This window comes from Emticicia sp. (genome assembly GCF_043780375.1).
GTDB lineage: Bacteria > Bacteroidota > Bacteroidia > Cytophagales > Spirosomataceae > Emticicia.
Genome location: NZ_JAYWCU010000226.1, coordinates 1 through 57671 on the forward strand (window position 1 = coordinate 1; position 57671 = coordinate 57671).

Below are 57671 nucleotides of genomic sequence, written 5' to 3' on the forward strand. Positions count from 1 at the left end.
AAAACTAACAATAATTGGCGGCGGAATGACAGGGCTTGCTGCGGCATATATTGCAGCCAAGCAAGGCGTAAAAGTTACTGTCGTAGAAGGAAGCGATAAATTTGGTGGACTACTCAATACTTTCGAGATTGGTGGAAATCAACTGGAACATTATTACCATCACTTTTTTACCCAAGATGCCGAACTCCGTTGGTTGCTCGAAGATTTAAAAATTTCGGACAAGGCTTTCTACAAAAAAACCACGATGGGGGTTTTCAGAAATGGCAAAATCTATGATTTCAATACTCCCATTGATTTATTAAAGTTTAAACCTGTGGGCATAATTGGAAAAATTCGCTTTGGCTTGACGAGTATTTTTCTTGGAAAATTTGCCAATTGGACAAAAAATGAAGGAATTCCAACTTTAGATTGGTTTTATCGTTGGGCAGGAAAAGATATAACAGATGCTCTTTGGAAACCAATGCTCAACATCAAATTTGGACCTTATGCCAACAAAGTTCCGTTGGCATGGATGATTGGTCGGATGGCTCAACGCCTCAATTCTCGTAAAGGGGGCGACGAGCGTCTCGGCTACATCAGTGGTAGTTGGAAAACTCTGATGGATGTATTAATGAAGCATTTGCAAGAAATGGGAGTGGAGCTAATAAAAAATGAGCCACTCGAAGAATTTAAGATAACTAATGGCACAGTAGAAGGAATTATCACTAAAAACATGACAATTGATGGTGGTAAATTTCTTTTAACAATTCCATCACTTTATTTCGATAAAATCAAAAATTGCCCATTGGATGCCAACGGTGTTGAATATTTCGGTGCAGTTTGTACGATTTTGGAATTGAAAAAATCATTTAGTCATATCTATTGGATGAATGTTGCTGACGAAGGCTATCCATTTGGTGGCGTGATTGAGCATACCAACTTTATTCCCAAAGAAGAGTATAATGGCTCGCATATTGTTTATCTCTCACGTTATTTTGCCATGAGTGAGGCTTTGGCAACAATGACCGAAGATGAAATAAAAGCAGTGATGATTCCACCGTTGAAGAAAATAAACCCTGAGTTTTCGGAAGATTGGATTAAAAATGTTTATGTTTTCAAAACAAATACAGCCGCTACGGTTTGTGATTTGAATTTTTCGGAGAAAGTAACCCCTTGTAAAACATCTACTGAAAATCTCTATTTGGCAAATATGGTTCATATTTACCCCGATGAACGTAGCACCAATAACTCAATCAGAGTTGCTGCAGAGGCATGCAAAACAATGGGCATTAATGCCGATTTTGTGCCTTACGGAGCATCACTTTCAGCAAAAATTGGATTTTGAAACTATTTTGAAAAATAGTTGAATAGTTTTTCAACCGTAAAACTTTTTATATACTAACGGCGTTTATACATCATACACATAAATTCAGCAAAAGTCTTGTTCTTACAAAGAGCAAGACTTTTTTGCTTTCTTGCCCCTCTCAAATTTCTTTTTCATTCCTTTTTCTGCTTCAAAAAGCATATCTTTGCAATTAATAAGATAATATTACTCACAAAATGAGAATTGTTACAGTCAAGCACATCTATTGACTATCAACTATTGACCATCGACTACTTAGCAAAAAAATGATTTCGATTGTTATCCCGATTTATAACGAAGAAGAAAACCTCCATAATCTTTATACTCGTCTTACAAATGCAGCTCCTTCATGGAAAGAAGATTATGAAATCGTTTTGATAGATGATGGTTCTCGCGATAGTTCATTGACGATGATGCGAGTAATGGCTGAAAAAGATACTCACGTAAGAGTCGTTAAACTTTCGAGAAACTTTGGGCATCAACCAGCCATTTCTGCGGGAATTCAAGAAGCAAAAGGCGATGCAATTATTATCATGGATGGCGATTTGCAAGACCCGCCCGAAGAACTGTATCGTTTTTTGGAAAAATGGCGTGAAGGTTATGAAGTAGTTTATGCCGTCAGAACCAAGCGAAAAGAGGGTTTCTTCAAGAAATTAGCCTATTCGAGTTTTTATAGACTTATGGCCGCTATTTCGGACATAGACATTCCACTCGATTCGGGCGATTTTTGTGTGATGGATAGAAAGGTTATCAATGTATTGGTGCATGATATGCCCGAGCAAATTCGGTTCATTCGTGGAATGCGTGCTTATGCAGGATTTAAGCAAATTGGTGTAACTTATGAGCGTGCCGAACGTGCCGCAGGCGAAGTAAAGTTTACTTTCAAAAAATTAGTGCAATTGGCTCTTGATGGCTTGTTTGGGTTTTCGAGCTTTCCATTGAGACTTTCTACATATTTAGGTATAACGATTGCCATTCCTTCGTTGATTGTCGGTATTTTCTTTTTAGTTCATCGCTTATTTGGCTTCAAAGTTTTTGGGCATACGCCCGAAGAAACCCCAGGTTTGGCTTCATTGGCAGTCGGAATGTTTTTTTTAGGAGGTGTAATGCTGACAATGCTCGGCATTATTGGCGAATACATCAGCCGTATTTATATCGAAGTAAAAAAGAGACCATTCTTCGTGATTGATGAAATTATTGAGAAAAAACCTTCAACTCCGCTCAAATAGCAAAAAATAAGAAATCAAAGCGAGGTTTTTCTGTACTTTAACTTGAAGAATAAAATCACCAGCGACAATATCAAAGTGATAGCATTAGCGGCAATCACAGGAAAAGCCTGAACTTTGATTCCGTAAACTAACCACATAATTACGCCCGCCGTAAAAATCAAGAACATCGACAATGAGACATCTTTGACTGACTTGGTTTTATAAATTTGTAAAACCTGCGGCACAAATGCTAAAGTTGTCAGAATGCCCGCTATGTAACCTAAAGTTTCCATACTATTTTAATTTGGTTCTGCTAAAATAATGGAAAAATCATATCAATTGGTTCATTTTACTTAATAATCACAGATAAAACTTTAAATAGTACAAAAATTAACTAATCCTACTCCAATTAGTTTCATTACTCCGCAAAGCATTTACATGAAGTCTAATTGGTTGATTATCAGTAGATTCCAAGTTTGGGTCATTGTCTAAAATCTCCATTACGGCCTCACGTGCGTATTTCAAAATCTCGCCATCTTTGGCTAAATCTGCTACTTTTAGGTCTAACATTCCGCTTTGTTGTGTTCCTGCCATGTCGCCTGGTCCACGGAGCGACAAATCAACTTCCGAAATCTCGAAACCGTTGTTTGTTCTTACCATTGTGTCTATTCTGAGGCGAGTATCTTTACCTAATTTATGGTCGGTCATCAAAATACAATACGATTGTTCCGCTCCACGTCCCACACGCCCTCGCAACTGATGCAATTGCGAAAGACCAAAACGATTGGCACTTTCAATCAACATCACCGATGCATTTGGCACGTCAACGCCTACTTCAATAACAGTCGTGGCAACTAAAATCTGCGTTTCCTTATTTTTGAAACGCTGCATTTCGTAGTCTTTTTCTTTCCAACCCATTTTTCCATGTACAATACTCAAGGGATATTCTGGAAACGCCCTTGAAATACTTTCATAACCATCCATTAGGTTTTTAAAAGACAAAGTTTCCGATTCTTCAATCAAAGGATAAACAATATAAACTTGCCGTCCTTTTTGTATTTCGCTTCGTAGAAACTCAAAAACTCTCAGGCGGTCGGCATCATACTTGTGTAGCGTTTTGATGGGTTTTCTGCCCGCAGGAAGTTCATCAATGACAGAAATGTCCAAATCGCCATAAAGCGTCATTGCTAAAGTTCTGGGAATTGGTGTGGCTGTCATAACCAAAATATGCGGTCTGAAATTTTGGTTTTTCTCCCATAATTTTGCTCGTTGAGCAACGCCAAAACGGTGTTGCTCGTCAATGACGCACAAACCTAAGTTCTTAAACTGTACATGGTCTTCAATCAAAGCGTGCGTACCAACAATGATATTGATGCTGCCATCAAGCAAACCCGCATCAATAATTCGGCGTTGTTTTTTGCCAACCGAACCTGTCAATTCAACAATTTTAATACCAATCAAATCGCCAAACTTTTTCAGACCAGTATAATGTTGGTCAGAAAGAATTTCGGTTGGAGCCATCAAACAAGCTTGGGCATCATTGTCTATTGCCAAAAGCATCGTGATAAAAGCAACAATTGTTTTTCCACTCCCCACATCACCTTGCAACAAGCGATTCATTTGTTTACCCGAACGCATGTCGTGGAAAATCTCACGAATCACTTTCTTCTGGGCATTGGTCAAATCAAACGGTAAATGTTTTTGGTAAAATTCTGTCAGTAATTGTGTTTTGTCGAAAACTTGTCCTGCATAATCATGCTTCCTGATGAGTTTTTGTTTAATTAAGCGAAACTGATTATAGAATAATTCTTCAAATTTTAACCTTCTGGTAGCCTGCCGAAGTGCTTCTTGATTAATAGGAAGATGAATATGATAAATGGCTTCTTGCTTAGAAATCAAGCGGAACTTCTGCACCAAAGGAGGAGGTAGGGTTTCGTGGATATTCGCAACTGCCGACTCAAGTAAAGTTCGCATCCAACGGCTAATTTGCTTACTATCAATGTATTTCTTACGAAGTTTTTCGGTCAAAGGATATACGGGCTGAAAATGTCCACCACGCTCATTTTCGGGCGTGAGAATATCCATGTCGGGGTGCATGATTTGCCATTTATTGCCAAACGAACTTGGTTTTCCATAAACCACGTAGTCGCCCTGTAGCCTAAGGTTTTTCTCCATCCATGTAATTCCCTGAAACCAAGTTAATTCCATGATGCCTGTGCCATCAGTAAATTGTCCAACCAGTCGGGCCTTTGTTCCTTCACCTATTTTTTCCCAAGAGCGTAACCGACCTTTAATTTGGGCAGCAGTCAATCCTTCGTTTAGCTCGCTAATTAGGTGAAATTGCGTGCGGTCTTCGTGGCGAAAAGGATAATATTCTATTAAGTCACCAAAAGTAAAGATGCTCAATTCTTTGTTGAGAATCTCAGCCTTTGACGGCCCCACACCTTTCAAAAATTCGATTTTGGTGTCAAAAAAAGATGTTCTACGTTCGCTCATGTTACTGATTTAGTGGATTTGGTAAATTTGAGCAATTTTTTTTTGAAAGTCAAAGAAAAACTGCTACATTTGCAGTCCTAATGGGAAATGGAGATTGTAGCTCAGCCGGTTAGAGCATCGGTTTGTGGTACCGAGGGTCGTGGGTTCGAACCCCATCATTCTCCCAAAAACGGCTAAAAACCTTGTCAGTAATGACAAGGTTTTTTTGTTTTATCATATTTTCACTATATTTCGCTCAACATAAAATTTTTATAAAAATGGGTAAGATTCTATTTTTTCTACTATTTACTTCTCAATTGTTCGCACAAACACTCAAAGAAAAACTAATAGGAGAATGGGTAAAAGACGAAATTCGCCTAAAAGATGGTAGTCCTATTTTATTGGAGGAGGTGAAAAATATGCAACTGCGTTATGTTTTTTCTGAAAAGGGGAAATTTCTAATAACCATTGATGGTAAATCGGGAATAAGTTCATACCAAATCATAGGTGATACTATTCAGATTGGAAAATCAACTCTTTTAAAAGTATTAGAAATAAGTGAAGTAAAATTAGTAGTTCAAGAATTACACAAAGATCCCATCGCCGAACCATCAAAGGTTAAAATCTCGTTGATTCCCGCTCGAATACATAATTTAGGCTATTTTCCAGAAAAATATCGTACTAAAGGGCAGGACACGATTTATATTTCTAAGCGAAACTATCTCGAACCAATCTTTTTAGATAATGAAAAATCAGCGGCACAATTTATTTCCGATAATTTCTATTTTCCAGCTTTCAAAGTGGGAGATTTTTATTCACGTTTCATTATAACAAAATTGGGAGAAATAAAAGGTATTGAGATTTTGAGTAGTACGGACGAAAAGTATAATAATAAGCTCATAGAAGCCATCAAAACAAGCAAAGATAAATGGTTACCAGCCACATTGGAGGGAAAACCCGTAAACACAGAAATAAAAATGGGTTTTGATATGGGTTGGTCTGAAAAAATGGCGGCAAAAAATAAAGTAGAAGCTCCAAAAGATACAATTGACCCAACTGCATCAAATTATCATTTAATGCGAGCAAATATTAATGTAGAACAGAAGATGTATCCATTAGCAATAAAAAACCTTACATTAAGCCTCAAAGCCGACCCACGAAATATTGATGCTTATTATGCCAGAGCAGCAGTCTATGCTCTCACGAAAGACACGCAGAAAATGTGTATCGATTTGCTTCAACTAAAACATTTGGAACAAGCCAAAGGAACGGAGCTTTGGAGAAAGTTTTGCGATTCGAAGAAATGATATTTACCAAAAAAGTCCTCACCATTGATGAGGACTTTTTGTTATTTAATTTTTTGAAACTATCAACGGTGGTCTGTCGTCAAGCAACTATCTACTCGACTAAAACAGCCTTTCCTGCAATCACATCATCTTCTACGTGCTTGTATTTTACATCACGCTTCACCGTTCCATCTTTGTATTGTACGCTTACACGTTGGTTTCGGTCTGCAATTTTTATATTGCGTAAAGGTGATAACCTTGCTACTGAATCGCTACTTCCCCCTTCTTCATTTGTTTTGTTGGTTTGAAGCTTTGGCGTTTCGGCTTTTATAGGAGCTAATTGTTGAAAACGCATTTCTACAACTCCTGCTTTCATCAAGAAACCTACGGTATCGGCATTTACTTTGTTCAAGAAGTTTTTAAATAACTCAACTGCTTCAAATTTATAAATCAACAAGGGGTCTTTTTGTTCGTAAGAGGCATTCTGTACCGATTGTTTCAAGTCGTCCATATCACGGAGGTGTTCTTTCCATTCTTGGTCAATCACACTCAACGAAATATGCTTTTCAATTTCTTTTATCAAATCACGCCCATCGCTATCAACCGCACCTTTTAGATTACAATACAAGCCAATATTTTGATTGCCGTCTCCAATAATTGCAATAAACGGTTCATCAACTAAAGCACGGCGATCTTTCAGGACATTCTGCAAAACAGGCACCATGTTCTTACGAATCTCGTCATTTTTTGTTTTATATGCTCTTTCAGCTTGCTGATAAAGTCTATCTATCAATTTTGGATTGCCTTTTGAGAATTCACCACGAGCAATTTCTGGTTGCATCGCTAATTTTTGTAGGCAACGCAATTCAAATTCGTCATAATTTCCTTCGGCGTTCATTATAATATCGCTACAAGTATCATACATGATATTGGCAATATCGAGCGATAAGCGGTCGCCGAAAAGAGCATTTTTACGACGTTTATAAATCGTATCACGTTGGATATTCATTACATCATCGTATTCAATTAAGCGTTTACGAGTACCAAAGTTATTTTCTTCAACTTTCTTTTGAGCTCTTTCGATAGAGTTCGTAATCATCGAATGTTGAATAACTTCTCCTTCTTCCATGCCCATTTTGTCCATTACAGAAGCAATACGGTCAGAACCAAACAAACGCATCAATTGATCTTCGAGCGAAACAAAGAATTGTGACGTTCCGGGATCTCCCTGACGACCAGCACGACCACGTAACTGGCGGTCAACTCGGCGAGAATCGTGGCGTTCTGTACCAATAATTGCTAAACCACCTGCGGTTTTACTTTCCGTAGTTAATTTAATATCAGTTCCACGACCAGCCATGTTGGTTGCGATTGTTACCGTGCCTGATTTTCCTGCTTCGGCAACAATATCTGCTTCACGTGCGTGTTGCTTGGCGTTCAAAACTTGGTGTTGAACTTTACGAAGCGTGAGCATTCTACTCAAAATTTCTGAATTTTCTACAGAAGTTGTACCCACCAATACTGGGCGACCAATGCTCACCAATTCTGTAATTTCATCGACAACAGCATTGTATTTTTCACGAACTGTTTTGTAAACTTTATCTTCTTGGTCATTTCTGACAATGTTTCTATTGGTCGGAATCGAAACAACGTCTAATTTATAGATTTTCCAAAACTCGCCTGCTTCCGTTTCGGCAGTACCTGTCATTCCAGCCAATTTGTGGTACATTCTGAAATAATTTTGGAGCGTAATAGTAGCATAGGTTTGAGTTGAATCTTCTACTTTTACGTTTTCTTTCGCTTCAACCGCTTGGTGCAAACCATCTGACCAACGGCGACCGTCCATGATACGACCCGTTTGCTCGTCCACAATCATTACTTTATTTTCCATTACTACGTATTCTACGTCTTTTTCAAACAAAGTGAAGGCTTTCAACAATTGGTTTACTGCATGAATTCGCTCGGCTTTTGTAGAATAATCACGAATTAATTCGTCTTTTTTTACAATTTTTTCTTGCTCATTCAAGTCTGTTGATTTGGCAATTGTTGCTAAATCAACCCCCAAGTCAGGCATTACAAAGAAGCTATGGTCTTCACTTTCACCTGTCAAGAAATCAATTCCTTTGTCAGTAAGTTCGATAGAGTTATTTTTTTCGTCAATCGTGAAATAAAGCGGAGCATCAGCTTCGGGCATTAATTTTTGATTTTCTGACAAATAAATAGCCTCTGTTTCTTGCAAAACCGCCTTCATTCCAAACTCCGAAAGGAATTTAATCAATGGTTTGTTTTTTGGCAAACCTCTAAACGCACGAAACAAAGCCAAACCACCATCTTTTTTATTTCCTGCGGCAATCAATTTTTTTGCTTCATTCAGATAACCATTTGTGAGGGTTTTCTGCACATCAACAATGCGTTGAATACGAGGTTTCAATGATAAAAACAATTCTTCGTCACCTGTGCGAGCCATTGGCCCACTGATAATCAATGGCGTACGGGCATCATCAACCAACACCGAATCAACCTCATCTACCATGGCGTAATGGTGTTCACGTTGCACTAACTCTTCGGGGTCGTTTACCATGTTGTCACGGAGGTAATCAAAACCAAATTCGTTGTTTGTACCATAACAAATACCAGCACGATACGCTTCACGGCGAGCCGAGGTATTAGCAGGATATTTATCAATGCACTCGCAAGTTATGCCGTTAAATTCAAAAATTGGCCCCATCCACTCAGAGTCACGGCGAGCCAAATAATCATTGACAGTTACAATATGCACACCTTTTCCTGCAAGAGCATTTAAGAAAGCAGGGAAAGTTGCAACCAAAGTTTTACCTTCACCAGTTGCCATTTCAGAAATTTTACCTTTGTGCAAGGCAGCTCCACCAATAATTTGAACATCGTAATGCACCATGTTCCACGCCATCAAGTTCCCTGCCGCCATCCATTGATTTTGCCAAATTGCTTTATCGCCTTCAATCGTGATGTGAGATTTTCTCATTGCCAACTCTCGGTCGAGGTGTGTTGCGGTAACTGTTATAGAAGGGTTTTCAGAAAAACGACGAGCTGTTTCTTTGATAACGGCAAATGCTTTTGGGAGAATTTCTAATAAAACAACCTCCAACTCTTTATTTCGGTCTAATTTGAGAGCATCAATTTGTTTGAAAGCCACTTCTTTTTCATCAACCTGCATATCAGGATTTTCGTCAATGTCTGCTTTCAAACTATCAATTTGAGTGTCGATATGCGAAAGTCTTTGAGCTATATAATCTTGTAATTCAATTGTTTTTGCCCGCAACTCATCGTGTGAAAGGTCGGCAAGTTTAACAAACTCATCATTGGTGAGCTTTACATAAGGTTGTAGTTCCTTGTTATCTTTGTCAGATTTCGACCCGAAAATCTGTGTAATTCCTTTTGTTAAAAAATTAAGCATTTTATGTGTTTTGTTCGTTAATTCTCTGTTTTTATGAATCTTTCTTTTATCAAATACCTTTCCAAAAGCAAAAAACTGACAATTTGGCAAGTTTTTAGTGGCTGATACTCAGGCATTTGTCTTTTTAAGAATACAAATTTAACCTTTTATGACAGTTTAATAACAACAAATTGCGGGAATATTACTGAAAGGTAAATAGAAGATTTGATAAGCGGTTATTATTGTAGGAAAAGTGAGGTGTTTATGGAGGCAAGTTTTTTGCAGAAACCTAAAAGCCTTTTAATGAAAAAAATTATGAACTAAGACTTAAAGCACAATAATTGCCATAATTATTAATTCATAACTTTTAAATTCTTGATTTTTTACGCCCGCATCAACTTCATCAAATCTTTGTCATTTACTTCTTTGATTTCGTCGGCTAATGTTAAGAAACGCTTGTATGTATCATCTAAAATAGGTTTTTCGAGTTTAAAGCCAAGCATTTCGAGGCGATGTCTTAACGCATGGCGACCACTTCTTGCAGTTAGAACAATCGAAGATTTTGGCACTCCCACTTCCTGCGGACTCATGATTTCGTAAGTATCGGTGTGTTTCAAGAAACCATCTTGATGAATGCCTGACGAGTGAGCAAAAGCATTTCGTCCTACAATCGCTTTGTTTGCTTGTACTTGCATACGCATGGTTTGAGAAACCAAATTACTCATCGGAAACAACATCGTACTGTCAATATCAGTATGGTAGCCAAGCGATTTATGAACTTTCAAAATCATGGCAACTTCTTCCAACGAAGTATTTCCTGCACGCTCGCCAATGCCATTGATTGTAACTTCCACCTGCCTTGCCCCCGCCTGAATTCCTGCAATAGTATTGGCAGTTGCCATTCCTAAGTCATTATGATTGTGCATCGAAATGATTGCTTTATCAATATTCGGTACGTTATTCATTAAGTAAGAAATTCGGTCAAACATTTCATTTGGCAACACGTACCCAGTGGTATCAGGTAAATTTACAACCGTTGCTCCAGCTTTTATGACTTGTTCGGTCAATCTTGCAAGAAACTCTAAATCTGCACGACCAGAATCTTCAGCATAAAACTCCACATCATCAACAAATTTTCGGGCGTGCTTTACAGCATCAATCGCTTGCTCAATAATTGCTTCTCGGTTACTATTAAATTTATATTTGATGTGAATATCAGAAGCCCCAATGCCTGTGTGAATACGTGGGCGTTTGGCAAATTTGAGGGCTTCACCGGCACATTCAATATCACCTTTTACGGCACGGGATAAGGCACAAACGGTTGTTTCAGTAACAGCTTTTGAAACTTCTACAACCGAACGAAAATCGCCGGGACTCGAAATTGGAAATCCAGCCTCAATAACATCAACACCGAGTTTTTCGAGTTCTCTGGCAATCATTACTTTCTCATCGGTCGTTAATTGACAACCTGGAACTTGCTCGCCATCTCGTAAGGTGGTATCGAAAACATAAATTTTCTGACTCATTTTGAATGAGATTTATATTAATTAAGTGAGTATTTATATCGTTTTCACCAAAAAGCCCTTTCTTACGCTGCAAGAAAGGGCTTTTGTATATACAAAGTCTCCATTTCTCACACCAAAGGGCTGAGTTGCAGGAGTAGTGAAATTGCGATTGACGAATGTTTCAATGGTTTTGTTTTTTATCAAGAGTACAAATTTAGTAGAATATTTTTTTTAGGCAAAAACTTCTTAATATTTTTTTTGGTATCATATTTATTGTAGTATTATTGAGATTTAGGAAAAACGAGCGATTTTCTTGTCTTAAAGCATTATCTATCAGTTCTTTAGATCTAAAAATAGTATAGTTTAATGATTGTTTTTTAAATTATCAAAATACTTTATTCTGCAATTCTCATAAAAAGTTAGTATTTTTGTGTGATTCCTAAGCCGAAGAAAAATTTTATTTTAGTTATGCAAAGAAAAACAAAAATTGTAGCAACACTCGGGCCTGCATCCGAAAGCGAAGAAATGATATTGGCATTGGCAAAAGCTGGTGTAAATGTTTTCAGATTAAATTTTTCGCACGGTACACACGAAGACCACCAAATTAGAATTAACCGAATTCGTAAAATCAACGAAGAGCATGGTTATCAATGTGCCATTTTGCAAGATTTACAAGGTCCAAAAATCAGAATAGGTTTGATGGAAACAGGTAATGATGGCGTTGAAATTTTTGCGGGGAATATTTTAAGATTTGCCAGTGATGATATAATCGGAAATGCCGACAGAGTAAGCACACCGTACAAAGGAATGTATAATGATGTGCAAGTAGGCGAACGAATTTTGATGGATGATGGAAAATTGGAGGTAAAAGTAATAGGTAAAGATGGTACTGATGTAATCACAGAAGTGGTTTATGGTGGACTTTTGAAGCAAAAGAAAGGTGTAAATTTACCAAATACCAATATTTCTCAACCGTCTGTAACAGATAAAGACTGGGAAGATTTGAAATTTGGCTTGGCAAATGACGTAGATTGGGTAGCATTATCGTTTGTGCGTACTGCCGAAGAAATTCAGGCTATTCAACAATATATTAAAGACCAAGGTAAGTTTGCCAAAGTAATAGCCAAAGTAGAAAAGCCAGAGGCAATTACAAATATGGAGGCCATTGTAAACGCCAGTGATGCAATTATGGTTGCTCGTGGCGATTTGGGCGTAGAGCTTCCTTCAGAAGATGTACCGATGATTCAGAAGCGTTTGGTAGAAATGTCTAATTTAGCAGGAAAACCTGTTATTGTAGCAACCCAAATGCTTGAAAGTATGATTGATAGCCCTCGTCCGACTCGTGCGGAAGTTGGTGATGTTGCCAATGCAGTACTTGATGGTGCTGATGCCGTAATGTTGAGTGCAGAAAGTGCTTCGGGAAAATATCCGATTTTGGCAGTTGAAACAATGGTTAATACGATTGTAAAAGTTGAAGAATTGGCCGATGAGAAAAAACTGTACTTCCGCCATCATACTCGTGTAACTGAAGATAGTTATCAATCGAAAGAGAAAGAAAATGATAATGTTGTGATGACAGCTTGTCGTTTGGCTCGTGACCTGAAAGTAAAAGCAATTATCGGTTTTACAACTTCGGGCTATACTGCCGTCAGATTGTCTCATCACCGACCAAAGGCGGGTTTATTTATTTTTACGGGAAATAAGCAATTAGCCACTCAATTAAGTCTATATTCGGGCGTGCAGGTATTTGTTATTGATCAAATAAAAGGCAAAAATGTTGAGGAAGTTGTTGATACAGTTAAAGACTTTTTAGTAGAAAAAGGCGAATTAACCAAAGGAGATTTGTTTATCAATACTTTAAGTTTACCATTACAGAATAACAATAGAACCAATACTGTTAAGTTGAGTAAGGTGTAAACTCCAGCCGACTGCCCTAAATGGGGGGTGAAAAATCAAGCGATATTTACAAAAAAGTCTTTTTCTTATAAGAAAAAGACTTTTTTTGTCTTCACCCGCCATTATGGCTTTGATGTGTTTTTTCGTACCAAAAGCATTATTGGTAGTCCATGATGAAAAATTGGTTTTTCATCATGGTCATTTATTTGCTTTAATTCAAAAACAGTAATTGTATCATTTTTTGAGCGAAAGCCATATTGGTCGGATTTCTCTTTGTTTCCAAAGAAAACCACATCGCCATCTTCATTATCGGCACAATCGCCATTGACACAAACAGTATAATTCTGGTATTTTTCCCAGCCTTTTATTTTTCCAAATTTACTAAAAACAGTGCTTTTTTGCGTAGAAAGGTGTTCAAATATCTCCCAATTACCTTCAAAAGTAGCCTTATTTACCGCAGCAGGAAATGCAACTTTGGGGGTATAACTTTTATCAATCAAATTACTATCTGCACGAACGAATCGAAAAACTCTATTTAAAGTTTTATCGATAAAAAAGAGTGTTTTATCAATTGAGGAATAAACAATTTCGGTTTCGGCATCCTGGTTGAGCTTCAAGCGAAGAGTATCGCCAGTGCGTTTAATTGGTAAATTTGAAAACTCAACTTGACCATTAAATACAAATAGAGAATCTCCATTTTTTTTGTCGAAAACTAATTCTGTGGCATAAAAAGGTAGGTTGTCGGCAACTTGTTTTGGAGAATGATTGTTTTGCAAAGCATCTAAATATTCTTTGTTTAACCAATGTCCGTCGAGGTTTGTTGGTGTGGTTTCTATTAAATTAGAATTACATGCATTTAATAAAATACTCGAGATAATGATTAGTAAATACGTTTTTTTCATTGAAAAAGGAATAAATGAACTGCAAAGTTAAACATCATATAACGATTTATGACTAAATTTTTAGACCTTTGTCGCAAGCGTACAATTTATACAATTATTCGATAATCTTACAAATGCCTATTTTTTCAAAAGTTTACGAAGACGAGATCAAGAAAACCTTTTCGCTTGCTTACCCGATTGTGGTGGCACAATTAGGTGTTATTTTGATGGGAGTTACTGATAATATTATGGTGGGGCGTTATATTGGCAAAATAGGTCTTGGTGCTGCGGGTATTGCCAATTCTATTGCTTTTCTGATTGCTTCTATTGGTATAGGTGGGCTTTCAGTGGTTGCCCCGTTGATTTCTAAGGCAAAAGCTGAGCGAAATATTTCTGAAATTAACCGCCTTTTTCGGTCAGGAATTAAGGTGTCGTTGTTGTTTGGACTAATTTTAGGTTTAATAGGTTTTATTTGCATTTATTTCTTTGATATTTTTCAACAATCGCCCGAAATCAATCATCAAGCACCAACTTTCATGGCAATTATTATTATCTCGAATGTCTTTATGTTTGTTTTTGTTGCTGCCAAACAACTTTCCGACGGACTTTCTCGCACTTATGTTGCCATGATGATAACAGTAATTGGTTTGGTCATAAACTTAATATTTAATGTTTTATTGATAAATGGCTACGCAGGTTTTCCAAAATTAGGTTTAAATGGCTCGGCAACATCAACACTTATTACTCGAATTCTAATGTTGTTTGCTATGTTGGTTTATCTTTTCAAAAATTCAGCATTTAAAAGGTATCTTCAAAGTAAATATAACTCTTTGAAAACCTCTGATTTGGTTATAATGATATTTAAAATTGGAGTACCAAGTGGACTCCAGTTTTTCTTTGAAATTGCAGCATTTTCATTAGCTGTAATAATGATGGGGTGGTTTGGAGAAAACCAATTGGCAGCTCACCAAATAGCAATTAATGTGGCGGCAACTACTTACATGATGGCGGCGGGTTTGGGTGTTGCAGGTGGAATACGAGTCGGAGAGGGGCGAGGCTTAAAAAGCACGCACAAAATCAGAATCTCAGCAAATGTTGCTTTTCTGTTGGTCATTGCATTTATGACTGCTATGATGTTGATTATTTTTATTTTAAATCGTTTTATTGTGGAATTATACATTTCTGACGTTGAAGTAATAAAAATTGCCGTAAAACTCATGTTGATTGCTGCCGTTTTTCAACTGTCAGATGGTATTCAAGTTGTTTCGCTGGGCGTTTTGCGTGGAATTTCGGATATAAATATTCCAACTTGGATAACAATGTTTGCTTATTGGGGTGTAGCTTTACCATTGGGCTATTTTCTTGGATTTACCTTGAAATTAGATGCAATTGGGATTTGGATTGGTCTTTTGGCAGGGCTCACCATTTCAGCTATTTTATTAACCTTTCGTTTTTATCATTTGATTAAGATAATGAAAAAGGTTGACTACATTCATTCATAGTTTTTATTTCGCATAAACTCGTTGTATAATAAAAAATCACACATTGTTCCATGCTCCGTTCACACTACAATATTGATGCCTTAGAAGCTGGTCTTGACGAAGCAGGTCGTGGTTGTTTGGCTGGACCCGTGGTAGCGGCGGCAGTCATTTTGCCGAAAGACTATACCCATCATTTACTTAATGATTCTAAACAATTGAGTAAAATTCAGAGAAATATTTTAAGAATAGAAATTAAACGAGATGCATTGGCGTATGCCGTTGCGGAGGCATCACACGAAGAAATTGATAAAATAAATATTCTAAAAGCAAGTTTTTTGGCAATGCACCGAGCTATTGATAAACTCGTATTTCGACCAGAGCATTTGCTCATTGACGGCAATCGTTTTACACCATATCCTCTAATTTCGCATACATGTATTATAAAAGGTGATGCAAAGTTTTTATCTATTGCGGCAGCATCTATTCTTGCCAAAACCTATCGAGATGATTTGATGGAAAAATTGGCTGAAGATTTTCCACACTATAAATGGCAGCAAAACGCTGGTTATCCAACGCAATTCCATAAAAAAGCGATAAAAGAGCATGGTTTTACGCCCTTTCATCGCCTTACTTTTAAAAGTGATTAAATTAAAATTTCAATCCTTTCAAATAAACCGCATCGCTAGCCATACTTTCAATTGGTCCGATAGGATATTGTTCTTGCTCCACCAAAAAGTATTTAATTCCGCTATCTTTGGCTGCTCTGAGTAGTATTTTATAGTCAATTATTCCAACAGCAAGGTCGGTTTGCTTTGGTTTTGGGTCTTTTGTTTCGAGCTGTTTAATATGGCAAAGTTCGTAACGATTGCCATATTGTTTCAAATGCTCAATACTATTTTCGCCAGCTGCTTCGCTCCAACACATATCCAACTCGAAGCAAACCAACGAAGGGTCAGTGTTTTCGAGTAAAATCTTCTGTCCTTTTACACCATTGGCATTTTGAAAAGAATAAGAATGATTGTGATATCCATATTTTAAACCATGTTTTTTACAAATTTCTCCATTTTTAGTAAACGCCTCAGCTTTTTGTTTCCAAGCATCTGCCGAAGGCTGCATTCCAATTGCAGGGCATATTACATAACTCAAACCCGCTTCAGCACATTTGGCTATCATTGCTTCGTTGGTATCGCCCAGCCCGAGATGTGTGCTTACCATTTTTACGCCAATATCGCTCAAATAGCTCTTCGATTCTTTTGGTGTCATTCCCCAAAGAGGGTCTTTAGAGTAGCTTTCAAAATATTTATAACCCATATCTGCCAATTGCTTCATATACTCTTTCGGGTTTTTTGGAAGTACATCACGAATGCTGTATAACTGACAGCCAAATTTTTTGAGTGTACCTTTGGCTTCCAAATCGGTAGTGATAAATGCCAAAGCCGCCAACGATGCCGATTGTTGTAGAAATGTTCTTCTGTTGATTATCATGGTTTTTTATAAGGTTAAAAAATAAAGATATAGCAAGTTAGTGAAATCAAAGTTTAAAAATAAATAGAATAATAAAAAAGGCGGACTTTTAAAAAAGAACATACTTATGTGCTTGATTATCAATTATTTATTTTGGTTTGTTTCCAACAGAAAAAGAGTAGCAACTGCCATTTTTGGCGATTACTACTCTTTTTTGTAAAACAATTTTCAATATTTTACCTTACGAAATCCAGCTAAACTGATATTCCAATGTAGGAATTTTAGTTCTTTCAGCAACTCGTTTTAAGCGATTTGGTAAAGCCATCAAATAATCTCTTGCTTTTTCTCCAGCATCATTTAAGTTCTGAACGCCATCAATTTTCCAATCTTTCAATAACGATTCCATGATTTCGATGTAGTCGTTGGTAGTATAAACGCCCAAACGCTGAGCTGCATCAGAAAAATGAGAAAATGTTTGTCCCATTTTCACGCCAGATTCACGCAAGAAGTGTGCAGGCATAACGATTTTTTTCCTCATCATATCTTCAAATGCGATCATCATTTCCGAAGGGTCAATTTCAAGAATATGGCTTACAAATGTTTTATAGGCTCGTGCATGACGCATTTCATCGGCTGCAATTACACCACAAATTTTTGCCAAAGGCACATTTCCAAATTCTTTCGATAATTTTGCAGTATTTCGGTGCGAAACATTAGTTGCCAACTCCTGAAAAGACGTATAGATAAAGTTACGATAAGGATCTCGCCCGGTACCGATATCAAAACCATCGGCAATGAGGTACTGTGTCGATACTTCCATTTGTCGCATGTTTACACGCCCAGACAAATACAAAAATTTATTGAGTAAATCGCCATGACGATTCTCTTCGGCAGTCCATCCTCTCACCCATTTTGCCCAGCCGTTTGGTTCATTAACTTGGTCAACGCCTATTACCTCAATCAGCCACGACTCATAAGTTGGAAGAGCTTCCTCGGTAATTGTATCGCCAATCAACACAGCAATATAATCATAAGGGAGTTCTTTGGCTGTTTGTTGAAGTTCACGAACCTCATTTAAAAAATTGTCATTGGTTGAATCTGGCAAGAAGTCAGATGGTTGCCAGTTAGTTTCGATAGGTCTTAAAAATTCATCAACGAAAGTGTCAATTTTTTCGCCAACAAACTTCATCACCTCTAATCTCAAATTGGATAATTCCATGATGGTATTTTTTAATGATTATTTGTTTCAAAATACATCGCAAGATAATTCTTATTTAGGTAAAAAAAGTAGAATTATAGATTTTTTATGACAATTGAGTAGTTTTTAACTATTTTTGCATAAAAAATAATACCTTGTGAAAAAGATTCTTGACTATATTCTTAGTAGCGTATATTTAGTCTATTTTGGACTATTATTAGTTGTATTTCATGTGATACAAGTTATAGCATTTACCATTTTTGGTGAAAAAGCTCAACAAAAGGTCGTTTTTTCCCTTAATTTTATGATTACTTATGGTTGGTATCTTACTGGTACAACAATAAATTTTCGACAAATGTTTGCTCTTCCAACAAATCGGCCAATAATATTTATTTCCAATCATCAGAGTACCTTCGACATTCCCGCAATTTATTGGTTTTTACGTAAGTATCATCCAATTTTTGTTTCTAAAAAGGAATTAGCTAATGGGGTTCCGAGCATTTCATATAATTTACGTAAAAGTCATGCGGCACTTATTGACCGAAAAGATGGTAAACAAGCGGTTGGAGAAATATTAAAATTGAGTAAATATATTCAAGACAATAATTGTTCGGCTGTCATTTTTCCTGAAGGTACACGCTCTCGTTCGGGTATAATGAAGCCATTTGTTGCAGGAGGAATTGCGGCACTAATCAAAAAAGCACCTGATGCACTTATTGTTCCGATAGCTATTCAAGGAAATAATTTATTCGATCCAAACAAAGGGCTTTTTCCTTTGGTTTCTTTCTCAACACTTTCTTGGACTGTGCTTGAAGGAATTGAGCCCAAAGGCAAAAATGCTGACGAAATTGCTCAATTGGCACAAGCGGCAATTCAAAAGATTTTAGGGTAGGTAGGTAAAACCTGCAAGGTTTTGAACGATGCGACGAATCGCAAACCTTGCAGGTTTAAACGAGTATATTAAACTTCCGCCGTTTCTATTTCAGGCGGAGCAATTTTCTTAATTAAACCTTGTAAAACTTTTCCTGGCCCACATTCTACAAATTTTGTTGCACCATCTGCAACCATGTTTTGCACCGATTGTGTCCAACGAACTGGAGCAGTTAATTGAGCTATTAAATTAGCTTTGATGCTTTCCACATCGCTCGAAGGTTGAGCATTTACATTTTGGTAAATCGGGCAAATTGGTGTTGAAAATTTTGTATTGGCAATGGCTTGTGCCAACTCTTCACGAGCAGGTTCCATCAAAGGGGAGTGAAATGCACCGCCCACTGGTAAAATCAATGCTCTTTTTGCTCCTGCGGCTTTCAATTGCTCACAAGCTTCAGTTACAGCCTCAATGCTTCCAGAAATTACTAATTGACCGGGGCAATTATAGTTTGCAGCAACCACAACGCCATCAATAGCAGCACAAATATCTTCTACAACTTTATCTTCAAGATTCAAAATCGCAGCCATTGTCGAAGGGTTTATTTCACAGGCACGTTGCATGGCATCGGCACGTTGAGAAACCAGTTTTAGGCCATCTTCAAAAGATAATGCACCAGCAGTAACTAAAGCGGAGAATTCTCCCAAAGAATGCCCTGCAACCATATCGGGTTTAAAGTCTTCTATAGTAGAAGCTAAAATGACCGAATGCAGAAAAATAGCTGGTTGTGTAACATTGGTTTGTTTGAGTGCCTCGTCAGTACCTTCAAACATTATTTTTGTAATCTCGAAACCCAAAATCTCATTGGCTTTATCGAACATTTGGCGAGCTGAATCTGAACTATCGTAAAGATTTTTGCCCATTCCACTAAATTGAGCCCCTTGTCCAGGGAAAACGTAAGCTATCATATTTATTTATTAGTATACAATTATCAGTTTTTCTACGATAATCAGCTTGCCATTATTGGTTTTTTTGGTAATGTGCTTGTTTACATTTAAAGTTTAACCTTACGATTTGGTTTAAATTCAAACAAATTGCTATTAAATCCCTTTATATGATAGGGAAAAAACTGGTATGTACTTTTTACTCTAAAATCTGAAACCTTATTATCAATTTCAATTTTATATATCAAAAAATCTTTTTTTGTAATCCAAATATCAACAGAACCCTCAGCCAAATATTTCCCAGTAATTCTAAAACAAACATTACCATTAACATCTTCTACTCCAACTAACGTTGGTCTTGATATAGATTGAAATATGTTGTTTCCAAGTATATTTTCATGATTGTTGTTTGAATAGTCAATTATTGATTTTGAACAGTCATTCAAAATTTGCTTTATTTCATCTGCATACTTTTCCGAATATCTATTTTTTCGGAAATAATCATTGCCATTGAATATCGCTGTCTTATAGAAGAATAGTACCTTTCGGCATCTAATCGAGATGTAAAATCCCCAGCCTTTAACTTATAAGTAGGTTGACTAAATGTAAGATAGGTGCTTAATTCTGGAAAATTTTGGTAAATGTAAGACTTTGCTTCGTCTACCTCCTTGCGGTCGTTGCCAACAAAAACTTGGATACGATAACCAGATGAATAACGGACAGTTTTATTATGAACAGAAATAGAATCAAGTGCTATATCAACTTCATTATTTACCTGCTTTGGAAGTTTCGTCATTCCTGATGATGTTGATTTTTCTTTTATGACTTTCTTGTCGCTTATTTCTGTAGTTGGCTTGGTATCATATTGAACTCTAACCGCCGAGAGGTCTTCGTCATAATCGCCCATTGCATTGGTAGTATTTTTTACTGGTGTAATTGACCGTTTACAAGCAAAAAAAAGAGATGTAAAACACACACAAAATATTATTTTTGAAAAAGTCTTCATCGAGGTATTAATTAGGTTTTTGGAGGTGTTTTCTACAAAACGTAATTTTATAGAGAAAACACAATCAAAATTAAAAAAATATTCTCTGTTTCCGATAAATTTAATAAAAAAGTCCTCGTTGGCTAACGAGGACTTTTTTTAGAAGATATATTTGGTTGAAAGAAAATGCGAACTATGCTCTTCAACAATCTCATTAAAAATCTTTTTGTTGGCTTCGGTATCTTTCGTTGCCACCACCGTTCTGATTGAAAAAGCACGCAAAGCATCTTCTACCGAAAGCGTTCCTTCTGCCGAATCTTTTCTGCCTGTAAATGGAAAAGTATCGGGTCCACGTTGGCATTGTGCATTGATATTCACTCGACTTACCTGATTGACTAATGGGTCTATCAAATGTGCAATTTGGTCAGGATTTGTGCCAAAAATGCTTATTTGTTGTCCGTGAGAAGAATTTATGATGTATTGAATAGGTTCTTCAACATCATCAAAAGGCACAACAGGTACCAATGGGCCAAATTGTTCTTCGTTATAAACCTTCATTTTTTCGTTGACAGGATATAAAACTGCTGGATAAAAGAATGAGTTTACTACAGTTCCACCGCCCTCATTTATCACTTCTGCCCCATTGGCTTTAGCATCTGAAATACATTCGGCTAAGTAAGTCGGCTTATTTGGTTCGGGCAATGGTGTAAGATTTACTCCTGCTTCCCACGGCATTCCAAATTTTAGTTTTTCGAGTTCTTCAGTAAATCTATTCAAGAATTTCTTGGCAATTGAGCGATGTACCCAAATAATTTTGATTGCGGTACAACGTTGTCCATTGAAAGAAAGCGAGCCAAGAATACATTCTTTCACTGCCAATTCAACATCAGCATTTTTCAAGACAATGGCTGCATTTTTGGCATCTAAACCCAAAACAGCTCTCAAGCGATTTAGTTTTGGGTGCATTTTTTTCAAGTCATTGGCAACTTTGCTTGAGCCAATAAGTGCCAATACATTTATTTTTCCGGTCTGCATCAGAGGTGGAACAACCGTTGCTCCACGACCATAAATAGTATTAACAACCCCTTTCGGAAAACATTCTTGGAAAGCCTTTAATAATGGATAATGCAAAAGAGTACCATGTTTTGGTGGCTTGAAAAGAATAGTATTTCCCATCAAAATGGCTGGAATAAGTGTACAGAAAGTTTCGTTCAATGGATAATTGAAAGGCCCCATACAAAGTACTACACCCAGTGGAGAGCGACGAATTTGTCCGATAATTCCTTGCTCAATTTTAAAGCGAGACGAATTTCGGTCAATATCTTTCAAGCAATCTATTGTATCATAAATATATTCGATTGTTCGGTCAAATTCTTTGATAGAATCGGCTAAAGACTTACCAATTTCGTACATCAATAAATTTACGATTTCGGTTTTTTTCTCCAGCATTTTCTTGACAAACAGTTCCATACAAGCAATTCGCTCACTAACACTCATGGTTGGCCATTCGCCTCGGCCATTATCGTATGCCTTTAGGGCGGCTTCCAGAGCCTCCATTGCTTCGGCAACATCAGTAATTGGATGACTACCAATAAATTTGCTGGTAAACTTATCGCCATCTTTTATATAAATTGGCGAAAAAACATCTTGTGTTGCACCTTCCCATTGACAAATTTTGCCACCTACCAAATATTCTTTTTGGTAAATTGGCTGAATCTGATAGGCTTCAGGAATTTGATTAGCTTCGGGAAAAATAGCCGTAATTTTTTCTTGTAGATTAGTCATGCTCTTTATCTTTAGAATCATTATTGTTTTGTAATAAAACAAAGACGAAATTACGGAGAGCAATATGAAAACCAAAGAGAATTTGGCTTTGTTTAGTTTTTTCAGCAGAAAACTATAAATTTTTGTTAAACAAATGCTAAAAAGCAAAATCTATTTGGAAGGATAAATATTTCTTCGGATTTTTGAATGACCAAATACGGCCACCTAAACACCTCAAATTTTGCTTTATTATACTTTACGTCCTTTTGTTACCTTTATTCTAAAGCTTTGTATTAAGCATATTTCTATTAGTGGCTTAGAAAATATTCCCAAATCAGGTGCTGTTATTTTGGCATCTACCCACTCCAATTCATTTTTTGATGCAGTTTTACTCGGTTGCACCATTGACCGTCGGGTTTGGTCATTGGCAAGAGGCGATGTTTTCAAGAAAAACTGGGCAAAAAAGATACTTTCAAGTCTTTTTATGTTGCCAGTTTATCGTCTTTCGGAAGGAAAAGAACATTTGGGCGATAATGATGATACATTTAATAGATGTATTGAACTCTTTCAAAAGGGAGAAATCGTTTTGATTTTTTCGGAAGGAATTTGTGTTAATCAAACCAAACTTTTGCCATTGAAAAAAGGAACGGCTCGTTTGGCTCAAAAAGCGTGGTATGATGGTATGGAATTGACCGTTATTCCTGTCGCAATTTCGTATGATACGATTATTGGTTTTGGGAAAAAGATAAATCTGAATATAGGAAAACCAATTGAAAAAAATGATTTTCAGACTGTAAGTGAAGATGGTTTTTTCTTGAAATTGTTTAATGATGTATTGACAGAAAAAATAAATATACTTATTGATAGAACATTCCCGAAGGTTAGTTTTCTACAAAGTCCATGGTTTTATATAAGCTCAATTATTGACTTTCCAGCCAATAAAATTGCTTGCATTATTTCAAAAAAACTGACTAAAGGTATCGTGTTTTTTGATTCTATAACTTTAGGCTTATTAATTGTACTCTTACCTTTGTATTGGGGTTTACTTGCTTGCATTGTTTGCTTTTTAAGCAATTCCTTATAGCTTTGCCATTTATACAAAAAAACATCATGGAAGAATCATTCGTCAAGCATCTCAAAAATGTGCTTTTTATCGATATCGAAACAGTGTCGCAAGTACCAGACTTTGAGCTACTTGATGAGCGTTTACAAAAGCTTTGGCTCAAAAAAGCCAGTTTTTTGCATAATGATGACGAATTACCTAATGCCGATTTTTACTTGAAAAAAGCAGCAATTTATGCCGAATTTGGCAAAATCATCTGCATTGGTATTGGTGGAATTATTTTTGATGACGAAAATAAACCTTCGCTTCGTGTAAAAATGATTAGCGGAGATAATGAAGTAGATGTTTTACAGGAATTTAAAAAAATTATAGAAAAACACAAAGCGGGAAGTAATTTGATGTTGTGTGCTCACAACGGAAAAGAATTTGATTTTGCTTATATTTGCCGCCGAATGCTGGTCAATGGTATCGGATTACCTAGGGTTTTGCAATTTGCGGGAAAAAAGCCGTGGGAAATCAATCATCTCGACACACTTGATTTGTGGAAGTTTGGCGACTATAAACATTATACAGGATTAGATTTATTGGCAGCAATTTTCAATATTCCAAGTAGTAAGACCGATATTAGTGGCGACCAAGTAAATGCTGTTTATTATATTGAAAACGACAAGGCAAAAATTGAACGCTATTGTGCCGCTGATGTAGTAGTTTTAACGCAGTTATATATGAAAATGAATAATTGTGCGTTAATAGAAGAAGAAAATATAGAAGTTAGGCTGTAAAAGCCAAAATAGGTTTTTAATAAATATTTTTTAATCAATGAAAAAAAACATCATTTTGTTATTTATTGTCACATCTTTTGCGGCATCTGCACAAATTCTGAAACCAGCAAAATGGACATTTACACCATCAAAAACCTCAGCAAAGGTTGGTGAAACAATAGACTTGGTTTTTTCTGCAAAAATTGACGATAATTGGTACATGTATTCTTCTCAATTAAAAGTAGAAGGTCCTTTGCCAACCACAGCAAATTTTACCAAAAATGATAGCTACATTATCGTTGGTAAACTTACGCCCGTAAAACCTAAAGAAAAGTATGATGAGATTTGGGGCGGAAAAGTACAGTATTTTGAACATGAAGCTAAGTTTATTCAGAAAATAAAAATCACGAAAGCTAATCCTGTAATTGAAGGGAAGATAGAATGTCAAACGTGTACAATCAAAGAAGGCAAATGTGTGCCGAATAAAGATAAATTTAAGTTTGACGTGAAAACTATTTAAAAAATGGTGAATGCTTAATTATTTATCATCAAAAATGGTCGCAAGGTTTACCTTGCGACCATTTTGTTTTTCATTATAAACAAGTGATAGTAAATGTGTTATAATTGTCAACTAATTCAAAACTTCCACCTCACAAACGCTTCCATTGCCTCATATTCTGCCAAGCCAAGTTTATTATAGAGTTGAGCCGTACCACGATTACGCTCTTCGGCACGTTGCCAAAACTCACGAGCATCAGTCCCTTGAAACACCACACCATCTTTTTGTGATTGATGTTTGAAAATACCCATTCTTTTCTGCAAAACTTGGTCGGGCGACATCGGAACTGCCATTTCGATTTCATGAATATCCCACTCTGCCCAAGCACCTCGATAGAGCCAAATCCAACAATCTTTCATAAAGTTTTTGTGTTTTAGGCGTTCGACCGCAGCAAAAATAGCATCCAAACAAACCTTATGCGTACCATGAGGGTCGGCCAAATCACCTGCGGCATAAACTTGATGAGGTTTGATAGATTCAATCAAATCGGCAACAATAACTATATCTTCTTCACCCAAACCTTTTTTCTCAATTCGTCCAGTTTCATAAAAAGGCATATCCATGAAATGTACATTTTGCTCAGGAATACCTACAAATCGACAAGTAGCTTTTGCTTCACCTCGACGAATGATACCTTTTACATATCTTACCGCATCGGTATCAACATCACTATCTTTCTTGTTTTTCAAGAAAGCTTGTGCATCAGCAAATAATTTTTGTGTTTCTTTATTTTCTATGCCAAATTTTGTGTTAAAATCGACTACAAAATCAATAAAACGAATGGCTTCGTCATCGGCTACAGCAATATTTCCTGAAGTTTGATAACCAATATGCACATCATGACCTTGGTCAACTAAACGTTGGAAAGTTCCTCCCATCGAAATAATATCATCATCGGGGTGCGGACTAAAAATAATTACTCGTTTTTGGGATGGCAAGGCTCTTTCTGGACGATTGGTATCATCGGCATTTGGTTTTCCACCAGGCCAACCCGAAATACTATGCTGTAATTGGTTGAAAATATCAATATTTATTTCATAAGCCTGTCCATGACGAGCCAATAAATCACTCAAACCATTATCGTTATAATCTTTGTTTGTTAGTTTTAAAATTGGTTTTCCGAGGGTCAATGCCAAGTTTGTAACTGCCTTTTTAACCATTTTACTTGTCCAATCAACATCTTCAACAACCCACGGAGTTCGCATACGAGTAAGCTCATGGGCAGCTCTTTCATCAATGACAAACATCGCATTTGGATGAGTTTGTAAATAAGAAGCAGGTACTGTTTCGGTTACTCGACCTTCTACTGCATCAGCAATCACAGGTGCTTTTCTTTCTCCCCAAGCCAACAAAACGACTCTCTTGGCACTTAAAATCTTTGAAACGCCCATCGTAATGGCTTTTTTTGGAACTTTTACCAAACTTCCGCCAAAATCTGATGCAGCAGCAACACGTGTCGAATGATCGAGCATCATTAGACGAGTGCGAGAATTAATTAATGAACCAGGTTCGTTAAAACCAATATGTCCATTTGCTCCAATTCCCAATAATTGAAAATCTAAACCCCCAACAGCATCAATTTTTCTTTCATATTCTTCACTAAAATCTTTTACTTTGCTTGCAGTAACAGTTCCATCGGGAATAAAGTAGTTTTCTTTCGGAATATCAACGTGGTCGAAAAGCTGTTCTTTCATAAATCGAACATAACTTTGCAAAGAGTCGGGTTCCATCGGGAAATACTCATCAAGGTTAAAAGAAATGACATTTTTAAAACTCAAACCTTCCTCACGATGCATTCTAATCAACTCGGCATAAACGGTTTTGGGCGAAGAACCAGTTGCTAAACCTAAAACGCAGCTTCGATTTTGTCGTTGACGTTCTCGAATCAATTCGGCAATTTCATGAGCAACTGCATTGGAAGCCTCTTTTGAATCTTTAAAAATCTTAGTCGGAATTTTTTCGTAAGCAATTGGTTCATTTGTAATAATTGGGTGCTCCATTGTTGTCGTATTTTTGGTTGAAGTCGGTAAAAGTAGGAATATTCTACAAAAATATGAATATCTGTGTCTAAAATCATTTTCATTTGTGTAAAAAAAATATTATCAATCAAAGAATTAATAAAATATTTTAAAAAATAAGCCAGTCTATACGCCATAGATTTGGGTAGATAGACTGGCTTGAAAAGCGTATTAATCTTTAAAAAAATTAGTATTTTAAGCAAAAATCTCTTCCAACTGTTCTTTTTTTGGAAAATTGGGTGTTACTAAGTCGGCCTCTGGTTTATAAATGTAGGGCATCGGAAAACCTCTTTCTTTGAAAGTTTGTTCGGCCATGTTATTGTAACGCAATTGAATAGACCAACGAATGTTTTTTGTAACATTATCGCCCGAACGGTGAACTAAAAAGGCAGAAAAAATGAGCAAATCACCTACTTCAAACTCAGTTTGAATAAAACTCTCCTCTGGTAATTCCTCTTGAATACTTCCCAAATAGCCCGAAGTATCAGACTTCAAAAGGCCATCTTTATGGCTTGCTGGCAAAATTTGTAACGACCCAAGTGCCTCGCCACAATCTACCATTGGAAACCACATGACAATGCTATCTAATGAGCCTTGACCTGTTCGCCAGTCTTGATGAGCACCCAATTTCCAATGACTACCACCTTTCGACAAATAACGGCTATTAAATTGCATCGAAGGACGCACACCAATCATCGGAAATTCGTAGCCTAAAGTTTTTAAAACATCAATAACCTTTGGGTCGGTAGCTAAATGATGCAATGAAATAAGGTGTTGAGCTTGTTTGCCAGTATTAACAAATGTTTCGAAGTCTGCATTAAACAAGTCAAACATTGCTTGTTCAAAGGAGTCTTTGTCATTTATATCAACTTTTTTACTCAGAACTCGTTCGATTTGAAGAGCAAAAAGGTTTCGTGCTTCTGTGTAAATTCGGCTGATTTCTTCTTTCGAGAAGAAATTTTTCAGAATAATGTATCCATCTTTTTTGAATTGTTCTTTCATGGTAATATTGCTTTATTGTACTGCAAAATTAAGGGCTAAGACAGCACTAAATAATGATATTTATCAGTGTATCAATTTTTATTTTTCTAAAACAGCATAGCCAAAACCAGCCGCTCCGAAGCCATTACCATTGTATAACAAATATTTATTGCCTTTGTGTTCATAAAAATGGGCATAATTTATCATCTGATAATCTAAATCTGCTGGATTTTCAGATTTATGAATTCCAACCAACTCATCTTTTCGTTCCCATTTAAAACCATCTAACGATTCGGCATAGCCCATTCGATAACTTTGATTTCGGTCGGTACGGTAATCACGCGTATGACGATAAGAATAATACATCTTGAAAATGCCATCATCATGAAAAACGCTCGGACGACCAACTGCATGAAGAAAATCATCAAATGGCAAAGCAATATCACCCGTTGGCGTCCAGTTAATACCATCGTCTGATATGGCAACTCTACAATCGTAAAATGGCTCTGGATAACCATTAATATACTCACATTTTTGTCCCGAAATGTACCACATCATCCATTGTCCATTAATAAACATTACTGAAGGTTGTGCTGCCCAAATAGGATTATGAATAGACCTGTCCATGATGGGTCCACGAAACATTTTCTTGAAATTCAAGCCACCATCTGTGCTTACAGAAAGCCCCATCGAAAGGCGATATGAATTATGCGTTCTGTTCCAACCAGTATAATATAACCAAATATCGCCATTTGGTTGTGGAACAAACCATGCGGGCATTGCACCTGTTTCGTCGTATTCGCCAGGCCCACCTAAATCCAAAACAAAAGTATTATGAATATAGAGAATTTTGGTTGGATCGTCGTAATCTACATCTATAAATGTTGGACGAGAATATCCATTATCATCTCTTGATGAGAAATAAACTCTCAAAAAATCTTTGTGTTTATACGCATAAGGCACTTGTGCGTGCGAACGACTATGTGCTAAACTACCATCTGGTTTATAAACGAGTCCTTTCTTTTGCCACATTGTGGAATGAGTGAATGAGTGAATGAATAATTTTAATTCTACTTATTCATCAAAAATCTTTAAATTTAATTTTGTTGAAACCTTATTTCTTCTTACGATTTCTTTCCGCTCTAATTTTCCAATTGTCTTTAAAATCTTTCCCTGGAATTTGAAGATTTACATTTACCGTTGGAGCTTTTTTAGTTTTTTTGAAATCAAGCACATAATAGCCATTACCAAAAATCCATTGAAGTTTTACATCTTTGATGTTTTTTGGTAAATCTTGCATCGGCACTAAATCTGTGAACATTGGATTGGCGTCCATCAAGATTTGATAGGTTTTTTGGTCACGAAGCCATGCTCCTACGCTTTCGTCGCCAACTACAACACGACCACCAACTTTTACAACACGATTGAATTCTTCAAATGCTTTTGCTCTTTCGGAAAAAGTATTGATTCCTCCAAAATGAAAAAGAGCATCGAAGGCATTATCTTCAAATGGCAAATATGAACCATTTCCTATGAAGTAATCAATAGTTACGTCTTTTTTATCAGCAAATTTTTCTTTGGCATGACCCAACATCGCTGGCGATAAATCAGACAAAACGGCATGCCCGCCTGGCGTAATTTTATCAATGATAAATGCTGAATCTTTGCCTGTTCCTGCTCCAACTTCCAACACTTTCATGCCAGGTTTAAGTTTGAGCAAACTTATCATTTGCTTTCGGGTAGCAGCTTCGTTGGCATGAAGCGATTCAAAAACCCATGAAACACCACGGTCGTAGCGAGTATGAGCATCATTATAAGCAACTTGCTCTTTGCGGTCTTGCTCGAAAAGTTCTCTTGGATAAACTAAATCTACGATGTCGTTTACGTCGTAGCTCACCGGCTCTTCGCTTGAAGTATTGCTAAGGGTTTTGCCATCGGTCGACAAAACAAGTTTTGTATGTGTTTTTGGACAAATTAATTGCTTGAAGAAATCGCTCATTCGTTTTATTTTCTTAATTGATAAGTAAAGTTTGCATTTTAATTTAAGATTTGACAAATTTTAAGCAATCATTGATTGGCGAATCAAAGACCATACTTTTACAGATTTATATCTTTACTCGAAACATCAGATTTTACAGCAGGATTGCCTTTCCAGATGCTCCAAGGTTCGGTTTTGGCTTTGGTTACGTTTGCTCCCATCGCAACAAGGGTTCCTTCACCAAGCGTACAACCATCACGAATGGTTGCATTTACGCCAAAAAATGAATATTCACCAACCACACACCTGCCCGACAAAACAACGTGTGAAGTAAAATAAACATGATCTTTTATTTCGCTGTGATGTCCAATATGATTTCCACTCCAAAGCACAACATCGTTTCCTATTTTCACGAATGGCTGAATGGTATTATCTTCCAAAATAAAGCAGTTTTCACCAATTTGGTCGGTTAGCACAGTTGCTTTTGAGCTTATATAAGAAATAAATGTATAACCTTTTTCTTTGATTTCGGCATAAACTTTGGCTCGAACCATATTCATTTTTCTCTCACTAAGAGGGGCAAAGAACATGTAGTCTGCAGGTGGAAAAAGTTCGGTAACTTCCTCAAAAGGCACAACGGGTAAGTTACAAAATGTATCTTCCTTGATGTATTCTTTGTTTACCGTAAATGCTACGATTTCATGTTCAGAGTCATTAGTTAAGTAATAATGAGCCAATTCTGCGACTAATTCAGTACCAAAAACCACTACTTTTGCCATATTTAGAGCGTTTTAAACTAATTCAAATTTATTTAAGTGTTCTTGGATTTCATCTACCGAACAAAACATCAAAATATCAATTATCGAAAGCCAAGGGACAAACTCTTGATTGAGTTGTTTATACTGAATGGGTTTTGATTTGATAAAATTAAGTAAGATTTTGTTATCGGCAAAAAGTTGTTTGTCATAAATTGCCATTCCACCAATGGGATTGATATAATGGGCGGCTTTTTCGTGTAAACAAATATCTAAAATGCGATTTTGTGCTTTTAAACCTTGGTTATTGTAAACAGTTGAGCTTTCGACTATTTCGGTGTTTATTTTTAAATATTTGCAAGTTTCTTTTAGACTTATGGTTGTCAATTCAGCAATATTTGCAGAAGTAGAGTTGAAAACACTTTCTACAATCGCAAAACCTTCTTGATAAAAAGGTGCTTTTTTATAGGACTGTTCAATGGTTTTTAAGAATTTTTTGCTCCAAATAGCTAAATTATCTATTTCGATTTCTCGAATCAAGCGATTTTGGCTTGCACCTATCAACGGAATTGTAAACATTGAGGCTTTTCCGCCCAGCAAAACGTTATTTCGGTTTATCCAACCTTTGTTTATAAAGGAAACATCATCATAAACCACAAATGTATCTACCGCATTGATAAGTTGAAAATAGCCAATATATGGGAAAACGTATGGTTGCATGATGCCAATACGAACCGACCCATCGGCGGTTCGACGACTCGACTGCCCTGAATGGGAGCTTGCTACTTCTCTATTTTGTAAATTCTCTACCATTTTTTAAAATCCCCTTTTAGGGACGGTGCGACGTTTCGATTAGAGGTATTTATACGTCTCAAAAAAAACTGACTTTCTTCTACTGGTGTATCAGCATGATTATCAGGCGAATTTAATAAAATATCTCCTTCTTGATAAGGAATTACTCCTTTCGAATAAAACAAATATTGTGCTTCGGCAGGAATTGGTTTTACTGCACTTCTAAATGGATGAATAGGAATTAATTTTCTTGTAAAATATTCTCCCCAAAGCGGGTATTCAAAGTCTTCGTGTTCTTGTTGTGTTCCGAGTGCTACGATGGCATTTTTTGGCACAATTTCATCAAATTTTTTATAGGCTTCATATATATGTGGGCGAGCAACAGTGAGTTGTTCCATTCGACTCATATTAAATATATTTTTTACAGGAAAAATAGGATGAATACGAACAAATAAAACCGTGCAAATAGCAGAAATACTTATCAATAAAGCATAAATAGTAAACAGAATTAATGTAAAAATAGATTTTTGGCCAACTAATGAAGTACCTGCAACTAAAAGAAGCGGCATACACCAAACAGCCATATTAAGAAAATAGCGTGCCTTGATTGGGTCATAAGGTGCAGAATAGCACAAGGAAAGAAAGTGCAAGATTGCGGCTAAACTTAGCACCATTAGGCTTTTTTCTATTGATGTTATTTTCTTGAAGTTCAGCAATAACTTTACTAATAAAAATACGAATATTGGGAAAACAATTCCAAAACCAATAATTCCCCAATAAGGTCGTTCAAGATAAAACCTGATTGGGTGTTCAAATGAAAAGTACGAAACAACTGTGAATCGTTGGTCTTCAATCTGTAGTTTTTCAAAAACTTTATTGGGCAAATTACGAAAAACGTCATTAAACTTTTTACCTATTTGAGAACTTCTAAGACCATCAAAATTTAGAAATTCGGAAGAATATCGTCCAATATTTAATGACATATTCTTGATTTTGTCTTTTCCTGAATAATGCTCAACACCATGCCATTGCATCACCATTGGCGGTGCAGAAAGACTTCCTAAGCTAAATTTTCCAACTTCTCGCACATTTCCAATATAACCAGTTGGCAAAGTATAGATGCAGATAGCAATAATAAAGGTAACAACGAAAAGTTTGATATTTTTATAAAATTCTTTTTTGAATAAAACAGTATGAACCACAACGACTAAAATCGCAGGTGCAATCAATAAAAAAGTAACTTTATGACCAATCCAAATGCCAGATATAAGAGCTATTAGACATATATTTAGCTTAGTAGGGTTCTCTTTAAAAGAAAACAGAAAGTATGTCAAACAACCTAAATACGCCGATAAAACAATGTCTGATTCGGTGGTAGTCGCTTGAACCAGAGCCGTTGGAAGTAAAGCTGAGATTATTCCTACGAAAAGGGCGGCAGTAAAGTTCTTAGAGATTTTAAACGCAATTCCATAGGCCGACAAAGCAAAAAGCCAATAACAAATGTAATGAATGACTTTAAAACCCTTTTCGCCAAAAACATGATAGCCGAATATTTGTAAAGTTGGTAACGAATTTGGATAAAAATCAATCGTCCAAGTTGTGCCTTGCAAGCGATTCATGTTGCCATTTTGCAGATAATAAGCACATTTTACCAAATGCCCAGTCATGCTATCCCATTCATTGGGTACAGTTGCAAAGAGAATGATTAAGTTGATAATGGTTGTAATTCCTAAACCAACTATTAATATTCCGAATGAAACCTTACTTATAATTAATTGTGATTTCCAAAAATCAATGAATTTTATTCGTAATTCTTTAATTGCGATTGAAATACTAAAGGCTTTATTATCAGATATTTGACGAAAAAAAATGTTAAATAAAAAAGCCAAAACATTTACTCCCATGCCCCATGCAAAGGCTTGATTAATTAGATTTAATTCGGACAATAAAAAACCAATTGGAATCACGCATGAAACCAATCCAACGAAAAGTTTGATGATATAATCACTTAAGCTTTCGGAAATGAAAGAAGCATTTCTGTGGATTTGCCAGAGGAATAAAAGGAAAAAAAGTATAAAAATCAGATACATTTGGTCAAAATAAAAGGCTTTCACTTTGCAAAGATAGTGAAAGCCCTCCTTTTAATTGAAAAATTATAAAACTATATCAAAAACTCAAATAGTTGGGGTTTATCATTGACATATTCAAATTGCACATTATATGCCTTCATACGTTCGAGAAGTGGTTGAAAATCAGACTTTTGTTTTAGTTCAATACCCACCAAAGCTGGGCCTCGCTCACGTGCAGTTTTCTTAGAATATTCAAAATATACAATATTATCAGTCGGACTTAAAACATCATTTAAAAACTCTTTGAAAGCTCCCGCACGCTGTGGAAAACGAACAATAAAATAATGTTTCAGACCTTCGTAAAGCAATGAGCGTTCTTTTATTTCTTCGGTGCGTGTGATGTCATTATTGCCTCCACCGATGATACAGACTACATTTTTGCCTTTTATTTCATCTTTTATAAAGTCTAAAGCTGCGACCGACAATGCTCCTGCGGGTTCGGCAACAATGGCTTCTTCGTTATAAAGTTGCAAAATAGTTGAACAAACCTTTCCTTCGGGAATTAATAGAATTTCGTGATTAAGATTCGCTTTACAAACTTGAAAGGTCAAATCTCCTGCACGTTTTACGGCAGCACCATCAACAAATTTATCAATTTCATCAAGCGTTACAACTTCTCCTTTTTCTAAGGCGGTTTTCATTGTGGGTGAGCCAAGTGGCTCTACGGCAACAAGTTTGGTTTTGGGTGAAAGTTGCTTAAAAACCGTCGATACCCCCGAAGCCAAACCTCCGCCACCGATAGCAAAAAGCAAATAATCTATTTTAAAATTTGAATCTTTAAAAATTTCTAAACCCACAGTTCCCTGCCCTTCCATAACTTGCAAATCATCGAATGGGTGAACAAAAGTGGCATTTTGCTCTTCACAATACTTTTTAGCTGCCAAATACGCATCGTCATAAGTATCGCCCACGAGTTCGATTTGCACAAACTCTTTACCAAACATGCCTACTTGCTTGATTTTTTGGGCGGGAGTAGTCGTGGGCATAAAAATAGTGCCATTTACCTGCATTTTTCTGCAAGCATACGCCAAGCCTTGAGCGTGGTTACCCGCACTTGCACACACAACTCCTTTGTCAAGTTGGTCTTTAGGGAGCGTTGCCATCTTATTGTATGCTCCTCGAATTTTATAGGAACGAACTACCTGCAAATCTTCTCGTTTAAGATAGATATTCGCCTCATAACGCTCCGAAAGATTGAGATTATGCATGAGTGGCGTGTGTGTTGCCACCCCCTCAAGGCGTTCGGCTGCGAGATAGATATTGTCTAAATCAGGAAAAACTATTTCTGATTTTGGTTTAGTGTTTGTTGATGCCATGTGATGAGTGTTGTTTTAAACACCCTCAAAGATACAAGGTTTTCTGCCTGAGATTAAAAATTAGATATTTTTTTGCTGATTTTTGCTATAAAATAAATGTTTTTTGAGGGAAGAATATTTTTCGATTTTTCAAATATTCAAAAATCAAGTGGGCAATGCCATAAAATAAATATTTAGATAAAATGTTGATAGTCAAGTCGCTAAGGTTTATATTTATTTTGTCAAATGCCTAAAAGATGTTTTATCAAAAATTTCAAGCCGCACAATTATTGCAACCATTTGTTGAGTGTTATTTCGTTTGGGAAAATAACACGGCAATTGAACAACCAATCGTTGTGGAATCTCCACCCAATGGATATGCTTCTATGGTTTTCAATTATGGCGAATCCTACCAAGTTTTTAACGAAAAATATGAAGGAATTGCTACACCTAAAAATTTCATCTCAGGGCAATCTACTAAGAGTTATCAACTACAAATAAAGGGTAAAATTGGAATGGTTGGCATCGTTTTTCGACCTGCGGCAGTCAATACTTTATTTGGCTTACAGATGTATGAATTTAATAATGAACGAATGAATTTGAATGATGTTTTGGGTAAAGAAACTGACCAAATTCAAGATAGAATTGAGGAAGCGAAAACTCACCAAGAACGTGTTTTTGTTTTAAATAATTATTTGACTATCAAGCTTTTAAAGTCAAAAAACACGCTTGATAGAACAGATTATGCTGCTAATTTGATTGTTGCAAAAAGAGGCATTATCAATGTTACTGAATTGATGGACGACTTATATGTTTGTCGCCGACAATTTGAGCGGCAATTTCTTCAAAAAGTGGGTGTTAGTCCCAAATATTATGCCCGTATTCGTCGAATTGGATATTTGTGTTCGATAATGGCGACAAAACGTTGGCAAATAGCCGATTGGCACGACCTCATTTATCAATCGGGCTATTATGACCAATCTCATTTTATCAAAGAATTTACGGCTTTTACTGGTAAATCGCCTTCGCTTTATTTGAAAAACAATGTGGAGTTGTTGCATTATTTAACTACCTAAAAATGTCGCATTTTTACAATACCATGATTTAAAGGTTTGATAGCTTTGTATCGAAATCAAAACTTTATAATCATGAAAACATCTTCAATTATTTTTAAAAATGTCGCTTTTTACTTGTTTTTAGTAAACCTGATAGCATTATTAGGGTGTAATAATCAATCAAAAGAGGCTTCACAAACTGCTGAAAAGAAAGCGTTTTCTCCAATAGAAGGTAATTGGGAACTGGTTTCGGATGAACAAGGAGGAAAAAAAATAACTACAAAAAAGCAATTTAAGGTTTTTAATGAGGGACGTTTCAGCTTTATTATGTTCGATGCTACTGGTAATTTTAATGGAGCAGGAGCGGGTTCTTATGAAGTGAATGGCAATACCTACAAAGAAACGTTTAAGTATTATTCGGACACAAAATTCAATGGCTCGTCTGATTGGCAAGAGTGGAAAATGGAAGGAGATACGCTTGTATTTTATGGATTTAAAAAAGCACTTATGGCAGATGGCAAAGATGTAACCAACGAATGGGGACACAATACATTTGTAGAAAAAAGGGTAAGAGCTAAATAATGTAATATTTCATAAAAAACTGATAATCAACTATTTATAATCATGAAAAAACTAATAATTTTATTGTTTTTCACTATTTCGGCAAATGCCCAAGAAAAACTTTGGACGGAAGCCGACCGACAATATACGCTTGATAACCTAAAAAGAACAAGAGATGATTTGGTGAAAGAAACTGAAAATCTAACACCCGAACAATGGAAATTTAAAGAATTGCCTGAGCGTTGGTCAATTGCCGAAGTTGTGGAGCATCTCGGAAACTGGGAGCTTTTATGGTCGAGAGAAATAGGGGTCAGTTCTCGAAATCCTGCAAGACCCGATTTGATAGCCACAAGCAAGCCTGATAGTTATTATCATGACTTTATCATGGAAGATAAAGTCCACGACTCGCCTGATATTTCTCGACCATTTGGTTTTATTGAAGGTAAAAATAATATCATTCGTTTTGTGAAATTACGCAATGACAATATTACTTTTACTGAAAAAACGAATGCTGACATGAGAGCAGTTTTTGAATTTACGACTACTGATTATCCCCGAAATATGCACCAAGTTTATATTTACCAATGGGGACACGTTGACCGACATCTTCGCCAAATTCGTAAGGTAAAAGCCCATGCAAATTATCCAAAATAATTGATAAACCTCTGATTAATAAATACATTAATAAAAATACTATGGAAACGTTAACACAAAAAGAAACAACAACCGACCTTACTCGCAAAGGTACTTGCATTGAATTTTTCTCGGCATATCAAGACCTTGACACCGATAGAATGGTGGGACTTTGCACACCCGATGCTACCGTTGATTTTCAACCTTTAGGCGATGGGGGAAAAGGAAAAGTTAGTGAACTCGGCAAGGGACTTTGGACTGCATTGATGGATTGCTTCCCCAACATTGATAATACCATTGATACAATGGAAATTGAAGATGATGCAGTTATCTGCAAAGTGGTGATTTTTGGTACACAAGCCAAAGATTTTGCAGGAATCGTGAGCAAAGGGCTTCGTTTTGAAACAGAACATATTTTCATTTTTCGCTTTGATGAGGATGATAAAATCACTTCAATAAGTATCAACTGGAATCATGCGAGTTTTAGCCAACAATTAGGAGCATAAATATCAGCCAAAATAAATAATTAAAAGGCCCACATATTTTTAAGAAGTGGGCTTTTTAATTATTCTATGAAACTAACTTAGCTTCTTTCTGGTCGTAAACTACGCACAGTTGCACCTGCACGCCACATCTCTGAATCGCGAAGTTCAGCTAATTCTACTTCCAATTTTTCACGGTAATCTGGTTGAGAGTTACGTTCGATAGATTGAGTTGCTTCTTTTTGTGATTTTACACTTTGGTACAATTTCTTGAAAACAGGCTTGGTTGCATCGTGGAAAGGTTTCCACCAGTCCAAAGCTCCACGTTGTGCTGTTGTCGAACAGTTGGCGTACATCCAATCCATTCCGTTTTCAGCAACTAATGGCATCAAAGATTGTGTCAATTCTTCCACAGTTTCGTTGAATGCTTCAGATGGAGAGTGACCATTTTCACGCAAAACTTCGTACTGAGCAGCAAAAATACCTTGAATTGCTCCCATCAAAGTGCCACGCTCACCAGTAAGGTCAGAAGTAACTTCACGGTAGAAATCAGTTTCAAACAAATAACCTGACCCAACACCGATACCCATTGCAATTGCTGTTTCACGAGCGTGTCCTGAAGCATCTTGGAAAACAGCAAAACTTGAGTTCAAGCCTTTTCCTTCTACAAATAAACGACGAAGTGACGTACCAGAACCTTTTGGAGCTACCAAAACTACATCAACATTTTTAGGTGGTTTGATGCCAGTCTTTTTGCTATAAGTAATACCAAAACCGTGTGAAAAATATAAAGTTTTACCTTTTTTAAGGTGTAGTTTTACTGTTGGCCAAAGAGCGATTTGAGCTGCATCTGACAATAAAAAGCATATAACTGTACCTTTTTTAAGAGCATCTTCAATGCCAAAAAGTGTTTTGCCAGGAACCCAACCATCAGCAACGGCTTTGTCATAAGTTTTACCTGGGCGTTGTCCAACGATTACGTTGAAGCCATTGTCACGCATATTCATTGCTTGACCAGGGCCTTGTACACCGTAGCCAATTACAGCGATGGTTTGTTTCTTCAAAAACTCTCTTGATTTTTCGAGTGGGTACTCTTCGCGGGTTACAACTTCTTCTTCAACACCGCCGAAATTTAATTTTGCCATTTTTATTGATTTGTTTTTGGTTTAAGCAATAATATACCTGTTTTTTTAAGGAAATTTACAAATAATACTCCCATTCGGTAATTTCTTCTGGAAGATATTCAATTAAGCCTTGTGGCGTTTTTCCTACTGCCACTCGTCCTGATCGTACGAATTCAATAATTTTGTGAGGTTTTATGTATTTAAAAAATTCAAAAATTTCAGTTTCAGTACCTGTTTTTTCAATAACTACGTAGTCGAGTCCCCAATAAACTACCCATGCTTTATAGACCTTGTTAATTGTTTCGACATCGACAGATTTTCCATTCAAAGGTGTTGAAACCTTGAATAGTGCAATTTCGTTATAAACAATGTCTTCGTTGAGATAGCCAAAAACGGCTAAAACTTCAATGATTTTTCGAATCTGGCGTACGAGTTTTTCTACTTCTTCACGTTTTTCGTGTTTGATAACGATTGTGAAACGAGAAATACCTTTACGCTCAGTTTCCGAAACCGTCAATGATTCAATATTGATTCTTCGACGGGTAAATATAATTGTGATTTTGTTGAGTAATCCGATGGTATTTTCGGTAAATACGCAAATAGTATATGTTGTCATTGAGTTTTTCGATGTTTGATGTTAGATGCTCGATATTCGATTTTCAAAGTACCTAATCAAACCATTTAACATTTGTTTACAAGTTGTTATTTTCTCTAAAAGTTCATTCAGTACATTAAGTTGAAAATAACCTAAATCACTTGATAAATAAAGTTGCGTTTCTAATTCGTACAAAGACCCCCTTGCTATGAAAAAGAATTGTAATGAATCTTTAATATGATTTCTTCCATGCCCCTCAGCAATATTTGAAGGAATAGATACTGAACAACGACGCATTTGATTTGAAAGTCCATACTGCTCTTCCTTTGGAAATTGCATAGTCGATTCGTAAGTCTGTGTAACTAATTGCCCACTTTGCTTCCAAACATCTAACTCAATATAAGATTTCATGTAATTTAGAGATTTTACAAAGTTCATCAATATTCCTAACATCAAAAATCAAGCATCGAACATCGAAATTTACTCCAATCTAATTTCACTCACACTTGTTCCCGCAGGAACCATTGGGAAAACGTTTTCTTCTTTTTCTACAATAACTTCTAAAAGATACGCTTTCTTTGAATCAAGCATTTTATCGAGCGAATCGCTCAGTGATTCTCTTTCCGAACAAGTATGACCGTCAATACCAAACCCTCTGGCAATTGTAATAAAATCAGGGTTTTGAAGTTCAACAAACGAATAGCGATTATCATAAAATAATTGTTGCCATTGACGAACCATTCCTAAGAAATTATTATTCAAAATAATCATTTTCACTGCCAAACCACTTTGGGCAATTGTGCCGAGTTCTTGAATTGTCATTTGGAAACAGCCATCACCAATAATACCAACAACTTCACGGTCTGGAGCCCCAACTTTCGCCCCAAAAGAAGCAGGAATAGCAAAGCCCATGGTACCAAGTCCGCCAGAAGCGATAAAAGAGTTTGGTTTCTTGAATTGATAATAGCGTGCTGTAACCATTTGATGCTGACCCACATCAACCACAATACAGGCTTCTCCGTTTGTTTTGTCTGAAAGTAAAGCAACAACTTCTGCCATCTTTATCTTTCCTTCTTGGCTCAAGTCACGAAGGGTTACCTTATCGTATTCTTTTATATCCAATTTCCTGAATTCATTTTTCCAGCCTGTAAAATCCCCTTTCTTCACTAAAGGCATTAGCATTTTCAAGGCTTCTTTAGCATCTCCAATGACAGGAGCTTCGGTTTTCTTGATTTTTTCAACTTCCGAAGGGTCTATTTCGATGTGAATAATACGTGCTTGTGGAGCAAACTTCGTAGAATCACCAGTTACACGGTCATCAAAACGCATTCCTATGGCAATCAATATATCACATTGGTCGGTCATTACATTGGGGGCATACATTCCGTGCATACCCAACCAGCCCATGTAATTGGGGTGATTATTTGGCATAGCCGAAAGCCCCAATAAAGTACTTGCACAAGGAATATCTGTTTTTTCAACAAAATCAAGTAATTCTTGCATGGCATCGGCAATCAAAACACCATGTCCAAATAAAATATATGGACGCTTTGCTTTGTTAATTAGTTCTGCCGCTTTTTCAATTTGCTCTTGTTTAGGAATAACACGAGGGTTATAACTGACCATTTTTTCTACTTTTTTGTAAGAAAAATCTTTGGTCATTTTTGCTGCTTGTGCATCACGAGTAAAATCAATAACCACGGGGCCTGGCTTACCCGATTTGGCAATAAAAAATGCCTTTGCCATGATTTCTGGTACTTCGTTCGGGTCGATAATTTGATAATTCCACTTACAAACCGGTGTTGTTACGCCAATCATGTCTGTTTCTTGGAAAGCATCCGTTCCGAGCAAATTTGATTTCACTTGACCTACAATACAGACCAAAGGTGTGCAATCAATGATTGCATCGGCAATGGGTGTAATGAGATTTGTTCCACCAGGCCCAGAAGTTACTAAGCAAACGCCTGTACGTCCACTTGCACGAGCATAGCCTTGAGCGGCGTGTCCAGCACCTTGTTCATGACGAACCAAAATGTGGTTAATTCTATCAATATAATCATATAGAGCATCGTAAGTTGGCATAATTGCCCCTCCAGGATACCCAAAAATGGTTTCAACGTTTTCGGCCAATAAACATTCCATCATTGCCTGAGCTCCCGAAAGAAAAGTTTTTCCTTCATTGCCTTCAGCAACTGCTGCAAAGGTTTCCTGTTTTATTTCTATTTCTAATAAATTTCCCATGTTAATTTTTGGGTGATAAATTTTCAATATCGTTTATATCTCTTGCTCGCCCTGAGGCTTGCTTGGTTGTAATTAAATCTTTTAAATGAATGAGTTTTACTGATAATGTTGTATCGTCATCTATTTGATAATCAAGTGCATGTGCATAAGTATCTTGAAATTGTAGTCCTTTAATGGTCGTAATAATATCAATGGCTACTGGCGGTCTGCCAAAAGTAAAAACATCAAGCGATGGGTTATCAAGAAAATTAGAGACAGTCATATCAAAAACGGGCATTCCGAATATATAAAATGCTTTTTTGAGTGCATCATAATTTTCTTTTGTTTTATCTACCCAAATATCCATATCACCTGTTGTTCGGGAGTATCCATGTAAAATAACAGAATAACCACCTACCAATATATACCTAACTTTTGCTTGATTGAGAGCATCAATAAATTCTTGAAAATCAACATTAAAAATATTAGTTTTCATGTTTTCTCATATTAAAAGCTGTTTTATCTATTCTAATGGGGTTGTTTATGTCAAAATTATAAGCCACACTATTTAGATACATCGCTGCTTTTAAGCGTTCGTTCATTGATTGGCTTTGCCAGTATGTTCTATTATCTTCGGCTTCTTGGTGGTTTCCCATTCGGAATGCCGTACGGTCGAGGCGATACATGGTATTACTTAATTTTATGTTTTTTATATTTATATCTTTTTTCAGTCTATCATTTAACTCTATAGTTTGTAATTGTTTTTCTACAAATCAGTAACACATCCTTCACTCGCCGAACTTACGTTTTTGATGTATTTTCTTAGAACACCTCTTGTAAATGTCGAAGGAATTTGTTTCCATGCGGCTCTTCGTATAGCTAATTCTTCGTCCGAAACATGAAGCGTTAGCTTATTATCAATGGCATCAATCGTAATTTTGTCACCATCTTTTACCAAGGCAATAGTACCACCGTCAAAGGCTTCGGGTGTAATATGCCCAACTACAAAACCGTGCGTTCCGCCAGAAAAACGGCCGTCGGTAATCATAGCAACGCTATTTCCTAAACCTGCACCCATTACTGCCGAAGTTGGTTTCAACATTTCGGGCATTCCTGGCCCACCTTTTGGTCCTTCGTTTCTGATTACAATTACTTGACCAGCTTTAATTTCGCCTTTGCTCAAAAACTCAATTACTTCTTCTTCACGCTCACAAACTTTGGCAATTCCTTCAAACATTTCGCCTTCTTTGCCTGTAATTTTGGCAACAGCTCCTTTTTCGGCAAGATTTCCGTAAAGAATTTGTAAATGCCCCGAAGATTTGATTGGGTTTTCTAATGGATGAATCAGTTTCTGTGTTTCAAAATCCAAATCTAGTACATCTTCTAAATTTTCGGCGATGGTTTTGCCAGAAATCGTCATGCAATCGCCGTGAATAAGTCCTTTTTTAAGTAAATATTTCATCAAAGCAGGCACACCACCAATTGCCAACATGTCTTCCATATAGTATTTGCCCGAAGGTTTCAAATCTCCAATGAAAGGCGTGCGGTCAGAAATTGCTTGAATATCATCTAAAGTAAAACTTACATCGGCGGCACTTGCAATTGCCAAATAATGCAAAACTGCATTTGTTGAGCCGCCCATTACCATAACCATTGTCATAGCATTTTCAAATGCCTTGCGAGTCATTATATCACGTGGACAAATGTTTTTCTCCAACATATTTTTCATTGTCGCACCAATAGCAATACATTCTGCTTTTTTGCCTTCATGCGTAGCTGGGTAACTCGATGAGTTTGGTAAAGTCAAACCCATTGCTTCCATTGACGATGCCATTGTGTTGGCGGTGTACATTCCGCCACAAGCCCCAGCCCCAGGAATTGCATTTTTTATTACCCCTTCATAATCTTCGTCCGAAATTGTTCCTGCAAATTTTTTACCCAAAGCCTCAAATGCTGAAACAATATCTAATTTTTGTCCCTTATATTCACCCGTACGAATCGTTCCGCCATAAACCAACATTCCTGGGCGATTCAATCTTGCCAAAGCCATCATTGCTCCCGGCATATTTTTATCACAACCTACAACTGCAATCACGCCATCGTACCATTGAGCAGCCACTACATCTTCGATAGAGTCAGCAATAATATCTCGACTTGGTAATGAATAACTCATGCCGTCGTTGCCATTTGTCATGCCATCCGAAACACCGATTGTATTAAAAATTAAGCCAACCATGCCATTTTCTTGAATACCTTTTTTGACATGAACCGACAAGCCGTTGAGGTGCATGTTGCAAGTATTTCCTTCATAACCTGTACTTGCAATGCCAATTTGGGCTTTTTGCATATCTTCGTCAGTCAAACCTACTCCGTAGAGCATCGCTTTGGCTGCTGGATTTTCAATTTCTTGTGTAAGGGTGCGGCTGAATTTATTTAAGATTGCCATTGATTTTTGATAAATGTGGTTATAAATACTTAGTTTTATGCAAAAAAACCTTCCTCACCGTTTGTGAAGAAGGTTTTGATTATTGCATAGCATCCTTCTTCACACTCGTTCAGACGAGTAGAAGAATAATTGGAACAACTATAACGCTTGGTAATTTCATCAATAAAAATATTCTCTAATTGCGAATATTCGCTATGTGCGAATCGTTTTCTGATACAAATAAATTTACTTTGCTTTATATTTCCAAATAATTTTGTCGAAATTTTTTAGAATTATTTTTTGTTTAGAATTATTTAAATTTTTTTCTTTAGAAAAGTCTTACATTATTATATCTAATATGCCTCTTTTTGCTTAATATTGACCCTCAAACCTTTTTATTCAACCGTATGAAAATCTATAAAACTTTACAAGGTTTCGTTATTGAACATGAAAGCCAATTTTACATCTCTCGACATATTGATTGGGATTTATTTGTCAATCGTGAAGATCTATATTTTGAATTGCAGCGAGAAATACAACTTTTGCCAGCAGCATCAGAGTATAAGTCATTAATAGACAATGGTTTACAAGCTCCCATTCAATCACAAGAGGTTTGGGCAGCGGGTGTAACGTACCTCAAAAGCCGAAATGCTCGCATGGAAGAGTCAAAAAAGTCGGGTGGGGATAATTTTTATGACCGTGTGTATGATGCTGATAGACCAGAGATTTTTTTCAAGGCAAGTCCGCATCGTGTGGTAGGTTCGGGGCAAAATGTGAGAATAAGACGTGATTCAAAATGGAATGTCCCTGAACCAGAACTGACGCTGTTCATAAATTCAAAAGGACAAATTTCGGGTTATACCGTTGGAAATGATATGAGTTCGAGAGATATTGAGGGCGAAAATCCTTTGTATTTGCCTCAAGCAAAAACGTATGACAAAAGTGCCGCCATTGGGCCTTGTATCGCTATTTTTGATGAACCAATTTCTCCCGAAACTATAATTACTATTGAAATTCTACGTTACGAAATCACTCTTTTTTCAAATTCAATAGAAATAAATCAAATGAAACGAAAACATACCGAACTCGTGGAGTTTTTATTTAGAGAATCATCGTTTCCTAATGGTTGTTTCTTGATGACAGGCACTGGACTTGTGCCAAATGATGAATTTACACTTGAAGTTGGCGACGAAATACGTATAACCATTGATGGCATCGGAACTTTAGTGAATACAGTTGAGATGAAGTAACCGTATGACGGATTTCCTAATCTGTCGTACAAAATCATATTTTAATCAATACAACTTTTTAACTTTCAAACTTTACAACTTGATAATGCAAATCACAGGAAGAAATATCATAGGTTTTGAAACATTTTCAGAAGGAACGGTAGCCATTCAAGCAATAAACCCAGCTACTGGCGAAACCTTAGCACCGTTGTTTTATAAAGCCACTACTGATGAACTCAATTATGCTGCCGACAAAGCAGCAAAAGCATTTCAAATTTACCGCAAAAAGTCAGGTTTTGAAAAAGCCAGTTTTTTAGAAAAAATAGCTGAAGAAATAGAAAACTTAGGCGACTTATTGACCGAAAGATATGTTGCAGAATCGGGATTACCACAAGGACGTGCAGCAGGAGAGAGGGGACGAACCACTGGTCAGCTTCGTCTTTTTGCTCAACTTTTGCGTGAAGGGTCATGGGTAAATGCTCGAATAGATGCTGCTTTGCCAGAGCGTCAGCCAGCTCCACGCCCCGATATTCGTGCCATGGAAAGACCACTGGGAGTTGTCGGCGTTTTTGGAGCAAGTAATTTTCCTTTGGCATTTTCGGTGGCAGGTGGCGATACCGCTTCGGCTTTGGCGGCGGGTTGTTGTGTTATTTTTAAAGCTCATCCTGCCCATCTTGGAACATCAGAGTTAGTCGGAAAAGCAATTCAAAAAGCTGCGGAGGCAACAAATATGCCCGATGGAGTATTTTCATTACTGTTTGATGATGGACACGAAATCGGTTCGGCTTTGGTGAAACACCCAAGTATAAAGGCTGTCGGTTTCACGGGTTCTTATAAAGGGGGTAAAGCATTATTTGATGCAGCAGTTACTCGCCCCGAACCAATTCCTGTTTATGCCGAAATGGGAAGTGTAAACCCTGTTTTTGTTTTGCCGAAAATTTTGGCAGAAAAAGGCTCGGCAATTGCTCAAAACTTTGTGGCTTCAGTAACAATGGGTGTTGGACAGTTTTGTACGAACCCAGGAATGTTGTTTTTGCAAAAAAATGATAATTTTATGAAGGAATTAGAAAAACAAGCACCAACTGCACAAGGAGGCGTAATGCTCACAACGGGTATTCGTGATGCTTATGTAAAAGGTATCGAACACGCAAAAAACTTTACTCAAATTATTGGTATTGGTAAAGCACCCGAAGGTTTTACTGCAGTTGAACCAATTATTTTACGAACAGATATTGAAGGTTTGAATAATAATGCACATCTTGGAGAGGAAATTTTTGGACCTACAAGTTTGGTTGTGGAAGCAAATTCAAGAGAGGAGATTTTGCAAGCAGCCAAAAACCTTACAGGACATTTGACGGCAACGGTTCACGGTACAGCAGAAGATTTGGCAGAGTATGCTGATTTAATAGAAATTTTAGAGCAAAAGGTAGGTAGAATTCTAATCAACGGTTTTCCAACTGGCGTAGAAGTTTCTCATGCGATGGTTCATGGTGGCCCATTTCCTGCAACTACAGATTCTCGTAGCACATCGGTTGGCACAATGGCAATTACTCGTTTTACTCGCCCTGTTTGTTATCAAAACTTCCCAGATTCGCTTTTATTGGATGAACTAAAAAGCGATAATCCATTAAACATTTGGCGTTTGATTGATGGTGAGCTAAAGAAATAAAAACCATTGAACAAAGAGACCCCAAATCTATCCAATTTGAGGTCTCTTTGTTATAAAGTATTCAGCTTAAAATCACTTTTGATTTGCCTTGCGTATAAGGTCATAAAACTTAGCACTATTGGCAGAAATACAATCTCCACCGCTATTTAAGTTATATAAATTATTTGAAGTATCAGATAATTCGTACTGACTTGTATCTTCCATATATCGAACCGACTTAAACAAGCAAGGGGCTATTTTAGCATTAAATTTATTAATAATACCAACTTTGTTATTTCCTTTTGAAACTATCGCCATTCCATTTTTGAATTGGTTAATTTCGGAGTATTCAAAAGTTATCTGCACTTTCCCTTTTTTATCAATAAAACCGTATTTATTATTGTCATATTTGACTCCAATCAGTCCTTCTGATGAAAACAATAATTCGTTATAAGATGGTGTTAAAACTTCTTTTCCTGTAAAATCCAGTAAGCCCCATTTATCACCTTTCAACATCGCTAAGTTTGTGCGGTCGAACTTACGAATGTTTTTGTAGGCTTCTGTGGTAAATCTTTTCAAAGTATTTTTATCTATAAGGTTATAACCATCATCATAGTTGCCTTTTTCAGTAGGAGAGTTTGTACGAACCACAACCAATGTACTGGCAAGAATAGTATCTGTAACCATGTAGCGAATACCTTCTGGGGCGTTAGGATTAACTTTATCAATAACAATTCTTCCGAAACGGTCATAGACAATATCTACTAAACAATTACCTACTGGTTTGCTACAATTAGTTGCTTTTTCGGTAACTACAGCCAATCCTGTTACGTTAAAGGGTTGTACCTCATCATAAATAGGTGGAATAACTTCGGTGCCATCAAAGCTTATGTAACCACATTTTGTTGTTCCTTTATCAGCAATAGATTTACAGGCAGGAGCTAATCCAAATCTGTTAAAATCACCAATTGTGGCATAAGTTTCACTTAACTTACGTTCGTTAAGTTCTATTAAGCGAATACCCGAAGCATCTTTTGCTATTACCGAGGCTGCTGTTGGTGAAACACTTGGGTCAATTGTTACACTACGAATATAGTCATAAGAAGGTTTGATTCGAGTATTCCCATCGGAATCAATTAAACCTACTTTTTTGTTTTGTTCAACAATTATCCAGCGATTTGCTTCTGAAAGTGTAATTTTATCAAAAGTGATGTCAGTAATTGACGAACCATCTATTTTTATCAATCCAAACAGTTTACCATTTCTTACTTTAAAAATATTACCAATAAATGCTTCAATTTCATCATAACCTGCTGAAATGGGCTTTTTAATAGAATCATAGCTGTTGTCAATAAGGGCAAATTTATTGCTTTTAAACTTCGCTAAACTAACCCCAAATTTCAAGGCTTTGGCATCTATTATATCTGTTAAAACCTCACTTTCAATACCTTCAGCATTTACAAAATGCCAGAAAAATTTTTTCACTAATGCTCTGCCATCATTGAATGGCTCGGCGTAGTCATATTGTGCAGGAATAACTTCTTCGCCACAAAGGTTCAAAAATCCAAAAACCATGTCTTTTTTTACACGGGCATAGCCTTGATGGTAATTGTCAATCAAACCGTAGCGAGGATTTCCTTTTAGTGTTTCTAATGAAAAACCGGTAATGGCTTTTCCTTCATCGTCTTGCGTGAGTAAAAAAGAACCTTTCTCTTTTTCAGAAAAGCATTGTCCACTCTGGCTTACAGAATAGGTTTTATTCAATTGGCTTGCCTGTTCAAGCTTAGAAACATTGTCAATTGTGATTTTATTCACAATTTCGAGTTCTCGCTTGTAGGCATTTTCTATTTGAGTAAGATAATTTGGAAATTGCTCGTGTGTGAGGTAGTCTTGTTTTACGAGCAAACTATCCATTTCTTTAGGCAAAGTTTTTTTTCTATTATCCTCAAACTGTGACATTGAGTTTTTAGCATAACTTATAACAGACTTGCGGGCAACAGCTCCAGAAACAAATTGTTGTTGAGTTTTAGCAAAGCCCCCGGTTGAATCTTTTGGGGACATTGATACAGCTTGCACTACTTGTGCAAAAGTATTACTGACGAAGTTAATAAGTAAAAATAGGATAATGGAAAATTTCTTCATCGTGGTTGGTTTTTACTGTTAATATTTAGCAAAGATAATGTTTTTGTTTTCCTGAAAAGTTTCGCAAATTATATTCAATTATTATAAAATCCATAAAAAAGAAAAAAATATTTATAAAAAGCACTTTTTTCTTTTCTTTAGAAAAACAAAAATCGTGGTAATAAACGGAAAATAAGCACTTTTAACTTGGGTTGATAAAGATAGTTAAAGAATTTTTTTTACTTACAAAAGTAGCCAATCGCTACATGATTCTTGAAAAATGTGGAAAGTAAATTATATAACAAAAACCGCAAGAAAATTAATCTTCTTGCGGTTTTTCAAGTATTTTATTGTTCACTAACCTTATTTCTTAGGTGCAGGAACTGGAGTTGTTTGTGCTGCTGTTTTTGCAGGAGGTGTTACGCCTAATTTTTTGAAAATTAAGTCTGAAATGTTATCAGCATCGGGTGCAACTAACAAGATTGGAGTTGTTCCTGGCCCAGCGTCAGTATTAAAAACATACGTATATCCATTTTCTTTAGCAACATCTTTTACAGTTTTGTCGATTTTCTCTAAAACTGGAGCTAATAGTTGTTGTTGTTTTTGTTGCAATGCAGTTTCAGAATTTTGTTGAAATTCTTGAATAGCAGTTTGACCACTTTGCAATTCTTTCTCACGGTCAGCTTTAATTACTGCTGACATAGTTCCACCATTTTTTTGATAATCTTCGTATTTTGCTTGAAAAGCTGCAATTTTATCTTGCAAAAGTTTATCATACTGAGCTTTTTCAGTTTTCAGTTTACTTTCAATATCCTTTGCATCTGGTATGTTGTTCAGAATAAAATCAACATTGGTATAGCCAATTTTTGCAGTTTGGGCATTTACGTTAGCAATACCAACAAACATTAAAGCCGTGATAAATGCGGCAAAAAATTTCGTCTTCATTTGTTTACTATTTTTTTGGTTTGATTACTTGGTTATTTTGGTTTTTGTCTTCTTTCAATGAAATTCCTAAGGCCTCCAATACATAATCGGTATAATCATGGCGAGGGTCGGTATAAATCATATTAATATCTGATGCTTTGTCAAAAATAAACATTAATTGTTTTTGTCGGGCTATTTTTTCACAAGCTTTATAGATTTCGTCTAAAGATGGTTTTATCAATTCTTTCTTTTTTTGAAAAACCAAACCATTGATGCCAAAAACTTTATTATTTAGGTCTTTCAAGGCATTTTCTTTGTCTTCAATATTTTTTAGTCGTTCACGTTTCATATCAGCTGTTAACAAAATTTCTTCTTGCTGATACTGTAAACGCATTTTTTTTAGCTCTGTTTCTTTCTCTTCAATATCTTGCACCCATTTTTCGGAATATTTTTCCATATCCTCTTGTGCTTTTTTGTACTCGGGCATTTTGCTTGTAATGAACTCCGAATCGACATATCCAAACTTCTGTGCGAAGGTTTGAACAGAAACAAATGCCAAAATTAGTAAAAATATTGTCTTTTTCATTCAAAAATAATTGTCAATGCTTAAATTTGTGAATGTTTTTTATTTAATGGTAAATTATTGAAGCCTTTAAGTTTTTGTGATTCTGACATACTAACGTATCTTACGTAACTAATTAGTATATCATTAACAGATTTTTAACAAATAGGTAAACCAATAATTCACTTAAAAACTATCTACTTGCTGGCGATTAACAATAGTCTAATTATCTTATTTGCTGACCGATACTAAAAGTAAATGACTTTAAGCCACGATTTGAAATACCGGGAATCGGGTCAAATCCTTTGCCGAAATCAAGACCAATCATACCAAATGCTGGCATAAATATTCTTGCACCAACACCCGCCGTACGACGAAGTTTGAACGGATTGAAATCTTTATAACTGCCCCAACTATTACCGGCTTCTACAAAAGTTAAGAGAAAAATAGTTGCTTGTGGGTTAAGCGAAACAGGGTAACGCAATTCGGCAGCATATTTACTGTAAGCAATTCCACCCATACGACTCAAAGTAACACTACCAGTGCTTGTTCTTAATTGTTCAGCTTCTGCCATTGATAGTTCGTGAACTACGCCCTCGTCGTAGCCCCTCAAGCCAATTAAATCGGCACCCACATTCATAGAGTTTTGCATCCCCATTCCTGCTCCACCTAAGATAAATCTACCAAATGGACTAAAATCTACACGACCTCCATATTTACCCAAAAAGCCCATATTAGCTTTTGCGTGGAAAATCAATTTACCAACTACTGGAGCATACCAATCGCCATCAAACATCCATTTATGTCCTTCAATCCATTTGAATTTATCAGTTACTGTTCCGTTTCTAAATGCTGAATATGGAGGATTGAATGTGGCACTCAAAGTAAATTGCGAACCAGCACGAGTAAACTGAGGATTATCTAAACTATACCTTGAAAGGGTAAAAGCAACTGATAAATCGTTGGCAACCCCTTTTTGAAAACCAGGAATAAAATAACTATTATCAACATTATATCTTTGATAAGACAAAGCAGCGTTGAAACTAAAGCTACGATCTGGCCAATTTAAACGTTTTCCATAGGTAACAGATCCTCCTGTATTTTTAAAATAACCCGAATAAAGGCTTGACCCTCCATAAATAGAGGCATAGTCAGCTCCATATTGTTTTTCTAAGGCTTTTTGATAACCTCTATTATCGGAAGAAGTGTGAAATATACTAACCGAAAATGAATTTGGTTTCTTGCCACCTATCCAAGGTTCTGTAAAAGAGAGTGAATAAGTTTGATAGAATCTACCACTTGCTTGCAAACGTAAAGCTAAGCGTTGACCATCACCAGCAGGAAGAGGTTTCCACTTTTTTAGATTTGTAATATTTCGAGCAGAAAAATTGTTGAAAATAACGCCAAAAGTACCAACAAAACCTTGTAAACCGCCCCAACCACCCGATAATTCGATATTATCGCTTGGTTTTTCTTCTACATTGTATTCAATATCTACCGTGCCATCAGCTTGTGGAATTGGTTTTGGTTCAATCTTTTGTGGATCGAAATAACCTAATCTTGAAAGTGTTTGTTGGGTTTCTATAAGTTCAGTTTTACTAAATTTTTGACCAGGTTTTGTCAATAATTCACGCATAACAACGTGGTCACTGGTTTTGGTATTTCCGTTAAGAATAATACGGTTGATGGTTGCTTGCTTACCTTCTCTAATTCGCATTTCAATGTCTATCGAATCGCCTTCAACGGCTATTTCGACAGGTTCACAGTTAAAAAACAAGTAACCATCATCCATGTAGGCCGAACTAACGTCGCCTTGTGGAATACCATTAATTTTTTTATTAAGCTCTTCAGGGTTATAAATGTCCCCTTTCTTGATAGATAGAATTGCCTCTAAATCTTTTGTTTTACGCAAATAGTTGCCTGTCCAAGTAATATTACGGTAGTAAAAACGAGTTCCTTCGTTAATATTCAATACTATTCTTAGATTATCTCCATCAGTCGAAAAGGTAGAGTCAGATGTGATTTGGGCATCTCGATAGCCTTTTTTATTATAGTAATCAACAAGAGCTTTCTTGTCTTCTTCAAATTTCTTGGGAATAAATTTTGACGGCGAGAAAATACGAAGAGGGGCTTTGATTTTCGTACTTTTCAATTTTCCTAATACTTTCCAATCTGGTAATTCGTTTACGCCAATAAGTGTTATATCATCAATTTTTACTTTATTTTTCTTGTCTATATTTACAATCAAAGCGGCATTATTGGCACGAATAGTATCTGAAATTTGCTTGATTTGTACGACAGTATTCAGATACCCTTTTTCAATATAAATCCTTTTGATAGTCAGTTGGATATTTTTTATCAAAGCATCGGTAATTACCTTTCCTTTATTGGCTTTTACTTTGTCACTTACGGCATCTATCTCACCTTTACGTAGCCCTTTGAATACAAACTTATTTAAACGTGGACGCTCTCGTAAATGGATGTCTAATTCTACTTTATCAAAATCAATCTTGGCAATATTGATAGCAACGTCTTCGATAATACCTTGTTCCATCAAACGACGAATTGCGGTACTAATTCGCTCTCCAGGAATGGTAATTTTATCATTTACGTTTAAACCCGATACCGAAATTAATGTATTGGGGTCGAGAAACTTTACACCACTAACAGTAATTTTCGAAATAGTGTATTCTTTTGGACGCTCATAATTAACCGCTATTTCTTTTGGTTGCTCAATTTTACGACCTACACCAAGTGGAAACTGGGCAAAAACACCCACAGAAGAAAGTAAAAAAGGAATGAAGAGAAAACTCCTAACCGAAACGCCAGACCGTCTAAAACAAGAAAATGTATTCATAAAAGTTCTAATCATCATAATTTAATATTTACACTCCTTTAAGAGCGGTTTGCCGATTCGATGGGAGGTAATTGCTCACTTGTTTTGCCGAAACGTCTTTCACGTTGTTGATAAGCGGCAATTGCTTCAAATAAATGCTTTTGACGGAATTCTGGCCAAAATAAATCGTCCATAAAGTACAATTCGGCGTAAGCCAATTGCCAAAGTAGGTAATTACTGATTCGGTGATCGCCACCTGTGCGAATCATTAAATCTACATCTGGGGCATCTTCGGTGGCTAAATACTGAGCAAAAACATTTTCAGAAATGTCTTCAACAGCTATTTCTCCTGTTTTGACCTTTGCTGCAATTTTTTTGGTTGCTTGTACTATTTCCCACTTTCCGCTATAACTCAATGCCAAAATCAGTGTTAGTCCAGTGTTATTTTTTGTCAATTCCACCGAATCAAGCATCTTTTTGCGAGCCGATTTCGGAAGATTATCAAGGTCGCCGATTGTTTTAACTCTAACGTTGTTTTTGTGCAAATCGGGCACTTCTTCACCAATAGTTTTTACTAACAATTGCATGATACCATCTACCTCTAATTTTGGACGATTCCAGTTTTCGGTTGAAAAAGTGTAGAGCGTAAGATATTTTACGCCTAATTCCACGCAGCCTTCAACAGTATCTCGAACCGATTTAACACCATGATGATGCCCAAAGATTCGCATAGCCCCTTGTTGCTTTGCCCAACGACCATTACCGTCCATAATAACGGCTATATGACGGGGTAAATTGCCTAAATCAATGTTTTCTTTCACGGGTAAATCAATTAACAATAACGAATTAACAAGGTTTAATTAATCTAATGTAAGCAAAAAGGACTGCAAAGGTAGAAAAAAAGAACTGTAATTGATAAGTTTTTGAGGATTTGTAGAATCTCGAAGCAGATTTTGTAGAGAAAAAGATGAATTTCTAAGTTTTATCTAAATTAACAACAAGAATAAAGTGAAAAAGGTACTTTATCTGGGCGGATTTGGACAATGAACTTTGTAAAATAAATAACTAATCGAAAAATTTGTATAATAATACATGTCCCTAACTTTGGTATTTGGTATTTGGTATTTAATCAAATATTGAAATTTGGCATCTGAAGGGACAATACCAGCAGGAAGATTCAAAGGATATGTTCCATCGGAATAATAGCCAAAGTTGTCTAAAAAATCGGTATTTACTCGTCTTGCTCCAAATTCAACACCCCAGTTCCATTTGCCTTTTCTCTGCCATTGTTTTTTAAAACCAATGCCTAACGAAATGTATTGCTCATTTTTGTTTGATGAATATGGAGAAAAAACAGAAGGATTTACGTCCGTTTTACTTTGAGATTTTGTGTCAATAATAGTAATTCCGTAGCCTCCAAAAACATAAGGAGTCCAGTTATTTACAATCCTTGAAGCACTGGTTCGAAAATTCAAGAAGTTATATTCTATTTGTCCGCCACCTTCTATCAAATTTGCATCAAAACTATATTCTCGTGATTGATGTAATGGGTCTGTTTTGACTAATTTGTCGTCGCCATGAACTTTCCCAATCATGGCTTGTGCCTTGAAAGAAACAGAACGGCTATAATTCATTCGCACAAAGGTATTTGCTCCTGGACGGATAATTAAGGGCTTATATGTGGGCATAACATCGCCTTTGTATTGGCATACACCAGCACCCGCTCCTATTTCCCACGTTTGAGCAAAAACACTTGATTGTAATACAATAAGAGAAGCTAAACCGAATATTTTTCTTACTACCAATTTGCAAATAATCATTTAAGAATTGTCGTTAAATGCTGCTGCGAAGAACCGCTTATACTCATATATTTAGTAGTGTTATTTTATAGGCGGGCATTTGATTTTACTACTGATTATATAACTAATAGTGAGTTGAGAGACAAAATAACTATCCCATCTTGTTGTACCTCGGGCACTATTGGCAGCGTAGCCAAACAGTGTTGTACCATTAGTAGCTGGTGTTGGAGTACCTGCCGCATTTAATTGATTGATAGCAATATTAGTAAAATCATTGACACGAGAAACACCTGTACGAGCGGTAAAGTTTTCACCGGCACGGTTAGCAAAAATAGCTCCCAAAGGAGAAACAGCTGCTAAATCATTTGGATTGGGATAGTCGGTATTACCTACATCGTCTAAATAATCAAAAGGGGTAATTCTTAATCCTGTCTCTAAATTCAAATCAAATTTTTCATTTAATTTGAATTTCAAACCTAAACCTACTGGAAAAACAGGTTGAATGAGGGAATATGCTTTTGGATAAGTATCGTTAATGCCTTGCCCCGATGTTTGCTTGTCTTTTAGGCTTGTCCAAGCACCTATTGTTACTTCACCAGTACCTGCGTCAACGGTTGCTACATCACGAGCTTGAGGATTATGTCCATAAAAACCAAAACCAATGAAACTATAAGGCATAAAACTACTTCTTCCTTGTTGACCTTTGCCATATTGTGGTAAAAGGTTGAATAAACCAGTAAGGGTAAATTCTTTTATATCATTTCTAAAATGAAGATTACGCAGAAATGGTTGATAAAATTTATCTAAATTACGTTGTGAATAATTATAATCATCACCTGCAATTCTTGCCCAAGTAAAACCAACACGTGCAGCTATTTGTGGCGATAATTGACGCGTATAATTGATAGTTGCGTTCCAACGAACATTCGTGATTAGGCCATAATAAAAGTAACTATATGGAGATAAATCGCCAAAATAATGAGAGCTTCCTCCCCCAATGCCTACCGATGAAAATTGATTGAGTTTATTTTTTTTACTGAAAATGCCAGACTGAGCAAAGTTTTCTTCATTAGCCAAAAGCACCAAAGAAAAACACAATAATAGGCTATAAGCCGTGTTTCTTAATTTTAACAATTTCATACGAATAGCTGGTTTGTCAAATTATTTAACGTAATTATAAAAACTTTTATTGTCAATTTCGGGCATCAATGCCCCATTTAAGTTTCCCTCTTAAAGTATTTAAGAAATCATCGCCTTCCATTTTGACCATTTTTGCTTTGAAATCTTCTTTTCTCACTGTAATCGTTGCCTCTTCATCATCACCAATAATCTTTGCACGAGAGTCCATCGAAACTAAGAAATTATTACTTCGACTTTCTACTTTGAACGAAATGACACTGTCATCAGATACAATCATTGGTCGCACAAATAGGTTATGTGGACAAATAGGCGTAATAATAAAATTTGCCGAATGAGGCATAACCAAAGGCCCACCACAACTCAACGAATAACCCGTTGAACCTGTTGCTGTTGCTACCATCAAACCATCTGCCCAATAAGTATTTAAAAACTCGCCATTAATATAAGCATGAATTACAATCATGGAAGAGGTATCGGTCTTTGAAATAGCTATTTCATTAAGAGCAAAATTCGTGCCTTCTTCAAAAAGCTCTGTTTCGGAGGTTGCCGAAATCATTGTTCGCTCGTCAATACTATATTGTCCATTGACTAATTGGTAGATTGTTCTTTCAATTTTGTCGGGAGAAACAGCCGCTAAAAAGCCCAATCGTCCGAAATTGAAGCCTAAAACAGGGATTTCTCGCTTACCAACGTGCGAAAGCGTTTCGAGGAATGTACCATCGCCACCGAGGCTGAAAGCGAAGTTGGCATCAAAGATTTCATTAGAATTAGTGTAAACAACTTTGCTATCAATCCTAATGCCCGATTGGAGCAATATTCGTTTAAAAGATTCAGAAAGTTGAATCTCTATTTTATGTTGTTTTAGTTCGTCAAAAACTTGCTGAATATTGGGAACGGAATCAACATTAAATTTTCGACCGTGAATGGCTATTTTCATTAGAAAAAAAACCCTGACCTCTAATAGGGAAGTTAAAATTTGAGTAATTTATATACTTTAAGGCAAAATTATTAAGGGCAAAATTACGAAGGATTGTCGCAAAAGCTACTTAAAATGCTTACAAATCAAAACCTTCGCTTTGTGCAGGAATTAGAATTTCTTGAAAACCGACTTTTTCCAAGCGATTTTTGAAAGCCAATTGATTCTCTATTTCTCCATGAACCAAGAAAAGCTTCTTCACTTTTTTAGCATCTTGGCAAGATAGATATTGAATCATTTCGGAATAATCGGCATGGGCAGAAAAAGAATCCATTACTTCTACTTGGGCATTTACCTTATG

51 protein-coding genes and 1 tRNA gene (1 of these 52 running past the window's edge) are annotated in these 57671 nt (G+C 36.4%); 17 read left to right on the forward strand and 35 right to left on the reverse strand.

Translation table 11 applies throughout. The features are described 5' to 3' along the window. Together ACH2CJ_RS17380 and ACH2CJ_RS17385 are read left to right on the forward strand one after the other, a co-directional pair. Nucleotides 1–1324: NAD(P)/FAD-dependent oxidoreductase (locus ACH2CJ_RS17380; RefSeq protein WP_394994525.1), on the forward strand; the 1324-nt coding region annotated here is incomplete at its 5' end. A gap of 284 nt (nucleotides 1325–1608) precedes the next feature. Continuing rightward, complete coding sequence (locus ACH2CJ_RS17385; protein ID WP_394994528.1) at nucleotides 1609–2571, forward strand: glycosyltransferase family 2 protein; 963 nt, start codon at nucleotides 1609–1611, stop codon at nucleotides 2569–2571. A 14-nt stretch (nucleotides 2572–2585) separates the two neighbouring features. On the opposite strand, the gene ACH2CJ_RS17390 is transcribed toward ACH2CJ_RS17385, so the two are convergent. Both ACH2CJ_RS17390 and recG read right to left on the reverse strand, forming a co-directional pair. Then, complete coding sequence (locus tag ACH2CJ_RS17390; RefSeq protein ID WP_394994530.1) at nucleotides 2586–2843, reverse strand: SemiSWEET transporter; 258 nt, start codon at nucleotides 2841–2843, stop codon at nucleotides 2586–2588. 97 nt (nucleotides 2844–2940) lie between these two features. After that, a complete protein-coding gene (recG, locus tag ACH2CJ_RS17395; protein WP_394994533.1) occupies nucleotides 2941–5046 on the reverse strand; it encodes an ATP-dependent DNA helicase RecG in 2106 nt (701 codons plus the stop codon). Between the two features lie 89 nt (nucleotides 5047–5135). On the opposite strand from recG, the gene ACH2CJ_RS17400 reads away from it, so the two are divergent. Both ACH2CJ_RS17400 and ACH2CJ_RS17405 read left to right on the forward strand, forming a co-directional pair. Further along, nucleotides 5136–5211 (forward strand) — tRNA-His (locus ACH2CJ_RS17400). Between the two features lie 92 nt (nucleotides 5212–5303). After that, complete coding sequence (locus ACH2CJ_RS17405) at nucleotides 5304–6332, forward strand: energy transducer TonB (RefSeq protein ID WP_394994535.1); 1029 nt, start codon at nucleotides 5304–5306, stop codon at nucleotides 6330–6332. Nucleotides 6333–6423: 91 nt separating this feature from the next. On the opposite strand, the gene secA is transcribed toward ACH2CJ_RS17405, so the two are convergent. Both secA and ACH2CJ_RS17415 read right to left on the reverse strand, forming a co-directional pair. Beyond that, on the reverse strand, nucleotides 6424–9744 hold the full coding sequence (gene secA, locus ACH2CJ_RS17410; RefSeq protein ID WP_394994537.1) for a preprotein translocase subunit SecA: 3321 nt from the start codon (nucleotides 9742–9744) through the stop codon (nucleotides 6424–6426). 362 nt (nucleotides 9745–10106) lie between these two features. Next, complete coding sequence (locus tag ACH2CJ_RS17415; protein ID WP_394994540.1) at nucleotides 10107–11249, reverse strand: 2-isopropylmalate synthase; 1143 nt, start codon at nucleotides 11247–11249, stop codon at nucleotides 10107–10109. Nucleotides 11250–11696: 447 nt separating this feature from the next. On the opposite strand from ACH2CJ_RS17415, the gene pyk reads away from it, so the two are divergent. Next, nucleotides 11697–13145, forward strand: a complete 1449-nt coding sequence (pyk, locus tag ACH2CJ_RS17420; protein WP_394994542.1) for a pyruvate kinase — start codon at nucleotides 11697–11699, stop codon at nucleotides 13143–13145. Between the two features lie 101 nt (nucleotides 13146–13246). Here pyk and ACH2CJ_RS17425 read toward each other — a convergent pair whose 3' ends face one another. Then, nucleotides 13247–14026 (reverse strand): hypothetical protein, encoded by a 780-nt coding sequence (locus ACH2CJ_RS17425; RefSeq protein WP_394994545.1) that lies wholly within the window; start codon nucleotides 14024–14026, stop codon nucleotides 13247–13249. Nucleotides 14027–14139: 113 nt separating this feature from the next. Here ACH2CJ_RS17425 and ACH2CJ_RS17430 point away from each other — a divergent pair, with 113 nt between their 5' ends. Both ACH2CJ_RS17430 and ACH2CJ_RS17435 read left to right on the forward strand, forming a co-directional pair. Beyond that, entirely contained in the window at nucleotides 14140–15507 is a 1368-nt protein-coding gene (locus tag ACH2CJ_RS17430) for an MATE family efflux transporter (RefSeq protein ID WP_394994548.1), read from the forward strand. Between the two features lie 50 nt (nucleotides 15508–15557). Further along, nucleotides 15558–16133, forward strand: a complete 576-nt coding sequence (locus ACH2CJ_RS17435; protein ID WP_394994551.1) for a ribonuclease HII — start codon at nucleotides 15558–15560, stop codon at nucleotides 16131–16133. Nucleotide 16134: 1 nt separating this feature from the next. Here the strand turns inward: ACH2CJ_RS17435 and ACH2CJ_RS17440 are convergent, their stop codons facing one another. Both ACH2CJ_RS17440 and ACH2CJ_RS17445 read right to left on the reverse strand, forming a co-directional pair. Further along, nucleotides 16135–16971, reverse strand: coding sequence for a sugar phosphate isomerase/epimerase family protein (locus tag ACH2CJ_RS17440; protein ID WP_394994553.1), 837 nt, complete (start codon nucleotides 16969–16971; stop codon nucleotides 16135–16137). Nucleotides 16972–17191: 220 nt separating this feature from the next. Beyond that, nucleotides 17192–18169, reverse strand: coding sequence for an acyl-ACP desaturase (locus ACH2CJ_RS17445; protein ID WP_394994556.1), 978 nt, complete (start codon nucleotides 18167–18169; stop codon nucleotides 17192–17194). A gap of 136 nt (nucleotides 18170–18305) precedes the next feature. On the opposite strand from ACH2CJ_RS17445, the gene ACH2CJ_RS17450 reads away from it, so the two are divergent. After that, nucleotides 18306–19040: a lysophospholipid acyltransferase family protein gene (locus ACH2CJ_RS17450; protein ID WP_394994559.1), complete on the forward strand. Its 735-nt coding sequence runs from the start codon at nucleotides 18306–18308 to the stop codon at nucleotides 19038–19040. Nucleotides 19041–19108: 68 nt separating this feature from the next. Here ACH2CJ_RS17450 and fabD read toward each other — a convergent pair whose 3' ends face one another. The 4 genes from fabD to ACH2CJ_RS17470 form a co-directional block, all read right to left on the reverse strand. Continuing rightward, nucleotides 19109–19984, reverse strand: a complete 876-nt coding sequence (gene fabD, locus ACH2CJ_RS17455; protein ID WP_394994561.1) for an ACP S-malonyltransferase — start codon at nucleotides 19982–19984, stop codon at nucleotides 19109–19111. Between the two features lie 86 nt (nucleotides 19985–20070). Next, nucleotides 20071–20406, reverse strand: coding sequence for a hypothetical protein (locus ACH2CJ_RS17460; RefSeq protein WP_394994564.1), 336 nt, complete (start codon nucleotides 20404–20406; stop codon nucleotides 20071–20073). Between the two features lie 8 nt (nucleotides 20407–20414). Continuing rightward, entirely contained in the window at nucleotides 20415–20966 is a 552-nt protein-coding gene (locus tag ACH2CJ_RS17465) for an SPOR domain-containing protein (RefSeq protein ID WP_394994567.1), read from the reverse strand. 138 nt (nucleotides 20967–21104) lie between these two features. Beyond that, on the reverse strand, nucleotides 21105–22730 hold the full coding sequence (locus tag ACH2CJ_RS17470; RefSeq protein WP_394994569.1) for an NADP-dependent glyceraldehyde-3-phosphate dehydrogenase: 1626 nt from the start codon (nucleotides 22728–22730) through the stop codon (nucleotides 21105–21107). A gap of 220 nt (nucleotides 22731–22950) precedes the next feature. Between ACH2CJ_RS17470 and ACH2CJ_RS17475 the strand changes: the two genes are divergently transcribed. The 3 genes from ACH2CJ_RS17475 to ACH2CJ_RS17485 are packed head-to-tail and all read left to right on the forward strand — an operon-like array spanning nucleotide 22951 to nucleotide 25053. Next, nucleotides 22951–23793: a 1-acyl-sn-glycerol-3-phosphate acyltransferase gene (locus ACH2CJ_RS17475; protein WP_394994572.1), complete on the forward strand. Its 843-nt coding sequence runs from the start codon at nucleotides 22951–22953 to the stop codon at nucleotides 23791–23793. A gap of 26 nt (nucleotides 23794–23819) precedes the next feature. Then, on the forward strand, nucleotides 23820–24554 hold the full coding sequence (locus ACH2CJ_RS17480; RefSeq protein ID WP_394994574.1) for a ribonuclease H-like domain-containing protein: 735 nt from the start codon (nucleotides 23820–23822) through the stop codon (nucleotides 24552–24554). Between the two features lie 37 nt (nucleotides 24555–24591). Beyond that, on the forward strand, nucleotides 24592–25053 hold the full coding sequence (locus ACH2CJ_RS17485; RefSeq protein WP_394994576.1) for a protein-disulfide reductase DsbD domain-containing protein: 462 nt from the start codon (nucleotides 24592–24594) through the stop codon (nucleotides 25051–25053). A 116-nt stretch (nucleotides 25054–25169) separates the two neighbouring features. On the opposite strand, the gene nagB is transcribed toward ACH2CJ_RS17485, so the two are convergent. The 8 genes from nagB to ilvA all read right to left on the reverse strand — a co-directional run bounded on the left by nagB (nucleotide 25170) and on the right by ilvA (nucleotide 35061). Next, nucleotides 25170–27092: a glucosamine-6-phosphate deaminase gene (nagB, locus tag ACH2CJ_RS17490; protein WP_394994579.1), complete on the reverse strand. Its 1923-nt coding sequence runs from the start codon at nucleotides 27090–27092 to the stop codon at nucleotides 25170–25172. Nucleotides 27093–27305: 213 nt separating this feature from the next. Beyond that, nucleotides 27306–28112 (reverse strand): phytanoyl-CoA dioxygenase family protein, encoded by an 807-nt coding sequence (locus ACH2CJ_RS17495; protein ID WP_394994582.1) that lies wholly within the window; start codon nucleotides 28110–28112, stop codon nucleotides 27306–27308. A gap of 78 nt (nucleotides 28113–28190) precedes the next feature. Continuing rightward, entirely contained in the window at nucleotides 28191–29123 is a 933-nt protein-coding gene (locus ACH2CJ_RS17500) for a hypothetical protein (protein WP_394994585.1), read from the reverse strand. Nucleotides 29124–29205: 82 nt separating this feature from the next. After that, nucleotides 29206–30090: a class I SAM-dependent methyltransferase gene (locus ACH2CJ_RS17505; protein WP_394994588.1), complete on the reverse strand. Its 885-nt coding sequence runs from the start codon at nucleotides 30088–30090 to the stop codon at nucleotides 29206–29208. A gap of 98 nt (nucleotides 30091–30188) precedes the next feature. Further along, nucleotides 30189–30848: an acetyltransferase gene (locus ACH2CJ_RS17510; protein ID WP_394994590.1), complete on the reverse strand. Its 660-nt coding sequence runs from the start codon at nucleotides 30846–30848 to the stop codon at nucleotides 30189–30191. A 12-nt stretch (nucleotides 30849–30860) separates the two neighbouring features. Further along, nucleotides 30861–31637 (reverse strand): WbqC family protein, encoded by a 777-nt coding sequence (locus ACH2CJ_RS17515; RefSeq protein WP_394994593.1) that lies wholly within the window; start codon nucleotides 31635–31637, stop codon nucleotides 30861–30863. Beyond that, nucleotides 31631–33730 carry a hypothetical protein gene (locus ACH2CJ_RS17520; RefSeq protein ID WP_394994595.1) on the reverse strand — a complete coding sequence of 700 codons (2100 nt, stop codon included), beginning with the start codon at nucleotides 33728–33730 and terminating at the stop codon, nucleotides 31631–31633. Before ACH2CJ_RS17520 ends, ACH2CJ_RS17515 begins: the two co-directional genes overlap by 7 nt. A 47-nt stretch (nucleotides 33731–33777) precedes the next feature. Beyond that, nucleotides 33778–35061, reverse strand: coding sequence for a threonine ammonia-lyase (ilvA, locus tag ACH2CJ_RS17525; RefSeq protein ID WP_394994597.1), 1284 nt, complete (start codon nucleotides 35059–35061; stop codon nucleotides 33778–33780). Nucleotides 35062–35297: 236 nt separating this feature from the next. On the opposite strand from ilvA, the gene ACH2CJ_RS17530 reads away from it, so the two are divergent. The 4 genes from ACH2CJ_RS17530 (at nucleotide 35298) to ACH2CJ_RS17545 (ending at nucleotide 37795) form a co-directional block, all read left to right on the forward strand. After that, on the forward strand, nucleotides 35298–36116 hold the full coding sequence (locus tag ACH2CJ_RS17530; RefSeq protein ID WP_394994600.1) for a DUF6597 domain-containing transcriptional factor: 819 nt from the start codon (nucleotides 35298–35300) through the stop codon (nucleotides 36114–36116). Nucleotides 36117–36188: 72 nt separating this feature from the next. Beyond that, nucleotides 36189–36677: a hypothetical protein gene (locus ACH2CJ_RS17535; protein WP_394994603.1), complete on the forward strand. Its 489-nt coding sequence runs from the start codon at nucleotides 36189–36191 to the stop codon at nucleotides 36675–36677. A gap of 42 nt (nucleotides 36678–36719) precedes the next feature. Beyond that, complete coding sequence (locus tag ACH2CJ_RS17540) at nucleotides 36720–37310, forward strand: DinB family protein (RefSeq protein ID WP_394994606.1); 591 nt, start codon at nucleotides 36720–36722, stop codon at nucleotides 37308–37310. 41 nt (nucleotides 37311–37351) lie between these two features. Continuing rightward, nucleotides 37352–37795, forward strand: coding sequence for a nuclear transport factor 2 family protein (locus ACH2CJ_RS17545; RefSeq protein ID WP_394994608.1), 444 nt, complete (start codon nucleotides 37352–37354; stop codon nucleotides 37793–37795). A gap of 77 nt (nucleotides 37796–37872) precedes the next feature. On the opposite strand, the gene ilvC is transcribed toward ACH2CJ_RS17545, so the two are convergent. From ilvC to ilvD, 7 genes are all read right to left on the reverse strand, one after another. Beyond that, the gene (gene ilvC, locus ACH2CJ_RS17550) at nucleotides 37873–38916 is read right to left on the reverse strand and encodes a ketol-acid reductoisomerase (protein ID WP_394994611.1); all 1044 of its coding nucleotides are present in this window, start codon (nucleotides 38914–38916) and stop codon (nucleotides 37873–37875) included. A gap of 55 nt (nucleotides 38917–38971) precedes the next feature. Beyond that, complete coding sequence (gene ilvN / locus ACH2CJ_RS17555; RefSeq protein WP_394994614.1) at nucleotides 38972–39511, reverse strand: acetolactate synthase small subunit; 540 nt, start codon at nucleotides 39509–39511, stop codon at nucleotides 38972–38974. A gap of 21 nt (nucleotides 39512–39532) precedes the next feature. Continuing rightward, on the reverse strand, nucleotides 39533–39901 hold the full coding sequence (locus ACH2CJ_RS17560; protein WP_394994616.1) for a four helix bundle protein: 369 nt from the start codon (nucleotides 39899–39901) through the stop codon (nucleotides 39533–39535). Nucleotides 39902–39970: 69 nt separating this feature from the next. After that, a complete protein-coding gene (gene ilvB, locus ACH2CJ_RS17565) occupies nucleotides 39971–41731 on the reverse strand; it encodes a biosynthetic-type acetolactate synthase large subunit (RefSeq protein ID WP_394994619.1) in 1761 nt (586 codons plus the stop codon). A 1-nt stretch (nucleotide 41732) separates the two neighbouring features. Beyond that, a complete protein-coding gene (locus tag ACH2CJ_RS17570) occupies nucleotides 41733–42206 on the reverse strand; it encodes a DUF6036 family nucleotidyltransferase (protein WP_394994621.1) in 474 nt (157 codons plus the stop codon). Next, a complete protein-coding gene (locus ACH2CJ_RS17575; protein ID WP_394994623.1) occupies nucleotides 42196–42396 on the reverse strand; it encodes a hypothetical protein in 201 nt (66 codons plus the stop codon). Before ACH2CJ_RS17575 ends, ACH2CJ_RS17570 begins: the two co-directional genes overlap by 11 nt. A gap of 80 nt (nucleotides 42397–42476) precedes the next feature. Next, nucleotides 42477–44156: a dihydroxy-acid dehydratase gene (gene ilvD / locus ACH2CJ_RS17580; protein WP_394994624.1), complete on the reverse strand. Its 1680-nt coding sequence runs from the start codon at nucleotides 44154–44156 to the stop codon at nucleotides 42477–42479. Between the two features lie 386 nt (nucleotides 44157–44542). Here ilvD and ACH2CJ_RS17585 point away from each other — a divergent pair, with 386 nt between their 5' ends. Continuing rightward, a complete protein-coding gene (locus tag ACH2CJ_RS17585) occupies nucleotides 44543–45385 on the forward strand; it encodes a fumarylacetoacetate hydrolase family protein (RefSeq protein ID WP_394994626.1) in 843 nt (280 codons plus the stop codon). Nucleotides 45386–45470: 85 nt separating this feature from the next. Next, nucleotides 45471–47033 (forward strand): aldehyde dehydrogenase (NADP(+)), encoded by a 1563-nt coding sequence (locus tag ACH2CJ_RS17590; RefSeq protein WP_394994629.1) that lies wholly within the window; start codon nucleotides 45471–45473, stop codon nucleotides 47031–47033. A 72-nt stretch (nucleotides 47034–47105) separates the two neighbouring features. Here the strand turns inward: ACH2CJ_RS17590 and ACH2CJ_RS17595 are convergent, their stop codons facing one another. From ACH2CJ_RS17595 to ACH2CJ_RS17635, 9 genes are all read right to left on the reverse strand, one after another. Beyond that, nucleotides 47106–49154: a WG repeat-containing protein gene (locus ACH2CJ_RS17595; RefSeq protein ID WP_394994631.1), complete on the reverse strand. Its 2049-nt coding sequence runs from the start codon at nucleotides 49152–49154 to the stop codon at nucleotides 47106–47108. Between the two features lie 342 nt (nucleotides 49155–49496). Beyond that, on the reverse strand, nucleotides 49497–50078 hold the full coding sequence (locus ACH2CJ_RS17600; protein WP_394994633.1) for an OmpH family outer membrane protein: 582 nt from the start codon (nucleotides 50076–50078) through the stop codon (nucleotides 49497–49499). 7 nt (nucleotides 50079–50085) lie between these two features. Further along, nucleotides 50086–50643: an OmpH family outer membrane protein gene (locus ACH2CJ_RS17605; protein ID WP_394994635.1), complete on the reverse strand. Its 558-nt coding sequence runs from the start codon at nucleotides 50641–50643 to the stop codon at nucleotides 50086–50088. Between the two features lie 202 nt (nucleotides 50644–50845). After that, nucleotides 50846–53494 carry an outer membrane protein assembly factor BamA gene (gene bamA / locus ACH2CJ_RS17610; protein ID WP_394994638.1) on the reverse strand — a complete coding sequence of 883 codons (2649 nt, stop codon included), beginning with the start codon at nucleotides 53492–53494 and terminating at the stop codon, nucleotides 50846–50848. Between the two features lie 20 nt (nucleotides 53495–53514). Further along, the gene (locus tag ACH2CJ_RS17615; RefSeq protein ID WP_394994641.1) at nucleotides 53515–54276 is read right to left on the reverse strand and encodes an isoprenyl transferase; all 762 of its coding nucleotides are present in this window, start codon (nucleotides 54274–54276) and stop codon (nucleotides 53515–53517) included. Nucleotides 54277–54477: 201 nt separating this feature from the next. Continuing rightward, nucleotides 54478–55275, reverse strand: coding sequence for a DUF6089 family protein (locus tag ACH2CJ_RS17620; RefSeq protein WP_394994643.1), 798 nt, complete (start codon nucleotides 55273–55275; stop codon nucleotides 54478–54480). A 60-nt stretch (nucleotides 55276–55335) separates the two neighbouring features. Next, the gene (locus ACH2CJ_RS17625; protein ID WP_394994646.1) at nucleotides 55336–56394 is read right to left on the reverse strand and encodes a DUF6089 family protein; all 1059 of its coding nucleotides are present in this window, start codon (nucleotides 56392–56394) and stop codon (nucleotides 55336–55338) included. Between the two features lie 52 nt (nucleotides 56395–56446). Beyond that, nucleotides 56447–57331 (reverse strand): NAD kinase, encoded by an 885-nt coding sequence (locus tag ACH2CJ_RS17630; RefSeq protein WP_394994649.1) that lies wholly within the window; start codon nucleotides 57329–57331, stop codon nucleotides 56447–56449. Nucleotides 57332–57449: 118 nt separating this feature from the next. Beyond that, nucleotides 57450–57671, reverse strand: the end of a protein-coding gene (locus ACH2CJ_RS17635; protein WP_394994651.1) for an MBL fold metallo-hydrolase RNA specificity domain-containing protein. It continues 1173 nt past the right edge of the window; the window shows 222 of its 1395 coding nt (coding positions 1174–1395); its start codon lies off the right edge, out of view — the gene reads right to left on this strand; the stop codon is at nucleotides 57450–57452.

Coding starts and splice junctions, on each gene's coding strand:
- ACH2CJ_RS17385 (WP_394994528.1), top strand. CDS start 1,609: ATGATTTCGATTGTTATCCCGATTTATAACGAAGAAGAAAACCTCCAT.
- ACH2CJ_RS17390 (WP_394994530.1), bottom strand. CDS start 2,843: ATGGAAACTTTAGGTTACATAGCGGGCATTCTGACAACTTTAGCATTT.
- recG (WP_394994533.1), bottom strand. CDS start 5,046: ATGAGCGAACGTAGAACATCTTTTTTTGACACCAAAATCGAATTTTTG.
- ACH2CJ_RS17405 (WP_394994535.1), top strand. CDS start 5,304: ATGGGTAAGATTCTATTTTTTCTACTATTTACTTCTCAATTGTTCGCA.
- secA (WP_394994537.1), bottom strand. CDS start 9,744: ATGCTTAATTTTTTAACAAAAGGAATTACACAGATTTTCGGGTCGAAA.
- ACH2CJ_RS17415 (WP_394994540.1), bottom strand. CDS start 11,249: ATGAGTCAGAAAATTTATGTTTTCGATACCACCTTACGAGATGGCGAG.
- pyk (WP_394994542.1), top strand. CDS start 11,697: ATGCAAAGAAAAACAAAAATTGTAGCAACACTCGGGCCTGCATCCGAA.
- ACH2CJ_RS17425 (WP_394994545.1), bottom strand. CDS start 14,026: ATGAAAAAAACGTATTTACTAATCATTATCTCGAGTATTTTATTAAAT.
- ACH2CJ_RS17430 (WP_394994548.1), top strand. CDS start 14,140: ATGCCTATTTTTTCAAAAGTTTACGAAGACGAGATCAAGAAAACCTTT.
- ACH2CJ_RS17435 (WP_394994551.1), top strand. CDS start 15,558: ATGCTCCGTTCACACTACAATATTGATGCCTTAGAAGCTGGTCTTGAC.
- ACH2CJ_RS17440 (WP_394994553.1), bottom strand. CDS start 16,971: ATGATAATCAACAGAAGAACATTTCTACAACAATCGGCATCGTTGGCG.
- ACH2CJ_RS17445 (WP_394994556.1), bottom strand. CDS start 18,169: ATGGAATTATCCAATTTGAGATTAGAGGTGATGAAGTTTGTTGGCGAA.
- fabD (WP_394994561.1), bottom strand. CDS start 19,984: ATGATAGCTTACGTTTTCCCTGGACAAGGGGCTCAATTTAGTGGAATG.
- ACH2CJ_RS17465 (WP_394994567.1), bottom strand. CDS start 20,966: ATGAAGACTTTTTCAAAAATAATATTTTGTGTGTGTTTTACATCTCTT.
- ACH2CJ_RS17470 (WP_394994569.1), bottom strand. CDS start 22,730: ATGACTAATCTACAAGAAAAAATTACGGCTATTTTTCCCGAAGCTAAT.
- ACH2CJ_RS17480 (WP_394994574.1), top strand. CDS start 23,820: ATGGAAGAATCATTCGTCAAGCATCTCAAAAATGTGCTTTTTATCGAT.
- ACH2CJ_RS17485 (WP_394994576.1), top strand. CDS start 24,592: ATGAAAAAAAACATCATTTTGTTATTTATTGTCACATCTTTTGCGGCA.
- nagB (WP_394994579.1), bottom strand. CDS start 27,092: ATGGAGCACCCAATTATTACAAATGAACCAATTGCTTACGAAAAAATT.
- ACH2CJ_RS17495 (WP_394994582.1), bottom strand. CDS start 28,112: ATGAAAGAACAATTCAAAAAAGATGGATACATTATTCTGAAAAATTTC.
- ACH2CJ_RS17500 (WP_394994585.1), bottom strand. CDS start 29,123: ATGTGGCAAAAGAAAGGACTCGTTTATAAACCAGATGGTAGTTTAGCA.
- ACH2CJ_RS17505 (WP_394994588.1), bottom strand. CDS start 30,090: ATGAGCGATTTCTTCAAGCAATTAATTTGTCCAAAAACACATACAAAA.
- ACH2CJ_RS17510 (WP_394994590.1), bottom strand. CDS start 30,848: ATGGCAAAAGTAGTGGTTTTTGGTACTGAATTAGTCGCAGAATTGGCT.
- ACH2CJ_RS17515 (WP_394994593.1), bottom strand. CDS start 31,637: ATGGTAGAGAATTTACAAAATAGAGAAGTAGCAAGCTCCCATTCAGGG.
- ilvA (WP_394994597.1), bottom strand. CDS start 35,061: ATGGCATCAACAAACACTAAACCAAAATCAGAAATAGTTTTTCCTGAT.
- ACH2CJ_RS17530 (WP_394994600.1), top strand. CDS start 35,298: ATGTTTTATCAAAAATTTCAAGCCGCACAATTATTGCAACCATTTGTT.
- ACH2CJ_RS17535 (WP_394994603.1), top strand. CDS start 36,189: ATGAAAACATCTTCAATTATTTTTAAAAATGTCGCTTTTTACTTGTTT.
- ACH2CJ_RS17540 (WP_394994606.1), top strand. CDS start 36,720: ATGAAAAAACTAATAATTTTATTGTTTTTCACTATTTCGGCAAATGCC.
- ACH2CJ_RS17545 (WP_394994608.1), top strand. CDS start 37,352: ATGGAAACGTTAACACAAAAAGAAACAACAACCGACCTTACTCGCAAA.
- ilvC (WP_394994611.1), bottom strand. CDS start 38,916: ATGGCAAAATTAAATTTCGGCGGTGTTGAAGAAGAAGTTGTAACCCGC.
- ilvN (WP_394994614.1), bottom strand. CDS start 39,511: ATGACAACATATACTATTTGCGTATTTACCGAAAATACCATCGGATTA.
- ACH2CJ_RS17560 (WP_394994616.1), bottom strand. CDS start 39,901: ATGAAATCTTATATTGAGTTAGATGTTTGGAAGCAAAGTGGGCAATTA.
- ilvB (WP_394994619.1), bottom strand. CDS start 41,731: ATGGGAAATTTATTAGAAATAGAAATAAAACAGGAAACCTTTGCAGCA.
- ACH2CJ_RS17570 (WP_394994621.1), bottom strand. CDS start 42,206: ATGAAAACTAATATTTTTAATGTTGATTTTCAAGAATTTATTGATGCT.
- ACH2CJ_RS17575 (WP_394994623.1), bottom strand. CDS start 42,396: ATGTATCGCCTCGACCGTACGGCATTCCGAATGGGAAACCACCAAGAA.
- ilvD (WP_394994624.1), bottom strand. CDS start 44,156: ATGGCAATCTTAAATAAATTCAGCCGCACCCTTACACAAGAAATTGAA.
- ACH2CJ_RS17585 (WP_394994626.1), top strand. CDS start 44,543: ATGAAAATCTATAAAACTTTACAAGGTTTCGTTATTGAACATGAAAGC.
- ACH2CJ_RS17590 (WP_394994629.1), top strand. CDS start 45,471: ATGCAAATCACAGGAAGAAATATCATAGGTTTTGAAACATTTTCAGAA.
- ACH2CJ_RS17595 (WP_394994631.1), bottom strand. CDS start 49,154: ATGAAGAAATTTTCCATTATCCTATTTTTACTTATTAACTTCGTCAGT.
- ACH2CJ_RS17600 (WP_394994633.1), bottom strand. CDS start 50,078: ATGAAGACGAAATTTTTTGCCGCATTTATCACGGCTTTAATGTTTGTT.
- ACH2CJ_RS17605 (WP_394994635.1), bottom strand. CDS start 50,643: ATGAAAAAGACAATATTTTTACTAATTTTGGCATTTGTTTCTGTTCAA.
- bamA (WP_394994638.1), bottom strand. CDS start 53,494: ATGATGATTAGAACTTTTATGAATACATTTTCTTGTTTTAGACGGTCT.
- ACH2CJ_RS17620 (WP_394994643.1), bottom strand. CDS start 55,275: ATGATTATTTGCAAATTGGTAGTAAGAAAAATATTCGGTTTAGCTTCT.
- ACH2CJ_RS17625 (WP_394994646.1), bottom strand. CDS start 56,394: ATGAAATTGTTAAAATTAAGAAACACGGCTTATAGCCTATTATTGTGT.
- ACH2CJ_RS17630 (WP_394994649.1), bottom strand. CDS start 57,331: ATGAAAATAGCCATTCACGGTCGAAAATTTAATGTTGATTCCGTTCCC.